This window comes from Alkalimonas mucilaginosa, from assembly GCF_036327005.1.
Taxonomy (GTDB): Bacteria; Pseudomonadota; Gammaproteobacteria; order Enterobacterales; family Alteromonadaceae; genus Alkalimonas; species Alkalimonas mucilaginosa.
Genome location: NZ_JAUGZK010000009.1, coordinates 1 through 55,522, shown reverse-complemented (window position 1 = coordinate 55,522; position 55,522 = coordinate 1). Strand labels below are relative to the sequence as shown.

The window sequence follows — 55,522 nt, the reverse complement described above, 5'->3', positions numbered from 1 at the left end:
CTACCAGGGCAGCAACAACATTCGCAACAGCGTCGACAATATGTACCGCCTGGCAAAGGTAGACGCCGAAGAAGGCGAAATTGCCTTTGTGCTCACCCCCACCAAAGAGCGGGCCAATATTATGGAATGCGCCTTTAGCGTGCGGGTAGATGATTTTGGCCTGCAAGGCATCGACGTAGAAGCCGCCCGCATGAGCGCCGACGAACTGGACTTTGTAGCCCGCGCCAAAGCCATCATTGCAGAGCAGCCAGGCATCAACAAAAAGGCCCTGCTGCAGCAACTGGGCTTTGAGCAAGACGACAAAACCGCCCGCAATAAGCTGGACCAGGGCGAAGGAAAACACTGGCAAAGCAGCAAAGTCAAAGGCGTCTATACCTACCAGCTGCAGCCAGATCCAATAACTACCAGCGCTACAAGTGCAGCGCATTAAGCGGTTGTAGCGCTTGTAATGGTTGTACCCGGCCCCGTTTAACGGGGCTTTTTATATTGCACTCATTTTAATTTTTGACTAATGTCTACCTGAATTTAACAGGAGGTTGATATGAGCTTTGGAACTATGGTTGTGCTCTTCTTGATTGCGGCAGTTGTAATAGCAATCTTCCAGCTACAGATGACTGCTAAACGCAAAGAAAAAATGGAAAAGCGGTTAAAGATTCAACCGAACTTCAAACCTACCCAGAAAATCATGGCTGAGAATGGCCTGGCAGGCATAGCGATTGATGAAAACAGCAAAAAAATCTGCTTAATCGACAACTCAGGACCGCATGTAACCACCAGAACGTTCTCCTACAAGGATGTATTATCTTGTGAGATTTTCAGTGACGGCGATTCCATTACCAAAACATACCGAACCAGCCAGGCTGGAGGTGCTTTAGTTGGTGGCCTGTTGCTTGGGGGCGTAGGCGCAATCATAGGCGGTCTATCTGGCAGTAAGAAAAACATCGAGAAAGTTAAAACCATTGATTTGAGAATCGTGGTAAACGATACGAACAAGCCAACTCATGATGTCAATCTTATGGATATTGAGACAAAAAAGAACAGCTTCATTCACAAAGCAGCGATGGAAAAAGCCCGGCACTGGCATAGCCTGGTGGCAGTCTTGATCAAGCGAGCGGATGAAGAAGATAAAGTAGCAGAGAACAGCTTAGCCCCCCAGTCAGAGAAGCAAGGTTCTGTGGCAGATGAATTATCAAAACTGCTGGAACTGAAAGAAAAAGGCATTCTGACCGAAGAAGAATTTGCCGCCCAGAAAGTTAAAATACTTTCATAATTAGCAAAACCCTTTAATCCAGCTTCCTTCCGGCCTCACGCGATACTGACAGTACACCCTTACTGTCCGTATCGCAGCCATGCCACATCCAACCACCTTAAACCCATACAGCCATGATTTTCAGCACGCCGTTGCCTTCGTCCTCGCTAAGGAAGGTGGCTATGTTAATCACCCAAAGGATCCGGGCGGGGAAACCAACTTTGGCATTTCCAAGCGGGCCTACCCCCGCGAAGACATTGCCAACCTAACCAAAGAGCGGGCAGCCTTCCTGTACCACCGGGACTACTGGCGGCCTGTCCGTTGCCATGAATTGCCAGGTGGCGTTGCCTTGGCTGTCTTTGATGGTGCCGTGCAGCATGGCACCGGAACGGCCGCCCGGCTGCTGCAAGAAATCCTTGGAGTAAACACCGATGGCATCATAGGCCCTATCAGCCTGCGTGCTGCCAGGCAAGCCGATGCCGAATGGCTCACCGCCCGTTATGTCTTACGCCGTGCCAGGCTCTATGCCCGCATCCAGGCGAAGGATCCAGCACAAAGCGCCTTTATTGAAGGCTGGTTCAACCGGCTGCGCGATCTTACCGATGCCAGCTGGCAATTGGGCTACAGCACTACGAGGGCCGCCTGATGGGCCGCAATTGGGATTGGAGCTTTGCCAAAGGCAAAGAGCGCCGATTGCAAGCAGAGCAGGCTTGCCATACCTCAGGGCAACCTGTTCCGCCCCCGCCATTACACAGCCATGACGGCACCATGCAAAGCATGTTTGAAAACGGCTGGCACAGCGTTACCCCGGTTGAAATTCAGCGGGCTATCAGCCCACCACCCCGCATAGGTGAAGCCCTACGTAACAACCAGCGCCTACGCGACTTACTAAGGATTGCCCCATGAAGTTACTAAGCATCGCCGGTAAAACCGCCAAGGCCATCTTGCTGCACCTGGCCATCAAGTATGCCGCAGAACTGCTGGTTAAAAACGTGATAGCGGCTGCCGAACGGGCAGCTGCTCGTACTGAAACAGATATTGATGATCAGGTAGTCGCCGCGCTCAAGGCCGAGCAGCACGTGATCATCCGGTTAATCAACCAAACCATCAAGGAATAGCCGTGCCGGATATATTCGACCGAGCTGCCGAGTTAGAGCAGCGCCAACGCGATCAGGCGCTTACCGCCGCATTGAATCGCCCTAAAGAACCCCCGCGCCAGGATGAGAATGGCCGCTACTGCATCAGTTGCGGCATTCAGATCCCCGCAGCCAGGCTGGCTATCGTACCCAGTGCTGTTCGTTGTGTCAGTTGCCAGCAGGAGCACGAGTAATGGACTTTATCCGCGAATGGGGTGCTGTGATTTGGGCATTAATCCTCACCGCCTTTAACGTGATCCAGTTGCTGTTGGCCAAAACCTATGCCCGGCGCGAAGCACTGGAGTCCATCACCATGGCCGTGGAAATTTTAGAAAACAAAGTTAACAGCCTGCCCAGCCAGGCAGAGCAACACCGGCTGCAACTGGAAATGTCTGATTTGCGCGGCGAACTGCATGCCCTGCGTGAACAGCTCAAGCCAGTGCACAACCTGGCCAATCTGTTATTAGAAGAACGTTTAAAGAGGTAAGCCAGCATGGCAATGAGCAAAATACTGCAGGAAGACCGGCGACTTGTCATTCTGCGATCCCTGAATGAAATGGGCGGCTATGAAGCCAACGAATCCATTATTAACCAATGCCTGGAAGCCTATGGCCACAGTGTCAGTCGTGACACAGTGCGTGCCGAAATAGCTTGGTTGGACGAACAACAACTGGTCAACCTGCGCGATGTTGCCGGTTATATGGTGGCTAAATTAACGGCACGAGGATCCGACGTAGCCACCGGCAAAGCTAGCGTACCAGGTGTTAAAAAGCCAAGGCCTACGCTATGAGCCTGCACCAAGCCAAAGCAAAAAACCGACGTAGCAAAGTCGAGCTACTGCCTGCCGACATCAAAGCACAGCTAAACGAGATGTTACGCGATGGCCGTATGCAGCAGATTGAAATCGTCGAGGCCATCAACCAGTTGATTGAATCCAAAGGACTGCCTGAAGACCAGCAACTTAGTAAGTCAGGTTTAAATCGCTATGCCAAACGTATGGAAGATATTGGCCAGCGCATACGCCAGGCGCGGGAAGTGGCCGAAGTGTGGACTGCCAAACTGGGCAACGCTCCGGTATCAGACCTTGGCAAGATTCTGCAAGAAGGGATCCGAGCACTGGCCTTTGAAACTCAGATGGACATGGCCGAAGGCAAAATATCTGCCGATCCAAAGTCACTCAACCAAATGGCTTTGCTTTGCCAGCGCATCGAAGCCGCTGCCATGAGTTCGCACAAGCGCGAAAAAGAAATGCGTCAGCTATTTGCCAGTGAAGCTGCAGAAGTGGCAGAGAAAGTTGCAAGTCAACAGGGCCTGACTGCCGAAGGTGTGGCCGCGCTCAAACGGGAAATTCTGGGGATAGCCTGATGAAGCTAAAGCAAACAGTTGCCGCAGCAGTGACTGCTGCCGCACTTGCACTTACCCCCGTCGCTCAGGCTGTGGCCGAGAGTGTGGATCATCATGTTAGCCAGCTAAGCCGTTTCGACCCCAAAGAAGTGCTACTAGGCTACCAAAAAAGCTGGATAGCCGATGAAAGCCCGTTAAAAATTGCCGAGAAAAGCCGTCGTACCGGCCTTACCTGGGCAGAGGCAGCCGATGCCGTACTATGCGCCAGTACCCGTCGCGATAACGGCGGCTGCAACCACTTTTATGTGGGCAGTAACAAGGAAATGGCTCGCGAATTTATCGAAGCCGCCGCTATGTGGGCACGGGTTTTTAATAAAGCTGGCTCAGAAATCCAGGAGGAAATTTTTAACGATGGCGGCAAGGAAGGCAAAGAGATCCTAACCTTTGTCATTCACTTTTCCAGCGGATTCAAAATACAGGCACTCAGCTCTAATCCCAGCAACCTAAGGGGTATGCAAGGGAACGTCACCATAGATGAAGCCGCTTTCCATGAGCGCTTGGCCGAGGTGCTTAAAGCTGCATTGGCACTCACCATGTGGGGCAGTCGGGTTCGTTTAATCAGCACTCATAACGGCATCGACAACCTGTTCAACCAATTGATCCAAGACAGCCGGGCCGGGAAAAAGCGTTATAGCATCCATACCATTACCCTGGATGATGCGTGTCGGGATGGCCTCTATCAGCGCATCTGCCAAATCCGCAAGCTGGAATGGAGCCAGGCCAAAGAAGACGAATGGAAAGCTGGACTACTGAAAGACACTGCCACGGAAGAAGATGCGCTGGAAGAATACTTTTGCGTGCCCAAAGCTGGTAGTGGCTTATACCTCAAACGCACCCTGATTGAACGGGCGATGGTGAAAGACCATTCCATCCCCATTGTACGTTTTACCGCCCCTAAAGATTTTGAGCTGCAAACAGAGCACGAACGCCAACGCATCGTTGACGAGTGGCTAGCGAACAACGTCGCATTTTTAATTGAACAGCTCCCTATCGACTGCCGCCATGTCTTTGGTGAAGACTTCGCGCGCAAGGGCGATTTGTCCGTGTTCGTTCCGCTTACTATTCGCAAAGACCTGACCAAGCGGGTGCCTTTTGTCGTAGAGCTGGCGAATACAACCTATGAGGCCCAACGGCAAATTCTGATGTTTATCCTGGAGCGTTTGCCACGATTCACCGCTGCAGCGTTTGATAGCACAGGTAACGGGGGCTACCTGGCGGAAGCTGCCAGGCTGAAATATGGCAGCGATATGATTGATTGCGTCATGCTCAATCAGCCCTGGTACCGCGAGTGGATGCCCAAACTTAAAGCAGAGTTTGATGATGGCAATCTGGAAATACCTCGCCATCAAGACATTCTGGACGATCTTTGCAAAATCCAACTGAAAAATGGCATACCGCAGATTGAGAAAGGATCTGGGAAAGGTACCGATGGCCAACAGCGACACGGTGACTTTGCAGTTGCCCTGGCAATGGCTATCCGGGCCAGCTGGATGGAAGGCGGTGCAACCGAATTCACTGCCTTGCCTGGCAAAGCAGGCCTGTTTGGCCATGTAGACGAAGACGACGACATCACCCAGTCAGCATCAGGCTGCTGGTAACAGGAACCCACCATGAAAAGCACCATAGTAGACCGTTGGGGCCGCCCCTTTGAAGGCGACCTGGAAACCCCGCAAACCGAAGCCGAAGCACGCCTGGCACAACTGCACCGCCATTTTGGCGGTCATCCAAGTAGCGGTTTAACACCAGCCAAGGCCGCCAACATCTTAAAAGAAGCCGAACAAGGCAATCTGATTGCGCAGTGCGAGCTGGCCGAAGACATGGAAGAGAAAAGCGCCCATATCCAGAGCGAGCTGGGCAAGCGCCGTCTGTCACTGTTGTCCGTGCCCTGGAATATCCTGCCGCCACCCAATGCCAGCGCTGCCGAGAAACGCGACACCGAAATGCTGGAAGAGCTGCTACGCACAGCAGTCTGGCTGCGTGATGCCATCTTTGATGCATCCGACGCCATTCTAAAGGGCTACAGCAATCAGGAACTCACCTGGGAATACATCGAAAAGCAGCATGTCATCACCAGCTGCGAATTTCGGGATCCATCCTGGTTCCAGATTAACCCGGATAAGCGTAATCAGCTGATGCTACGTGATGGCAGCCACAACGGCATGGAACTGCGGCCCTTCGGTTGGCTTAGCCATACCGCCAAAGCCAAAAGTGGTTACCTGGAGCGCCGGGGGCTGGTGCGGGTATTGGTGTGGCCCTTCCTGTTCGCCAACTACTCTGTACGGGATCTGGCCGAGTTCTTAGAAATTTACGGCCTACCAATCCGCCTGGGAAAATACCCGGCTGGGGCCAGCGAACGCGAAAAGCTCACCCTGCTGCGGGCCGTGATGAGCATTGGCCATAACGCCGGAGGCATCATCCCCAAGGGCATGGAAATCGACTTTCAAAATGCGGCAGACGGGCAAAGCGATCCCTTTATGGCCATGATTGCCTGGTGTGAAAAGTCAGTTTCAAAAGCCGTGCTGGGCGGTACCCTGACCACTCAGGCCGACGGTGCCAGCAGCACCAATGCCCTGGGCAACATTCATAACGAAGTGCGCTATGAAATTCGTGATGCAGATTTAGCAGCCCTGGAGCAAACCCTAACCCGCGATATTATCTACCCGCTGTATGCACTGAACGGCAAATCCTTTCGTGATTACCGCCGCCATCCGCGCTTTCAGTTCGACACCAGCGAGGGCGAGGACTACACAAAAATTGCCGATCCGTTGAAAACCCTGGTTAGTGTCGGTGCTCAAATCCCGGTGGCCTGGCTGCACGAAAAAACCAAAATCCCCATGGCCGATGGCAAAGAGCCTGTGCTGCAAATTGCCGAGCGCCTGCCAGGCTTCACCGGCTTAACTGGCATCGCTGCCCTGCGCGGCAATGCCACCGCCGCCTTTGCCGACCAGATGGCGCTGGAGCAAGCCCTGGACAAGCTCAGTACTGGCCAGTTTGATGAGCAAATGCTGGGCTTGCTCAAGCCGGTATTCGATGCGGCTGAACAAGGCCCAGAGGCTATGGCGCAGCAGCTGGAACAACTCTGGCCAGGCATGGACGACAGCCTGCTAACCCAGCGCCTGGCGCAAGTGCTGTTTGTCGGCGAACTCTGGGGCCAGCTCAATGCCAACACCTGATCTGCGCCTGGCCTTCGACATGCCACCGGCTGATGCTGTGGCCTACTTCCGCGCCAAGGGGTACGCCGTATCGGATAACTGGTGGGAGATTTGGCAGCGCGCCCATGCCAGGGCGTTTACCGTAGCCAAAGCCATGCGCATGGATGTGCTGGAGGCGATACGCACCGAAGTGGATAGCGCCCTGGCAAACGGCACCACGGCAAAACAGTTCGTAGATAGCCTGGCACCGAAGCTGCAAAAGCTGGGCTGGTGGGGCAAGCAAACCTGGGTAGACAGCGCCGGTGGCGCTCAGCAAGTGCAACTCGGCAGTGTGTACCGGCTTCGCAACATCTACCGCAACAACCTGCAAACCGCCTACATGGCCGGCCGCTATCGCCGCCAGCTGGCCAATGCAGAAGACCGCCCCTACTGGATGTACGTCGCGGTCATGGATGGCCAAACCCGCCCGGCCCACGCCAATTTAAACGGCAAAGTATTCCGCTATGACGATCCAATCTGGCAACACATCTACCCGCCCAATGGGTGGGGCTGCCGCTGCCGTATCCGGGCTTTGACAGCAGCACAGGTGGAACGCCTGGGGCTGCAGGTAGAGAACGGCGGGCGCTATGTGGAAGACATCACCGCCGAGGCAGGCATCGACCAGCGAACCGGCGAAGTGATCCAGGTAGACCATGTACGGATCCGCCTGCCGGATGGCAGCGTGATGCAGCCCGATGTTGGCTGGGCCTACAACCCTGGTGAAGCCGCTTTTGGCACCGACATGGCCATCGCCAAAAAGCTGGGCTCAGCCCGCAGCATTGAGCTGCGTAGCCAGCTGATCCAGTCCATCAACAACAGCGAATTGCGCCACGCCCAGTTTGCCAGCTGGGCCAGCCAGGCGCTGAGTAAACGCCGGGCAGGCAACACGGTGCAGGCGCTGGGCTTTATGACACCGGCGATAGAGGCCGCTGTTACCGCCCGCCTGGGCAAGGCCCCTACTGCCCTGCTGGCCATCGGCGAAAAGCAACTGTTGCATGCTGACAGCCCAAAGCATCAACGCCGAGAGGTTACACTCAGCCGCCAGGAATACCTGCAGCTGCCAGCCATGCTGGCACAGCCAGAGGCCGTTTTGTGGGATAAATCGCATCAGAACTTGCTGTATGTGTACCCGGCCAGCGGCAACAACAAAGTCAAAGTGGTCATCAACACGGGGTGGAAGCACAAGCGCCAGCAGCCGCTTGATACGGTCATCAACGTCTACAAGGTAGAGGCCTATCACCTGCTGGAAAGTAACTATGAATTACTGGAGGGGAAAGTGGGCAGCTGATGGAGGGAGTCGAACCCACATAAACGATGCAAGCACCGCCGCTTTACCATTAAGAGTACATCAGCTGCAGTACTGAGTATAAAACATGACCAACAAAATTACCATCGAGCACAACAGCACCGCCGTTATCGATGTCCTGCAAGGGCTGATGGATCGGCTGGGCGATTTAACAGAGCCCATGCAACGCATTGCAGGCGTGATGGAAGATGCCACAGAGCGGGCCTTTGCCACCGAGGCCAGCCCGGTAACCGGCACCCCCTGGCAGGCGCTGTCCGACAACTACCTTAAAGCCAACCCTAGCCGCCGGGGCGGGCAAATCCTGCAAGCCAGTTCCGGTGGCCTGGCTGCCAGCTATACCAGCGACTATGGCAGCGACTGGGCGGAGATTGGCAGCAACAAAATCTATGCTGCTATCCACCACTTCGGCGGCACCCCGGAAATGGCCCCAGGGCCAGCCGCTATCCCTGCACGGGAACAGATCGGTTTATCCAGGGAAGACGAAACCGATATCCTGGACATAGTGGCCGATTACCTGATTTAGCCCAAACGCGCTCAAATCGCTTGTAAGGCGTCCAGCAGGGTTTTAAGCTACCAGCATTCATAGGGAAACCCTTTAAACGATTCTGACGCGATTTAAAGGGCGTTTATTAAGGAGTGTGAGCCTAATGGAACGTAAAAAAACGAACAGGAACTATGTAACATTATTTTTCGGGCCTTACACATTACTGGTATGGCTGGCTGCATTGTCACTGATAGTTCATCTAGTGCCTAAAATATTCCCGAGTATTCCTGCCGAAAATTTGCTCATGGCCTTTCTTCAGGCGATTACGACCTTAGCAGGCGTTTTCTTAGGCTGGAAGCTCGCCATCCATAGTGAGCAAAACAAACGAAAAGAAGATACAGAAATACGCATCAATGCCATCATGGAAGAAATTCATGATCTAGTAGGACCAATGAAGGAGGCGAGAGATTTATACGCTAAAAGCGCGCGAAAGGTAAAAAATAACAAAAACTCCAACCACCCCATTTCAATGACCCATTCATACCCCGCCTATCTAGAGTACTTTAAGTACATAATCCCCTGCATTTCCTCCGAAAAAAGGAAAAACATAAGAAACATATATAACATGCTAGAAAGCTATAACGGGCTAACAGAAAAAATACGGTTAGATGCTAAAAGGTATTTCGAGTATCACGACGAAACCGATACAGGGACTAACGAAAAGAGCGACCGAATGTTAGAACATTATTTATGCTCAGTAATGGCATATGATATTCATTTAAGCTGTCGATGGATGATAGAGAAAGACCCTAATACCTTAATAAATAGAAAATCAGATTTTTTCTCCAATGCTAAATCCGAAAATGAAAAGCTCAGAAAAGACCTATTTGGATTGTCTTAGATTAGCAAAACCCTTTAATCTACAACCGCTGCCCACCTAGCCCACAATCAGCCCAGGATAACCAACCACCTGGGCTGTTATGTTTCAACCATCACTGACTTCACTGGCCATTCTATCTGCTACCGTCGCAACCAGCTGCGGCATTGCCGCCCTGTCTGGCGAACTGGCCAGCGAGGATGGCTGGTACCAGTTGCTGCCAGATGGTGAATTCAGCTCCATAGATGGCCGCCCGCATGATGTGCCTGGCGGCAAGTGGAAGATGAATGCCGATATCGCGGCAAGGCTAATTCAGCGCGCCCAACTGCGCGCTAACGATCTGGTCATCGACTACGAACACCAAACCCTGAAAACCGAAGAAAACGGCAAACCTGCCCCGGCTGCGGGCTGGTTTAAAGACATGCAATACCGCCCTGGTAAAGGCCTGTTTATTAAACCTGCCTGGCTCAGTGCTGCCAAATCACACATTGACGCCAGCGAATACCGCTATCTGTCTGCCGTCTTCCCTTACGACAAAGCTACCGGTGAGCCATTAGAAATCCAAATGGCTGCGCTTACCAACTACCCAGGGGTAGATGGCATGGACGCCATAGCCGCCCTGGCTGCGAAAAAGTTTACCACTACCACCAACCCCCAACAGGGAGAACCACCCATGAACCCACTGCTACAGCAGCTGCTTGCGGCTATCGGTATTACCGTTGCAGACGGTACCGAGCCCACAGCAGAACAAGGCCAGGCTGCGCTTGCCGCGCTGACTGCCCTTCAAACCCAGGCAGCCAATGCCGAGGATCTGACCACTCAGGTGGCCGCACTGAAAGCCAGTCCTGGCAATATCGACTTGTCGCAATACGTGCCCATTGCCGCCTACAACGGTGTGGTTAGTGAGCTGGCAGTACTGCGCCAGCAGAGCACCACCGACACCGTGGACAGCTTGATTGAGCAAGCCCACAAGGACGGCAAGATTGTGGCCGCAGAACGCGACTACTTAACCCAGCTGGGCAACCAGAACGGCATTGCTGTACTGAAAGGCGTACTGGATAACCGCCCTGCCATTGCCGCGCTCAGCGCTGCACAAACCACCACCACGAAAGTGCCGGAAAAAACCGGTGACGATGAACTTACCCAGGAAGAATTAGCGGTCCTTAAGGCCACCGGCCTGGACAAAGCGGCTTTTCTGGCAGCTAAGAAGGCGAAATCAGCATGAGCATCGCAAAACGCATTGGCGTAAAACGCGCCTATCCCGTGGCAGCAGCAACCTCGCTGCATGTAAATACCATCGCCGTGCTGGCAGCGGGCCTGGCCATCCCATTGGCTCAAGCCGCTGGTACAGAGCTGTCGGCTGGTGTGGTGACCTTTGCAGTGAACAACCCAGGCGCAGCCGGTGCTGTGCGGGTGGAAGTGGAAGCCGGTGAACACAAGTTTACCACCACCGACATCGTGGCTGCCGATGTAGGCGCAACCGCCTACTTTGTCGATGACCGCACTGTTTCCAAAAGTCACGACACCAACAGCCGCCCCATCGCCGGAAAAATCATCCAGGTCGATGACGATGGTGTCTGGGTAGAACTGGGCGTTTAACGCCCGGTTGTACTGAATTTAAACCTGCTTTAAGGAGCAAGAAATGGATATTACACCACAGACGCTGCAAGCGCTGTTTACTGCAGTTAGCACTGCCTTTAACCAGGGCCGTAACACCTACACTGCCACTGGTGATCGCATCGCCACAGAAATACCTTCCACGTCATCGCAAAATGACTACAGCTGGCTAGGTGAGTTCAAGCGGCTGCGTGAATGGATTGGTGAGCGGCAAATCGAAAAAGCCAAAGTGTACAGCTATGCCATCAAAAACAAGAAGTTTGAAGCAACTGAAGGCATCCCAGCTGAGTACATTGAAGACGATCAGTACGGCATCTTAATGCCCAAGTTCCAGGATATGGGCTATGCAGCTGCCACCCACCCGGATGAACTGATTTATGCCCTGCTGGCCGCTGGTTTTACTACCCCTTGCTACGATGGCCAGAACTTCTTTGACACCGACCACCCAGTAGGTGAAGAAGGCCAGGAAGTGTCCGTCAGTAACATGCAAGCGGGCTCTGGCAACCCTTGGTTCGTGCTCGACACCCGTCGCCCCATCAAGCCCTTGATTAAGCAAAAGCGCCGAGACTACCGGCTGCAGGCCAAAACTGATGCAGGCAACTCGGATCATGTCTTTATGCATGACGAATACCTGTATGGCGTTGATGCCCGCCTGAATGTCGGCTTTGGCTTCTGGCAGATGGCGTTTGCCAGCATGGCCGAACTGAACGACGACAACCTGGACGCTGGCATTTCTTCCATGATGTCGGTGAAGTCCGACAAAGGTCGCCCGCTTGGCGTGATGCCTGATTTGCTGGTAGTAGGCCCATCCAACCGAGCTAAAGCCCGCAAGATTATTGAAGCGGCGCAAAAAGTCGGCGGTGAAAGCAACACCAACTACAAGGCGCTCGACTTGTTAGTCGTTCCCTGGCTGGCATAACCCGCGACGCAGCCGGGGTCGCGCCCGGCACCCTTACAACCCATACAACCGCTACAAGCGGCTAATTGGAGAAACCATGAAATGGCAAAACTATTATTCATTGTTTGCGCGGCTCATACGGGCTATCGCCGGGGCGGTATCCGCTTTGTTCAAGGTGAAAACACCGTGGAAACAGAAAACCTTACTGCCGAACAGCTACAGCAAATTCACCAGGATCCGTTACTGGTTGTGGGCGAATACGCAGACAGCATTAGCTTGCAGGATGAAGCAAATAAAGGTAGCGGCACGCAAGGGCCAGTGGGCGACGGAACATTATCAGCCGCTGTAACCGGGCTGACGCTGGAACAGGCGTTTGCCCAGCTGCAGCCGGACAACCCCGATCACTTTACTCAAAGCAATCAGCCACAGCTGAGCGCCCTGGAGCAATTGACGGGCCGCCGGGTAACCGCAGCAGAGCGCAATGAAGCCTGGGCAGCCTATCAGGCCGCATTGGCAATCAAAAGCGAAGCTGGAGACGCTGAGTAATGTACGCCACGGTTGCTGACATGATAAGCCGGTTTGGCGAGACCGACTTAGCCTTGCTCAGCTGGCGTGAAGGTGCCGCCGATGGCGACATCAACACGCCGGTAGTCGAGCAAGCACTGGCCGATGCTACTGCCGAAATCAATGGCTATATCGGTGGCCGCTACAAACTGCCACTGTCAGCGGTACCGGCAGTACTAACCAGCCACTGCTGCAGCATCGCCCGCTACCTGTTAAATGGTGACCGGGCACCGGAGCAAGTCACAGACCGTTACAAAGCTGTAATCCGGTTCCTGGAAGCCGTTGGTAAAGGCGATTTGCAGCTGGGCCTGGCCGATGACCAACCGGCCCAGCCCAGCGGCACCATTGCAGTGATGCAATCGGATGGCCTGGTATTTAGCCGCCGCAACAGCAAGGGATTTATCTGATGCACGATATCGGAGACAACTACCTGGCTGCTGAGCCGCACCTGCTTGATGTAGCGAAGTCTGTAGCAGGTTTTCGCCAGGTGTGCAGCACCAACGACCTGGCCGAAGTGGAAGAACGCAGCCAGGTAACCCCGGCCTGCCATGTCATCTACTTTGGCGATTCGGTGCCTGACATTGTGCAAGGCGGTACCTACAGCCATGTAACCCAAACCTGGTTGCTGATTATTGTTGTCCGCCAGGGCCGTGGCCAGAACCCGAACCGTGAAGCTGGCGAACTGATCAAGCAGCTGCTGTTAGCACTGCATGGCAACAACCTGGTCGACGGCAAGCACGTGTTAACCCGCATTAATTCACCGGCAAAGCCCCGCTACACCAAGGGCCACGCTTATTACCCCCTGGCGTTTAACGTCAAATTCAGACTGAAAGGAGATCGCACATGAGCGGTTTATTGTTAGCAGGCGATATTTTTATTGATCGCCTAACCGATACCGGAGCCAGCACGGGTTTAATTGGCCCTGTCAACGTCTCTCAACTGGCTATCAACACCCCCAGCAATGAAGTGGTGCGCACCTCTAAGCGTAAGGCCAGTCATGGCCAGGCGCTGGATGTAGTGAAAATAGCCCAGCCAAGCGAAATCACCATTGCATTTGATGACCAACCTGCCGAGCTGCTGGCGATGGCATTGCTGGGTGATACCTCTGTCATCAATCAGGGCAGCGGTACGGCCACAGATGAAGCAATTACGCTTCCTGCCAACCAGCGCTGGGCGAAGTTGGCCCACAGCAACCTGGCTGGGGCAGGTATCACTGGAGCCATTGTTACACCAGCCGGGCCACTGGATATTGCTGCAGACGTAGAAATCAACTATGCAGCTGGATTAATACGCGCCAAAAAAGGCGGTGCTATGGAGGCAGGCGGAGCCATCACCCTGACCTATCAGTACAACGCCATCAGCGGCATGGCCGTAAAAGGTGGTCTACGTCCGCAGATCCGTGCTCGCATCGTTGGCGACTTGAAAAACCTGGCAACAGGAAAAAACTGCAAACTGGAAATCCCGGAATCCGCCCTGGCACCAACCAACCCGGTAGATTTCATGGCTTCCGAGTTTGTAAGCACCACCTTAAGCGGAAAAATCAAGTTAGTGGATGGCAAAGACGCCCCCTTTGAATACCACGAACTGTAAGCCGTAACACAACCCAGTGAGGCCGCCAGGCCTCACTTTTTCCAAGCCCGGAGCCAGCACCCCATGAGCAAGAACCTTGAACTAGCCCTACGCATAGCCGCCAACGTCACCGGTGATAAAGACCTGGTGAAAATGGCTTCTGCTGTGCGCGATGTGGGCAAAGGTGCTGCCGAGGCCGACCCTAAAACCGATGCGCTGGCCCAGAAAATGGATCGGCTGTCGAACCAACAGCGGCTGATTAGCGAGTTTGAGCGCTCAAAGCGGGCACTGGATGCCAATGAGATTGCAGTAACCGCTGTCGCCATGCGGCTGCAGAAACTGCAAAAAGATGCCCAGGATACCAGCCAACCCTTCACGGTACTGGCCAAGAATATTGATGCGGCGGAAAAAGAGCTAACCCAGATGCGCAGCGAACTGGCACAAAACGCCAGCCGCCACACCACGTTGCAAGCTGCCCTAAAAAAATCCGGTGTCGATACGCGCGTCCTGAGTACCGAAAAGCGCCGGGTTCAAAATGAGCTGAAGAAAACCGCCGCCGACACCCGTGCACTCGGTAACGATTACCTGCGGGCCAACGGCCAGCAAAATCAATTTTCAGCGGGAACAAGTAATCTGGTTGGCCGGTTAACAGCTCTTGCCGGTACTTACTTTGGGGTTACCCGCCTTACCCGCGCCATCCGTGAAATGTTCTCAACCGGCAGCCAGTTTGAAAAGCTGGGCGTGCAATTCACGGCCTTGATGGGCAGCCTGGAAGGTGGTGAAAAAGCAACTGAATGGGTTAAAGACTTTGCCAAGACAACCCCCCTTCAATTAGAAGAGGTTTCTCGCGCCTTTGTTCGGCTAAAAGCCTATGGTTTGGATCCGATGGATGGAAGTTTGCAAGCCGTAGTCGACCAAACCTTTAAACTGGGCGGCAGCTTTGAAAAACTGGATTCCATCGCGCTAGGCTTAGGCCAGGCCTGGGCCAAGCAAAAGTTGCAGGGCCAGGAAATCATGCAGCTACTCAATCAGGGTGTCCCTATCTGGGATCTGCTGGCGAAAGTCACCGGCAAAAACACCGCTGAGCTGCAAAAACTATCCGAGCAAGGCAAGATTGGCCGCGATGTGATCAAAGCCCTGATGGAGGAGATGGGCCGCCAGTCCGAAGGTGCTGCCGTTGCCAACATGTCTTTGCTTTCTGGTCTTATTTCTAACGCCCAGGACAACCTGTCTCAGTTCTACAACCTGATTGCCACTTCCGGCTCTATGGACTGGCTAAAAGGTCAAATCGCGTCCCTGAACAGCGAGTTCGAACGCATGGCAGCGGATGGTTCTCTGCAGGAATGGGCGAAAAGTATCAGCGATACCTTGGTAAGTATTGGCGAAGGCGTTAAAACAACAGTCAGTACCCTTTACGAGTTTAAGGGGGTCATTGGTACCGTTGTCGCGGTATGGGCAACATTAAAAGTTGGCCGCTTTTTTATCGATCTGGTGGCTGGCACCAGAAATTCTATCGCCGCCCTGCTAAGCCTTATCGGCACAAAAAAAGCCGCTGCCCTAGCCAACAAGATGTATGGCCTGACACTCGCTGGCGTAACAGCGGCTTTAGGCAAAGCCCGCGCTGCCACACTCGCCTGGATGGCCAGCTTAACTGGCTTGGCGGCTACACTGGCAAAAACAGGGATCTGGGCGGGTATTGCATACGGCGTCGTGCAGATTGGCACTCTGGTCAAAGCTTTATGGGACTACAAAGGATCCGTCGATAACCTGAAGGAAAGCCAGCAGGATTTAGCCGAGCAGGAGGCTCTTTGGGCCAATGAGCTTGAACAGATCAATCTAAGGCTATCCACCAACTTCCAAACACGTCAACAGCTGAACAAGGCGATTGATGACGGTCTCCTGGTGATGAATAAGGAAACCGGGTTTTGGGAGCATGCCACTAAGGTTTTGCAAAACCAAACCATGACACTGCAGGATTACCGCGCTGTCTGGAATAGCACTGCAGAGGACATTGAAGAAGCCTATAAGCAGCTCGGCATTGCTTCCACGGCCAGCTTGCAGGAAACCGCCGAAAACTTCCGCCAGGCTTATGAAGCCATTCGTACTGGCAATGAACCCATAGAGCAGCAACGAGCCGCCTTCCTGAAATATGCCGAAGCTGCCTTAATCGCCGCCAAAGCAACGGGTACCGCTATCCCTGAAAGCTTGCGTTTAACTGCTGCCAACCAGGGCCTGGCACTGCAATTCGATGAGCTGCTGAAAAAGCAGGGCTTAGCCGTTGAAAGCTCTAAAAGCTATGCACAAAGCGTGGGCATATTGCGCCAGGAAGTGGACAAGACCAGAGCCACCATCGCCCTGTACCAAAGCGTGATTGAAAGCGAAACCGCCAGCATTGAAGAAAAGCGCCAGGCAACCCTGCGCCTGGTGCAAGCTCAGAACCTGCTTAAAGAGCAGCTGCAAACGCTGACAGAAATCGAATCCTTACGCACTGCCAATTACTTTGAAGTGAAAATGGCCCTGGAGGAAGCGCAGCGCGAGCTGGAGCGGCTTAACGAATCCTACCGGGCCGGGACAATCAACACCGAGCAATACAACGAGCAGCTGCAACGCCAATTGATGCTGGTGCAGGCACTGCAGCAACTGATGGGGCAAGCGGGCGGCAGTACTGCCGAGATGGCCGGAAGCCAGAAAGATGCAAAGCAAAGCACCGACAGCACCAATGCATCCATCGCCCAGCAATCAGAAAGCCTGGACGACTTAACCAATCAAACCGCTGCCGCAACAACAGCAACCAGCTTGTATGCATCCGCTCAGGCCTACCTGACCGAGCAGTTCAACTTTGCTAACACCTCATCAGAGGATCTGGCAAAGCGCTACAGTGAATTGACCTGGATGATAGACCAGAACCGGCGTGTGCATAACGTCTGGTGGCGCGAGTTGGCTGCGACTAGCAACGCGGGCTTTACCCGCGAACAGCAAATCATCAGCGAAACCCTGCAAGTACGGCGGTTCACCGAGCAACTGCAAAACAGCGCGATCACCTTAGAGCAGATCCGCCGCATTGCCCATGTAACGGATACCACCTTTTCACAGCTTGGCGCTAACGAACTGGCTCCGCTACGTAACGCAATTGCCCAGGCAGAGCAACGCATTCTGAGCTTGCGAGATGGGATCCAGGGCACTGTAGCAAGCCTGCAAGACGAACTGGATCGTCTGAACGACAACCAGAATGCCATCGAGGAGCGACGGTACAAACAGCAACAGGCAGAGCTGCAGGCAAAGCTCAAAGTGGCGCAAGAAGCAGGCGATGAAGAGGCCATCCGGGCAGCACAGCACGCGCTAAAACTTGCCAGGGAAATTTACCAGGTGAAAAAGCAGCAACGCGAAGAAGAAGCCGCCGAAAAGCTGCAGCGCGAACAGGAGCGAGCAGAAGCAGCCCCGCGCCCTACTCAACCTCAAAGCCAGGTTACCAGCACTGCCCCGGTACAGCCTCAGGCCACCCAGCAAAGGGCCAGCAACAACACTATTACCTTAATCCTTAACCTGGAGGGCCGTCGCTATCAGGCCAGCATGGCCAATAACGATGCCAATAGCTTTTTAGCACACGTCGAACGTGCCCGGAGTACATCGCTATGATCATCGACACCATCACCATGCCCGATATGCCATGGGTGAATGAATACAGCTGGTCTAGCCGGGTGGCAAATACCCAATATGCCAGCAGCGGTGCCTTGATGGTTGAGGTAGCCCAGCGCCAGGCAGGCCGCTCTATTGTGCTGCAAGAGGACTTGATTACCCGCGAACTGGTCAATGCACTGGTAACCCATGCAGAAGAAACACCAGGCGAATTTCAGATCACCCTGGGCGATGGCCGCACCTTTACCGTGATGTGGGATTACAGCAACCAGCCAGTCGCTGCCACACCACTGCAAGACGAGGTAGACCCAGACAACGACAGTTACCTGATGGCTGTCACCCTACGATTTATCACTGTTTAAAAGGCAATTAAATGCTACGCACAGACTTAAAAATCTTCAAATCCGAGCGCATGACGCAGAACGAGAATGGTGGCGGCCAGCGCACCGGCAACGAGGTTGAAAACGGCAAGCTAAACGATGTGTTTCGCAATATCAGTGACATTGCACACGCCCAGTCTGCCATCGACATTTCAAAAGTTTATCCATCAGTCCATACCAACGACCGCAAGCTGCTGCAAGATGCGCATGTGCTCATCAACGAGCCACCAATAGATCCACTGGTGGATGTAATGCTCATTGAGGCCCCTAACATCAATGAAGCCAGCGAACGCAGCGATATTATTGCCGCCATTGAGTCGGGGATTGTGCCTGGCTTTGCACTACGAACCGGCCTGTCAGCAATGGTTGCTGGCCAAACATCCATTAATATGTTGGATTTGCTTCCATCGGCAGCGCCAGATGGCGAGCAACCCCAAGTTTGGCTAGAGCCTGGGCAAGTAGTCGCTATTTCAGTCGAGTATACCGGTGCGGAAAGCGCCACTTGGCCACGCTTTACCCACTTTTGCAAAATCACCGGCTTCGAGCGTAATGGCAATGTCACTACCCAAGCTAATTTTGAACCCCCTTTACCTAAATCGGCCCCTGGTAGGAACACCAGCATCAACAGCCAAACCCGCTGCACCGTGCTTAGGGCCGTGACATCATCGGATCAGGTCATTTATCACGGCACTACAGTCCTGACAGACACATTAGCTGGCACTACGCTGAAAGTTGAGAAAACATCGGGCCTTGTATTGCCGCGCATAACTCAAACAGAATCCCGGCCATTTAACCAGGTTTTCATCGGTGATGAAGGCATGATCCGGAGCGTGATTAGCCTGCCTGCTGCTGGGCTTAGCTACACTATCGAGATAACCGATTTTGCCAACACGCCCTTTAACCAGTTTATTATTGAGTACACATCAGGCGGTAAACCTCGTACCAGGACACTGAGTGATGCATCACTTAGCGGCAATGAGCTAAGTTTTGTGCTGGATTTCAACGCCGACAACGGCACAAACCTGACCATCCAGTATTACAGCTCCACCCGCTATGCCAGTTACAGCAATGCCAACGCAGTACCAAGTAACTGGATCATCCTGCCCGCTACTGTGCGTAGCGGCAGCGTTTTGCGCACTACGAATTCTCAGCGCTACAGCGTTAGCCCGGATCCAACAGATGCAACCCGGATGATGGTCTTCAACAGCGCAACCTACAACTATACACTTGCAGCGATAATCGACCCGGAAGATGGTAGCGCCACCTATTTTAATAACTACGAAGATCTGCAATTTGAATCTGTCATTGAGAACATGGCCGCCAGCGGTGAATCATCAACCACCACGACATTCAGCATCCCCTTTGCAGAGTTCGTAACCAGCAGCCTGTACATTAGCGTCACTACTACCGGGGGCACATTACTAACAGCCAGCGCCGACAGCAACGGCACTATCACTGGTACCGATATCAGTGGCACAGTGACAGGTAGTTCCGTACAGCTGTCATTCAATACCCCTGTGCGCCTAAGCACGCTGTTTTACAACGTGGATGAAATCGTAGTACTCACACCACCCGTTGACCTGTATGGGGTTAACCCTCTGCGCCTCGTTGCTGGCGGTCGCGTGCCTTTGTTCCGGCCTTTTGGGGTAATAAATTTAAGTCATAACGAGTATCAAAGCGTGACAGAGCTGACACCGGCCCAAACCTTTAGTTTGCGCCCGCAAAGCTTTATCGACATTGTGGATAGTGAAGGCCAAAGCCTCTGGCACCCGCTCGATCAACACTTTGAGTACAACAAAGACACCGGTGTGCTCACTATTGTTGATGTGGATGGCTTTACCGGCCCCTTTGAAATCATCGATGCACTGAGCGAGCTGGCACTGGTCACTGAGGTCGGCGAAAACACCCTACGGGTTGCATCAACAATCGGCACATTCCCGCCTGGAACAGTTGTCAGCAGTGTGAAAATCCTGAAAGACCTGCAGGCCAGTGTCAGTAACCTGTTTGATATGACAACCTGGCAAAACGTCTGGAGCGACACCATCACCGGCGACCCGGCCACAGCCAGCTTTAACCAGCTCAACTACCCGATTGAGGTAGTCAACCAGTCTGCCATCAACGAACGCTGGGTAATTATTTTTATTGGCAGTTCAACATCATACCGCTGCGTGGGCGAGCAGCTGGGGCAAATCGCCACCGGCGACACCCTCAACGACTTCGCACCAATCAACCCCAACACCGGTGAGCCTTATTTTGTGATCCGGGCCAGCGGCTGGGGCGGCGGATGGAACCCTGGCGAGTGCCTGCGCTTTAACACCATCGCAGCAAGCCGCCCGCTGGTGCTGCTGCGCTCAGTCAGCGCTGGCCATAGCCAAATCGAGCAGGATTCAATCAGATTGCATTTCCGTGGTAATGCAGAGTAAGGAGTAAACATGGGACAGCCAGTAACAGTTTATCGGTGGGACGATCCGGGTGCGCCGCAGCTCAGCAGCCGCACTCCCAGTGAGATTATCGATATTCTTACAAAGTGCCTGGTCGATGGCTATGGGACTAAAGCACCGCTCGGTTGGACGCGCCCGTTTTACAATGCCAGCACCCAAGCCGTGGCATTTCGCAATAACGTGTCCGATGGCGGTAGTGGCGGCTATGTGAAGTTTTTTAGCGATAATGGCTCAAATAGTGCTGGTGCACTGATGCGCATTACGCATGCGGTCAGCATGACGGCCATAAATGAATTGTTTCATCAGGGATATACACAGGCTTTTGAGTTGCGCGCCGGCATCGACAGATGGGCATTAATCGGCACATCAACATCTGTATACTTTTTTGTATCGAGAGATGTGCCGATGTCCACACCAACAAGTGGCATAAACCAAACAATGTTTTTCGGTGATTATTATCCAGCGATATCATCAGATGTATCTCGCTGCATATCTATTGTTTCACCCTCGCTGAATAACGACACTGGATATGGATGGTCACGTACCCTGGATTGGTTATCATCAAACGGTAATTTCAATGGTATTAACTGCCTGTTGATATTTGATGCGGACGGCTATGCGCAAAATAGATCATATGGACTCAGCGTAATTTACCCGACAGATAGCACATCATCCGCAATTTTTAACGATGTACCAGCTCAATCCCAGATCACATATCCAGTTTTTATTAAAATGATAGGTGAGTCTGGTGTGACAACAGGCACTGATCGCATGGGTACCGCATTATTCAATAGCAGCTTATCCCCTACATATCGTGGTGTGCTGCCAGGCCTCGTCCAGATGATTTATGCAGGATGGCGAAGTTACAGTTGGCCGACATTAATTGACGTGCATGGATGTCAGCATTGGCTCCTACGAAATCCATCCAATGGCCCATGTATGTTTGCAATCAAACTGGACGAATGGATAAACCCATATGTACCAGTTTGAGCCTCAAAAAGACGTGCCGGTTCACCGGGGGCTGGTAGAGATTGACATCGATATCGATGCCGAGCGTTATCTGATCATGCACCGGCGTACATTGATGGTGCTGATGCATGCACCCGTGCCAGCCAGCAATATTGCTCGCGTATTAGTGCCGTTTGAACACACCAACCAGCATGATCTGATGGTGATGATCTTGGACGATGACAACGAGTACAACATGGCCGGCAATGACAAAGTGCAAGCCCAGTTGGTTGATGCGCGAACGGTTAACTTTAACCCATGATAGAGCTACGCTTTACCAGCATCAACCAAGGGGTTGTCAGCCCGCTTACACTTCGATTTGGTGATGATGGTTCGGTGATACCACCGGTACCAATCCAAAACCCAACGATTGGTATGATGCTAACAACCAGCTGGCGGCCAGAACGGCCTATGGCAGCTTTTATCAAAACCGCCTGGCTGGCCAACAACGATATCACGCAACCGGTAAAGCTGGCATGGACCGCAGAACGCGCCACGACCAAAGCACTGCAACTGCCCTGGCAATCGCCGGATATCACCATGCAGCATGTGACGCTTGCATGGCGCTATATTAGCCTAAAGCAGCAACAAATCTCATCGGCCTGGGGCGACCAGCCGCTGCGCACTCAGAGCACAGCAACAAGTTGGGCAATATCGCCCTACCAGCAGCAGGCCTGGCTAGTTCTCTGGCAGCATCTGCCGATAACAGCATCAACCAAAGCTCCGGCATGGCACTACCCGGCACTAAGCCAGCAGCAGCTGGCCGCCATCTGGCGCTACGATTGCGAAATAGCCCTGCCCAAGCAAACACCTTGGGGGCCACGGCCACCAAGTTACTTGTGCAGCAACCGGTACCGGCTGCAGAAAAGCCCAATTGCTCTGCGGTTTGTCGACCCGACAGAGCCTGCCAGCGGGGCGGTAACCCTGCGCTTTAACAACGACAACAACCCGATAATTTGTGAGTTAGATTCTGGCGGCGGGTTAATCCGGCCACTGCCGGATCAACCAACCATCGACACCACCAAACCCATAACGCCCCCACGGCGCAGGAGCTACATCATGCAGCCAGAACTACGCTGCTATCGAGTCAGCGACAACCAAGAGGTGAATATCATCAGCGCCTCATTCAGCATCAACCGCAGCAGCTGGGCAGCAACAATCAACCTGGCATGTGGTAGCAGAGGCGATAAAGACCTGCTGTTTGCTGGTGGCCCCCAACTGTTTAAGCTGGTGATCAACGGCTTTGAGTTTTATGGCCTGGCTGAGCAGCCATCACTCGATCACCAGTTTGGTCAGACGGCCTGGACAGTAGAAGCCCGGAGCAGCATCGCAGCTCTTGCAAGCCCGCATGTTGCCCCCCGCTCTTACACAAACGCAACAGCCAAAGGCGTAGCGGCGCTAATCACGGACGAACTAGCCGGTACCAGCTGGACACTGGACTATCAGATGACAGCATTTAATGTGCCTGCCGGTGCATTTAGTTATCAGAACAAAACCAAGATGGAAGCCATTGCCAAGGTAGTGGCGGCTATTGGAGGCATGCTGTACCCCGATGGTGAAACAAATACTCTGATAGTTCGCCCACGCTGGCCAGTCGTGCCATGGGCAATGGCCAGTGCTACCCCAGATATTGCCGTGCATGATGATGTGATCCTGTCCTACAGCACGCGCCCCCAGGTAAACCCGCTATTTAATAAAATCTTTGTTCGCGGCGAGCAACAAGGTGTGAGCTGTGGCATTCGCCGCTCTGGTACAGCAGGCGATGTCATTGCCCCGGATGTAGTCGACGCACTTATCACAGACAACCAGGCAGCCCGCATGCGCGGTACGGCAGAGCTGGCTGACAGTGGCTACAAAGATGCCATTACTATCACATTACCGGTGATGGCAACCCTGCCCCCGTGCCTGCCAGGCACCTTGCTTGGCGTTACCTGGCAAACCGACATTTATAAAGCAACGGTCGATAGCCTGTCTTTATCAGCAGTACGTAACAGCAACGGTGCTATTACGGTTCGCCAAAATGTGGGAGCGCTACGCAGCTATGAGTAACAGCTACCAACGCCTGCGGGTGCTCACTTCCAAAGCAACCCGAACTGTGGCCACAGTCACAAATCACAACGCCGACGGTACAAGCACCGTCGAGCTAATGGCCGGTACAAGCATCACAGTACTGGGACAAGAGGTAGATATTGGCAACAAAGCGTACATTGAGGATGGCCGCGTAATAGGTGTAGCCGCAGACCTGCCGCATGCAGATATTGACGTTTAACGTTCAAAAAACAGCCATATCAGCAAAATATCATTTTTTAATAAAACTACTGATGAGATATTTTTTGCAATTTCAGGTAATTTTCCAACAACAAAAAGGAGATGTAATGATGAAAGTAGCATTGCTTGTAGTTTTCACCTGTTTCATGGGCACAGCCATGGCATCGGATGACCCTTGTGACTCAATCCTCGACATTGATGATTGGTTACAGTGTATAAGTGTCGATGATCAACCACCAATGCAACCGCAAGGCCCTGGCTCAGGTGGTACCGGTGGTAAAGATAAGCAGACAGAGAGCTAAGCATTGGACAACCTGACTGCATTCATCCTGAATAGTCTTTGGATCATCGCGTTCATTCTGGCCATGTTTTACAACATGGCCAGGCGGCCAGATCTAAAGGCAGTGACCATATTGGCTGGCTTACTCGCAGCCGGCTATGCAATTACTCATTGGGTAACAGCTGAGCTGTTTGATGGCCGTTCCTACCATGAGCACATCACATTCCAGTACATCTTATGGGGCGGTGCCTGCCTGGCGATTATCGCGCTGATCCTTTCCATCAGACCCGTGCAGCAGCTCCGGCTGTACTGGGTGCATTGGACAGTTATTCTACTGCTGGCTATTGATGTGCTCGGCAACATCCTGATGCACCTGGATCAAAACATTGTCGGGCTCAATACACTGGCTGAGCCCAATCTTAACTGGAGTACTGATAGCTGGTGGCTGTGGTATTGGTATTCCGCCCAGAGCAACATCAACAACGCATTAATTCTGGCACTGCTGTTTGTGCCTGTCGGCATGGAAAGTAAATTAATGAGCCAACCAAAGAATATAAAAAAGCTATTTAAGAGCCTGATCCAGGGGTTTAATATTCTGACATTTTTAAACAGTCAGCAGTCGGTTATGAACCGCATGGATGTGATTCAGGACATGATCGATGCCCTGCCACACGCTGAGCGAAGTGAAGCCCAGTCACTGCTATTCAGTGCTAAAGAGCTGACATACAGGATGGATGAAACAGGTCAGGAACATTACGAAGCAATCACCCTGCTACTCGATGCAGCTGCACACTGCGCATCCCACATCAGCGCCCACGATGCAAACACAGCCCTACTAATCACTAAAGCAAAGAGCAGGTAACCCCTGCTCTTTTTCTCAAACTACCCTGCGATCTGGATGCCTGGCATTTCTCAAACTACCCTGCGCAATTTCTCAAACTAATCGCGCGGCTACAGTTCCAATTCGTTCCTGACGAATTGGTCGAACCGGAGGGTTCGTACCAAGACCGCCCTGCTCCGCAGTCAAACAAAAAGCCCCCAGCTTTCGCTAGGGGCTTTTTGTTTGAATATGGCGGAGAGGGAGGGATTCGAACCCTCGTTAGGGGTTAACCTAAACACACTTTCCAGGCGTGCGCCTTCAGCCACTCAGCCACCTCTCCGATACTCGCCGTAGCGAGCGCCGCTATACTAGGTAAAAAGCGGACTTGTTGCAACAGTTATCTGTTGCATTGCAACCTTCTGCTGGCAAATTAACCAGTTCAGGCATTCCCCTTTACTGCAACCTGCTGCTCTTTGGCAAAGTTCAGCATCCGATCCAACGGCAACAGGGCTTTATGCCGCAATGCTTCATCCACAAAAATCTCGTGCCCTTCTTTTTCCAGTAATGCTGCCTCAATGGCTTGTAAGCCATTCATTGCCATCCAGGGACAGTGAGCGCAGCTACGGCAGGTTGCGCCATTGCCACCGGTTGGAGCTTCGATAAAGGTCTTACCGGGCGCCTGCTGTTGCATTTTGTAGAAAATGCCTTTGTCGGTCGCTACGATAAAGGTATCGTTAGGCAGCGTTTGGCTGGCTTTGATCAACTGGCTGGTAGAACCGACTGCATCAGCCAGTTGTACCACCGAGTCCGGCGACTCCGGGTGCACCAGCACAGCAGCATTGGGGTACTGCTGCTTAAGCTCAACCAGGGCCTTGGCTTTGAACTCGTCGTGCACAATGCAGGCCCCGTTCCACAGCAGCATGTCGGCACCGGTTTGCTTTTGCACGTAGGCACCCAGGTGCTTGTCCGGGCCCCAGAGGATTTTCTTGCCCTGACTGTCCAGGTAATCCACTACATCCAGGGCAATGGATGAGGTCACTACCCAGTCGGCTCTGGCTTTAACCGCGGCGGAGGTATTGGCATAGACTACCACCACCCGATCCGGGTGGGCATCGCAAAAATCGGAGAACTCTTTGGCCGGGCAACCTAAATCCAGTGAGCAGGTCGCCTCCAGCGTTGGCATCAGCACGGTTTTTTCCGGGCTTAAGATTTTGGCCGTTTCGCCCATAAAGCGAACCCCTGCCACGATTAGCGTATCAGCAGGATGCTCTTTGCCAAAGCGGGCCATCTCCAGCGAGTCGGACACACAGCCACCGGTTGCTTCTGCCAGTGCCTGAATTTCAGGCGAGGTGTAATAGTGTGCCACCAGCACCGCATTGTGCTGTTGTAATAAGGCTTTAATACGCGCCTTGTACTCTGCCGCTTGATCTTGTTGCAGTGGCATAGGCTTGCGCGGAAAAACAAACTGCTGTTCGTCGAAATACAAACTTTGTTCCATCGTGCCAGTCTTCGTTACCGATAAAGGGCAGCATTATACCTTGATAGCAGGGGAAATGACAAAACTTGCGGTGTGCTTTACTGCGATGAAAAAAGTGGTGGGTCATGATGGATTCGAACCATCGACCAATGGATTAAAAGTCCACTGCTCTACCAGCTGAGCTAATGACCCCCAAAGGGATGTGTGAACGAACTGAATTTGGTGGGTCATGATGGATTCGAACCATCGACCAATGGATTAAAAGTCCACTGCTCTACCAGCTGAGCTAATGACCCAATTCAGAACTGTCACAAAGAGGCGGTGGTGGGTCATGATGGATTCGAACCATCGACCAATGGATTAAAAGTCCACTGCTCTACCAGCTGAGCTAATGACCCTCGCCGCGGACGCATATCTTACTGATTTCAGCCGTCAGTGCAACCGAAAATTCTAAAAAAGTGTGCTCCCAATGGTTAAACGCTTAAATAGAAAGCAACTTGCTGAAAATGACAACAGCCTTGCAACCTTTTTCTTAATTTAAGCTGTCCAGTCTGCCTTGCGCCAGACGCACTGCCGGAGCGTTTGCATGTTGTTGTACAACCTGCCGATAGAAGCCTTTTGCAGCATCCAGGTTATTCTCCCGCTCCGCAATTTGCCCCAGTTTAAACAATGCATCCGGTACTTTGCTGGAATCAGAAAAATTTTGCACCACGCGCTGGAAGTAGGTTTTCGCCTTGGATAGCTCATTGTCACGAAGTACCAGCTCGCCCAACCAATAGTTGGCATTGGCTGCATAGACTGAGTTAGGATAACTTTGCAAAAAGCCTTCGAACGCTGTGATGGCAGCATCGTAACGTCGATCGCGCAATACCAATTGTACTGCGCGATCGTAGGCGTCATTTTCTGATACATCGGTAGAGTATTGCGTAGTGACTGGGTCAATACTGGTTTCTATCTGCTGAGGAGCCGTCGCTGAGCCCGAAGCCATACGGCGCTCAATTTCCTGATAGATATCACGTTGACGTTGTACAATTTCTTCCAATTGATAGCTGTGCAGCTCGGTTTGACCCCGTAGCTCTGATACTTCATCCAGTAATTGCTCCAGTTGCTGTTGCATCCGAAGCTGAGCATTGGCGCGCGCCTCAACTATCCGCTCCAAAGCGTCCAGTCGCTGCTCCATACTGCCAGCCGGAGCTTGTGATTGCCCGCCCCGACTGCGACTAATATCAGAAACCGGAGCAGGATTTGCCCACACGGTGGCTGACATCATAGCTGCCAGTACTATCAATGGTTTTTTCATCTCACAACGCTTCTCTTAACAGGAATTAATACGCCAGTACGGCACGACGGTTTTTGGCAAAACCAGCTTCAGTACGTGACATATCCACCGGGCGCTCTTCGCCATAACTTACGTTACGCATTTGGTTCGCTGGTACTCCCAGGTTCTGCAGATACTGCACCACAGCCTGAGCACGACGCTCACCCAAGGCAATGTTGTACTCTGGCGTACCACGCTCATCGGTATGACCTTCGATGGTAACGCGTACAGATGGGTTATTACGCAAGAACTCGGCATGAGCACGCAGGCTTTCTACAAACTCCTGGCGGATGGTTGAACGGTCAAAGTCAAAGTAAATCACATTTTCCTGACGCAAGGTTTCCATCTGCTGACGCACACGCTCAGCTGGTGTTAAGGCCTGCTCTGCCCGCTCTACTTGCACTGCAGCATCACGCGCCATTTGCGCCTGACGCGCTGCTTCAGCTTCGGCATCCGAAACACTGGTTTGCGACGTAGAACTACAAGCGGCCAATGTTAAAATTGGCAACGCGATCAAAATGCCTTTCAAAGCGTGTTGTACCTTCATAGCAACATATCCTTAATAGATTGAATGATTGAATTTCATTGTTATAAAAATGGCGACCAGGCTGGTGATTTTACCTCACCTTCAGCGGCTGGTAACCGGGCTTTAAAACGACCATCCATAGATACCAAAGCCAGCACCTGTCTGGACCCATGCGTGGTGCTGTAAATCACCATAGACCCATTCGGGGCTATGCTGGGTGACTCATCCAGGCTGGTGGTAGTCAGAACCTGCATATAGCGGGTCTGTCGGTCCATCCGGGCAAGCTGGTAACGTCCTTGGCTACGATTCACCATCACAATGGACTGGCCATCCGGAGTAAAGGTTCCGGCTAGATTCATCTCACCTTCGAAAGTCAATCGCCTTGTAGTTCCAGTTTGTAAATTTACGCTATAAAGTTGCGGATTACCACCTCGCTCCGAACTGAAAATAATTTCTTTACCATCCGGTGACCAGGCAGGTTCAGTATCAATTGCACGGTGGTTGGTGATACGCGTTAATTCTTTGCTGGCAATATCCATCACATAGATTTCCGGGTTGCCATCTTTTGACAGCACCATTGCCATTTTCCGGCCATCAGGGCTCCAGGTAGGAGCACCGTTGATACCAGGGAAGCTGCTTAATACACTGCGACGCCCGGTATAAATATCTTGAATAATAATTTGTGCCTGACGTTGCTCAAAGGTGACATAGGCCAACTTAGTACCGTCAGGTGACCAGCTGGGCGACATTAAAGGTTCAACTGAGCGCAACAGGATTTGCTGATTGGCACCATCGTAATCGGCAACCGCCAATTGGAATGGGAACTCAGCACCATGCTGTACCAGTACATAGGCTATCTTGGTTAAAAATGCACCACGGGTACCGGTTAATCGCTCATAGACAATATCGCTGATGCGGTGGCCAAACTGACGCACCTGGCTGCCTGAAATGGTGGTTTCACGCGCTTCCAGTATATGCTCCTGGCCTTGCACCAGTTGCCCTTGATTCAACCTCTGACGGCTTAAACCAGCGTTGCCCCGCACCACATCAATCAACTCAAAGGATACGGTGTAGCGATCCGGACCAACTTCACGGATGGTGCCTATCACCAGATGCTCCACCCCTTCTTTGCTCCAGGCGGCATAGTCCACATCACTGGCACGGTGAGGCTGCTGAGGCATCCGAACAACTGGCGTAGGGTTAAACTGGCCACTACGCATTAAGTCGGCAGCAATAACATCGCTGATGGTTTCTGTAGGCCGATTCACCCCTTCAAACCGAAAAGGAACCACAGCGATAGGCCGGGCCGAATCAATGCCTTCCGTTATTACAATCTCCAGCGCACTTCGTGCTTGTACGCCCAAACTAAGAAGTAAAGTAAGGATTAAACTAAATTGAATAATTCTCATAATTAAAGTTCTGGGGCCATCGTTAAGTTAATATTACGCAGTTGCTCAAACACTGCCGGATCCTGCGATACAGGCAAATTTCCAGCGCGCTCTACTGCCCGTAATGCTGCGTCGCACACCAACTGGTCTCCGTCGAGTACACTGACATTGGTCACAAAGCCGTTGCTGGCCAGGCGAATATTAATCCGACACTGCCGGCCTCGCATCCGCTCATCCTGACGGAAGTTTTGCTGAATACGGTCACGGATCATAGCCGTAAAGCGCTCCACCTCACTAACGGTTTGACGCTGACGTGCCGCTTGCCGTGCCTGGGCTTCGCGCTCTAACCGCTCTTGCAACTCACGCTCCTGCTGGGCGCGTAATTGCGCATCGCGTTCGCGTTGAACCCGTTCAGCCTCTGCACGCTCAGCCGCCTCCTGCTCTTGCCTGCGCCGCTCAGCAGCAGCTCTGGCTTCAGCTTCAGCTTGCTGACGTTGCTGTTCAGCTTGCCGAGCCCGCTCGGCTTCCTGTTGCTGCTGCCTGCGCGCTTCTGCAGCGGCAGCAGCGGCTTGTCGTGCAGCTTCGTCTTGCTGACGGCGTTGCTGTTCTAAACGACGGATACGCTGCTCTTCCTCGGCTCTGGCTTGTTCCGCCGCCCGGGCCCGGCGCTCTAAATCCGCGATGCGTTGCTGTTCAGCGCGTTGAGCTTGCTCCCGCTGATCCCGTAACTGTTGCACCCTTTGTTCGTATTGTTGCTGATCAATAGCCACAGCTTCTATCGGGGCTGCTGGTTCAGAGGATGCAGATACCGTGACTGGCGTTGGCTTCAGGCTGGGACTTGGTGCAAAATTACTGATCACCAAAATGACCACAAAGCCAAGATGGAGCAACAGCGACATCATTAAAGCTGTTTTGAACTCCCGCTGCATCATCTAACTGCCCTCCCCCGGGTCAGTCATCAGCCCCACCGATGGCGCACCTGCGTTTTTCAATAAATTAATCAAGCGAATCACTGCATCGTAACTCACGGTATGGTCACCTTTAACGATTACTTGAGTGCCTGGCTCAATAGTCAACCAACTGGCGACTTCATTCACCAGCTCGGCCGAAGTATAGGGCCCGTGAGTCTCAGCATCTTTCTCAAAGTAATACAAACCTGCGGCATCGACGGTTGCAACCAAAGGCATCTTACCATCGGCCATTTGCTCCAGTGGCTCCGCTGAAGATTTTGGTAACTCGACCTTGACTCCTTGCGTTAGCATCGGAGTCGTCACCATAAAGATAATCAGCAGCACCAACATTACATCAATGTATGGCACTACATTGATTTCTGCCATCATACGGCGCTTTTTACGTATGTACATCAAGCGGCCTCGACTGCATTGGTCGTCGCCTGACGATGGAGAATATTGGCAAACTCCTCCACAAAATTGACATAGCTGCTTTCCAGCAACTCTACCTGATGCGAGAATTTGTTATAGGCAACCACCGCAGGAATGGCTGCGAACAAGCCCATGGCCGTTGCAATCAAAGCTTCGGCGATCCCAGGAGCCACCATATTCAGCGTAGCCTGTTGCACTGAGCCAAGAGCAATAAAGGAGTTCATGATGCCCCAAACGGTTCCAAACAGCCCGATGTAAGGGCTGATAGAGCCTACAGTCGCCAGAAAAGGTAAATGCGTTTCCAGGCGCTCAACTTCTCGCGATAAGCCAACCCGCATTGCGCGCTGAGTGCCTTCCATCACAGCGCCGGACTGCCGGGTACTTTTGTGCAGGCGAACAAACTCTTTGAAACCAGATTTAAACAAGGCTTCTAAACCCGTCACCTGGCCGCGGGCGCTGACTTCGGTATAGAGTTTTGACAAATCGATGCCAGACCAGAACTTATCTTCAAAACGTTTTGCTTCGGCACTGGCTTGCTTTAAAACTTTTCTGCGCTGAAAGATCATCGCCCAGGATAAGATAGACATGCCAACCAAAGTTAGCATAACGGCCTGCACAATAATTCCTGCTTCAAACAGCAAGCCTATAACTGAAATTTCACCGGACACTGGACACTACCTCTGAGAGTTTGATATTTGATTCATTCATCAATTGGCTGAATTCGCGCAGTGCTTATCATAGGGCAGCCATTTTGCGAACTCAACCGGTGTATGACAATTGCCATAAAATACTTTTAAGCCAACAGAACAAAGACTTTCCGCCAGGCAGCAAGTTCCGGCACTGCGCTCAAAAAGCCAGAAAGTACGACCAATCACCATTGACTTAAGCGAAAGGCTTTTTAGTATTAAGCATGAATTATATTTCCCACCAGGCAAGTATCAATTCAGAAACAAATTGCATGCGTGCGGCCATAGCATTGGCATTATGAAAGTGTTTTTACAGTATCCGCATGAACAACAGATGAATGATGCATTACAAAATCTAATGGCTGGATGATAATTTTTCTCGTTTGAAGTCTTTGCTCTAACTCCCTAGAATACGCCCTGTGTTCTGAGCTAGCGCAAACTCAGTGAGATAGCTTACTGTTTTAGAACAGATCACATGGCAGTAGAGTTGAGTTCTCCCAATTCACTTTATTGCTTTAGATGTTCCCTGGATTTATTGAAGCACTTCCTTCAACTTGTTGCATTTGCCCGCTCAATGAGCGGGCTTTTTTTTTCCCTGCTTTCTAAGCCGTACCGCAGTGCAACATCTGGCGAAATTACAAACTGCTAGTTTTCAGGCAGATCAAAGCCAAAATGCTGATAGGCTCTTGGTGCAGCAATACGACCTCGTGGGGTGCGCTGAATAAAACCCTGCTGAATTAAAAACGGCTCGATCACATCTTCAATGGTGTCTTTCTCTTCACCAATGGCCGCTGCCAGGTTATCCAGCCCGACCGGTCCGCCCATAAACTTTTCGATAATGGCCAATAGCAGTTTACGGTCCATGTAATCAAAGCCTTCGGCATCGACATCCACCATCTTTAACGCATCAGCGGCGACTTGCTGCGTCACCTGACCATTGGATTTGACCTGAGCATAATCACGTACCCGCCGTAGCAAACGGTTGGCAATACGAGGCGTACCGCGTGAGCGCCGGGCAATCTCAGTCGCACCGGCTTCATCCAGCACCAGATTCAAAAAACTGGCCGAGCGCAGAATGATTTGCGTCAGCTCCGAGACCTTGTAAAACTCCAGCCGCTGCACAATACCAAAACGATCGCGCAGGGGGGATGTCAGGGCGCCAGCGCGCGTGGTCGCGCCAATCAGAGTAAAGGGCGGTAAATCCAATTTAATGGAACGGGCCGCCGGCCCTTCACCAATCATAATATCGAGCTGGTAATCTTCCATCGCCGGGTAGAGAATTTCTTCCACCACCGGGCTTAACCGGTGGATCTCGTCGATAAAAAGTACATCGTTTTCGTCCAGGTTGGTCAACAGTGCGGCCAAATCACCGGCTTTTTCCAGCACCGGGCCCGAGGTGGTTTTGATGTTCACCTTCATTTCATTGGCCACGATCATCGCCAGCGTGGTTTTACCCAAACCAGGCGGACCAAAAATCAGCAAATGATCCAAGGGTTCACCGCGCCCCCGCGCCGCTTCGATAAAAATCGCCATCTGCTCGCACACATGCTGCTGACCGGTGTAATCCGCCAGCAATTTAGGGCGAATAGCGCGGTCAATGGCTTCATCTTCCCGGCTGGCAGTGGGCTGAATAAAACGGTCGGCTTCAATCATGGTTTACATCATGCTCCTGAGGGCGGCTTTGATCAGCATCTCACTGCTCATGTCGTCGGTTTTTACCTGTTGCACCGCTTTACTGGCTTGTTGCTGAGTATACCCAAGGCTCACCAGAGCACCAAGCGCATCCTGCTCGGCTTGCTCAGAGGCGGTCAGGCTGACTGCGACCGGTTTAAGCTGCAAACTACTGAAAGCACTGTCGGCAGGCGCCATACCCCAGTCTTTTAACCGATCGCGCATTTCCACCAGCAAACGTTCGGCGGTTTTTTTACCAATGCCCGGCAGTTTGACCAGGGTGGATAAATCGTCCAGTTGCACACAACGGACAAAATCATCGGCGGTTAAACCGGATAAAATGGTCAGCGCCAGTTTAGGCCCGACGCCATTGGCTTTGATCAGTTGACGAAACAAAGCGCGCTCGGTCGCGCTGTGAAAACCATACAGCAGCTGTGCATCTTCACGCACCACAAAATGGGTGTAAAGCACTACCTCCTGGCCCGTCTCCGGCAGCTGGTAAAAACTGGTCAGCGGCAATTGCACCTCGTAGCCCACACCGCCGACTTCCAGCAGCACATCGGGGGCTTGCTTCTCCAGCACAATACCACGCAATCGTCCTATCATCAGGGTTCCTTATCGTAAACGGCCGCGCACGGTTTTGCGGGCCTGGCCGGCCAGACTGATTAAGCTTTGCTGGGTATGGCCATGACAAAGCGCCACCGCCAACGCATCGGCCGCATCGGCTTGCGGCGTGCCAGGTAATTTGAGCATGGCTTTGACCATATGCTGTACCTGAACTTTATCGGCCGCGCCAGTGCCGACCACCGCTTGCTTTACCTGGCGAGCCGAGTATTCAAACACGGCCAGGCCGGCATTGGTGGCTGCAACTATGGCTGCACCACGGGCCTGGCCCAGCTTTAGCGCAGAGTCTGCATTACGCGCCATAAACACCTGCTCAATCGCAAACACCGTGGGTTGATGCTGGCTGATAAGCTCGGTCACCGCCTGGAAAATCACTTGCAAGCGTCCGGCCAAATCCGCGTCAGGTAAACGAATGCAGCCGCTTGAGCGGTACTCAAAGCGGCTGCCTTGCTGCTGCACCACCCCATAGCCGGTGACACGGCTGCCAGGGTCAATGCCAAGAATAATGGCCACCCTTACTCCAGGCTCGCCAGTACGTCGTCGCTGATTTCGGCATTGTGAAAGACGTTTTGCACGTCGTCCAAGTCCTCCAGCGTATCCAGCATTTTGAGGAATTTTTTCGCTTGCTCCAGATCCAGACTCACCTTGGTACTGGGCACCTGGGTGATTTCAGCATTGGCCGGAGCAAAGCCTGCCGCAATCAGCGTATCTTTGACATCCGAAAAGGTATCCGGCGTGGTCAGTACATCGAAGGAGTCATCCTCGTTGCGTTGCACGTCTTCGGCACCGGCTTCAAGCGCCGCTTCCATCAGCGCATCTTCGTCGGTGTCGCTGCCATACGACAGCACCCCCTGCTTGCTGAACAGATAGGCTACCGAGCCGTCCGTGCCCAGGTTGCCACCATTTTTACTAAAGGCATTGCGCACATCACTGACGGTGCGGTTGCGGTTGTCGGTCATGGTCTCCACCAAGACCGCGACCCCATTGATACCATAGCCCTCGTACAGTAGCTCGTCGTAATTCTCGCCTTCACTGGCACCGGCTCCGCGCTTAATCGCCCGATCGATGGTATCGCGCGTCATATTCTCAGCCAGCGCTTTATCAACCGCCACCCGCAACCTGGGATTGGAGCTCACTTCAGGGCTAATGCGTGCTGCCACCGTCAACTCACGGATAATTTTGGTAAAGATTTTGCCTTTTTTGGCATCTTGTCTGGCTTTGCGGTGCTTAATATTCGCCCACTTGCTATGACCTGCCATGCTTACTCCTTGGTTAGCTCTATCATCAACTCCGCCAGCTGAGCCGGATTGGCCAGGCCAGGTGCATCGGTCAGAGGGCAAGCCGCAGTGGTGGTTTTTGGAAAGGCCATCACATCACGGATAGAGGTTGCACCGGTCATCAGCATCACCAGGCGATCCAGGCCAAAGGCCAGACCAGCATGCGGCGGCGTACCATATTTTAAGGCTTCTAACAGGAAGCCGAATTTCTCAGCGGCTTCGTCGTCGCTGATGCCAAGCAAACGGAATACCGTGGCCTGCATCACCGGATCGTGAATACGAACCGAACCGCCACCGAGCTCAGTGCCATTCAAGACCATATCGTAGGCATTGGAAAGCGCTTCAGCCGGTGCTTGCTCCAGCGCCGCCGGATCCGGGTTGACTGGTGAGGTAAAGGGGTGATGTATCGCCATCAACTGGCCATCGTCGCCCTGCTCAAACATCGGGAAGTCGACCACCCACAGCGGCTTCCAGCCCTGCTCGGTCAGGCCATGCTGTTCACCCAGCTTCAGCCGCAGCGCGCCCATGGCTTCACACACCACCGAATAGCGATCGGCACCAAAGAACAGGATATCACCGGCAGCAGCTTGGGTGCGGCTTAGGATCTCATTGACAATGTCATCGCTTAAAAACTTAGCTACCGGCGACTGCACGCCTTCGATGCCCTGCCCCACGGCTTTGACTTTCATCCAGGCCAGGCCTTTGGCACCGTAAATGCCAACAAAGTCGGTGTAACCGTCAATGTCTTTGCGTGAAATGGCTTCTGCTTTGCCCGGTACTTTCAGCGCGACCACGCGGCCTTTGGCATCGTTGGCAGGGCCAGAGAACACCTTAAATTCAACCTCTTTTAGCAGATCGGCGACATCAACAAACTGCATCGGATTGCGCAGATCCGGCTTGTCCGAACCATACAGGCGCATGGCTTCGGCGTAGGTCATACGGGGGAAATCGCCGAGGTCGACCTGCAATTGCTGCTGAAACAGCTCACGGATCATTTGCTCAGTCACCGCCATCACCTGATCGGCGGTCATAAAGGAGGTTTCGATATCGATCTGGGTAAACTCCGGCTGGCGGTCGGCACGCAGGTCTTCGTCGCGGAAGCATTTGACGATTTGGTAATAGCGATCCAGGCCCGACATCATCAGCAACTGCTTAAACAGCTGCGGTGATTGCGGCAGCGCAAAAAATTTGCCTTTGTGGGTGCGGCTGGGTACCAGATAATCGCGTGCACCTTCCGGGGTCGCCCGGGTCAGCATCGGAGTTTCCACATCCAAAAAGCCGTGGCTGTCCATAAAATTGCGGACAAAGCTGGTTACTTTGGCACGAAACTTCAACCGCTCCGTCATCTCCGGACGCCGCAAGTCCAGGTAACGGTATTTCAGCCGCTGCTCTTCGCTGTTGTTTTGGTTAGAGTCCAATGGCAGTGGCGCAGCCTTGCTGAGAATTTGCAGGGATTTGGCATAGACTTCAACTTCGCCGGTTGCCATGTCGGCATTGACCTGAGACGCCGGGCGAGCACGGACTTTGCCACTGACCTGAATACAGAACTCATTACGCAGGGTGTAAGCCAGCTCAAACAGGGCTTTTTCATCCGGATCAATCACCACCTGCACCAGGCCTTCACGATCACGCAGGTCCAGGAAAATCAAACCACCCAAATCACGGCGACGATTGACCCAGCCACACAATGTAACCTCTGTATCTACCTGCAAAGCGGTTAACGAACCACAATAATGACTGCGCATGCATTCAATCCTTACAAAACTGTCGTGAAAGCCTGCAACCAAGGGAAAACCGGCAGGCATAGTTGGGGGGACATTATAAAGAAAACAACAGCAATGTCACTGCCCGCACCCTCTGCTATGATGGCATTTTTTTTCAAAAGGTCGCTGCTATGCTCTACCTTGGCTGCCCGATGTGGGCCAATGCCAGCTGGAAACACAGCCTGTTTCGTGCAGACTGCAAAACCGCCGATTTTTTGCAGCAATACAGCCAGGTGTTTAACTCTGTGGAAGGCAATACCACCTTTTATGCCGATCCAAAACCTGAAGCCTTGCAGCGCTGGGCCGCACAGACTCCGGCTGATTTTCGTTTTGTGCTCAAAGTGCCTTCGCGTATCAGCCATCAGGCCAATGCCGATGCCCAGGCAGAGCTAAAAAACTGGTGGCAGTCGCTGCAGCCGCTGCACAGCCGCATCGGTCAGGTACACCTGCAACTACCAGCCACTGCTGGCCCTGAGCAACTGGCATGGATTGCCGCAATGCTGGATGCACTGGTCGCTGATGTCCGCTGCTGTGTAGAAGTCCGGCATCTGGCCTTTTTTGACAAAGCCGAGTACGAAGTGGGCTTAAACCGGCTGCTGCGTGATTACGGCGCTGAGCGGGTGGTCTTTGACAGCCGGGCTCTGTTTGCGGTGCCGGCCAGCAATCCGGCACTGATTGATGCCCAGCGCAAAAAGCCTCGTTTACCGGTGCATGCCATTTGCCTGACCGATGCGCCTGTGATGCGCTTTATCGGCTGTGATGATGCCGCCATCAACCGTCAGCATTACCAGCCCTGGCTGGCTAAAATCCGTCAATGGCTGGATGAAGGCAAAACGCCCTACTGCTACTTCCATACCCCGGACAATGCCTCCGCGCCTGAGTTGTGCCGTGCTTTTGTGCAGGATCTGGGCCTGGATCACCCAGTGCTCAGTCCCTGGCCTGGTGAGCAACACCAAACAACCAGCAGCATACAGCCGGAGCTGTGGTAAAGCTTAATAAGCGTTATGCCGTTGGCTTTTGCAGCAACACCACATCAGGGCCGCAGAACTCAAGGTCCAGTTGGTAACGTGCAGCCAGCCAGCGGAAACTGTCATCGGCAAAAAAACTGATATGGGTGGGGTCCAGTGTATAGTGCCAGTTGGCAAAAGCCGCATCCGTCGTCAGCCGCTTGGTCATCAGCCCCAGCCAGCCACCGGGTTTGAGCAGGCCAATCAACTGGCAGAGCACCTGGCCAGGCGCGCTTAAGTGCTCCACCACCTCAGTGCTGACAATATAGTCGTACTGCCGGCTTAAATGCTCAGGCTGATGGCAGTAATACAGATCGTAATTGGCACAATGAAAGCCGGCTTCTGCAAACATCAGCGCCAGCGTCGGCCCAGGGCCACAACCAAAGTCCAACCCGGCAGCGCCAGGCTGAAGTCGCTGCTGCAATGGTTCAAATACACGGCCTAAAAATTTACGGTAACCCGCATCATCTGGCAGGTTTTGGTGTTGATCGTACACGGCTTTTTCTGCCGCAGCATCCAAATGAAAAACAGCCGGCACAAACACCAGTGCACAGTTACCACAGCGCAAGTAATCACGGGGCAACACCTTCGCTCGCTGCTCCGTATGGTACCGATGGGTTTGGTTGGATTGGCACAGCGGGCAAAGCGGTGGTACGGTATTCATTGAGAGGTGCACTCATTACATGCTGGCATGAGCCTTTGATTTGACATCGAAAACTGCTCGCTCTAGGCTGGTAAGAACCAATAGGCGCTAAGCCTAACCGAACCAGCCTTGTCTGACAACTCGGCACACATCTGTGGGAGCCACCATGACTGAACAAGTTCGCTTGTTACCACTGCCATTTAGCAATAATCACCAGGGGAAACCCAGACGCATTGGCGTAGAAATTGAACTCAGTGGCCTTGAACTGAACGAACTCGCTGAGTTGGTCGCGAAAGAGCTTGGGCTGAACACTGAGCAAAAAGGCCGGTACGATTTGCGTTTAACCGGCGATCAGGCCGGTGACTGGGTGGTGGAGCTGGATTTTCATTTACTGAAAGAGCTGGGTAAAACTGAGCAAGACCCCGGCAGTCTGTCACAAAGTGCTGAGCAGCTATTGGCCTCATTAGCCAGTCAGTTGGTGCCACTGGAGCTGGTAAGCCCACCGCTGCCGTTTGAGCGCTTAAAGGATATCGAACACATTATTGACCAACTGCAGCAGCAAGGCGCGAAAGGCTCTTCCGATGAATTTCAAAATGCCTTTGGTTTGCAACTGAACCCGGAGATCCCATCCAAGGATCCGGCAATGTTGCTGCGCTTTTTGCAAGCCTTTGTCTGCCTGCACGACTGGCTGTTGCAACAAGAGCAAATCGACGTCACCCGGCGTTTAACCAGTTACATCAATCCATACCCCAAAGCCTACCAAAAGCTGATTTTGGCGGCCGATTACCAGCCAGATTTGCCGCAGCTTATCGATGATTACCTGACGCATAATCCCACCCGTAACCGGGCGCTGGATTGTTTGCCGCTGTTCATGGAGTTGGATGAAAGCAGAGTTAAAGCCGCCGTCAAAGACGAGCTGGTTAAAGCCCGGCCGACGTTTCATTACCGCCTGCCCAGCTCGGAAATCCAGCTGGCCGGCTGGGGCCTGCACCGGGCCTGGAATGGCTGGATAAAAGTAGAACAACTGGTAGCAGCCCCTGATCAACTAAGCTCCTGCGCAGCCGCCTACCTGGAGCTGTTAAACAAGCCACTGGGTAAATTGCTGCAAGACTGGCCCAACCAACTGGAGCAACAATGGCTAAACCGGTAATTGCCATTACAGGGCCCGAGCGTGGTGCCTTTGGCCCCCGCTTTTTAGTGGCGCTGGCCGTGCGCTTTTATGGTGGAGTGCCCCTGCAGTTGCGGCCTTCCCAACACGAACAATCCGTCAGCTTCGATGGCGTAGTAGTAACCGGTGGCCATGATGTCGATCCGGTGCTTTACGCTGCTGAGCCTGAGGTTCACCCGAAGTATGATCCGGAGCGGGATAAACTGGAAATGGCGGTGATCAAGCAAGCCTTGCAGCAGCGTAAACCCTTGCTCGGGATCTGTCGTGGTGCCCAGCTTTTAAATGTCAGCCGGGGTGGAAACTTGCATCAGCAGCTAAAAGAACATCGCTACAAAACCTCGCATCGCTGGACAGTTCTGCCCCTGAAAACCTTGTGTTTAGAAGCAGGCAACTCGCTGCTGGCGAAGCTGCTGCAATGCCCTAAATGCAAAATCAACAGCCTGCACAACCAGGCCATCAATCAAGTCGGTGATGGTTTGAAGGTGGTGGCGCGGGATCTGGATCAACTGGTGCAAGCCATCGAAGATCCCAGCTACCCTTACCTGCTGGGGGTGCAGTGGCACCCGGAGTTTTTGCTGTTTTTAGGTCGCCAACGCCGTTTATTTAAGGCCTTAGTAACCGCAGCACATAAACAGCAAACAAGCTAAGCCCACATCACACACACAGCCGCCAACACGATCAGGCCAAGCCCCAGATGATCGTTACGCACCAGCTTTTCTTTGAAGAAAAATGCCGAAATCAGCAGCATAAAGAGTACTTCCACCTGCCCCAGTGTTTTTACCAGAGCTACCGACTCCAGACTCATGGCAGTAAACCAGCCAATGGAGCCCACGCAACTACAGACACTGATCAGCAGTGTTAAGCGTGGCCGTTGCCACAAAGCCAGTAGCACAGCCGGATCACGCAGCAGCATCCAGACAACCAGGTTGCAGCATGTGCAAAGATACAGCAGCTAAGTCGGCTGCTGCGATACAATCAAAAAATCGAACACTCAACTGAATTTTATGCAATTTAATCGTAAGGATCCCGCCCCCACAGTGTTCAAAAGTAATCAACTAAGGATCTTCTTATGGCTGACTTATTCACCCCACTTGAACTTGGAAAACTCCGCCTGCCAAACCGTATATTGATGGCCCCTTTGACCCGCTGCCGGGCCGATGCCGACCATGTACCTACCGACATCATGGCCGATTACTACGCGCAGCGTGCCAGTGCAGGCTTGCTGATTGCAGAGGCGACCATGATCACCGAAGGCAACTCGGCGTTTTGGCGCGAACCAGGAATATACTCAGAGGCTCAAATCAGCGCCTGGCGTAAAGTCACCGATGCAGTGCATGCCAAAGGCGGTCGGATTTTCCTGCAAATTTGGCACGGTGGCCGGGCTTGTCATCCGGCCCTGAATAACGGAGCCACTCCGGTCGCTCCATCCGCTATCGCCATTGATGATACGGTGCATACCCCGGAAGGAAAGCTACCTTACGTGGTACCGCGTGCACTTGAGCTCAGCGAGATCCCAGCCATTGTCGCTGCCTTTCGTCAGGCGGCACTCAATGCCATGGAGGCAGGCTTTGATGGCGTTGAAATCCACGGTGCCAACGGTTACCTGCTGGATCAGTTTTTACGCAGCAGCTCCAATCAGCGCAGCGATGCCTACGGCGGTTCCCGGGAGAATCGTGCCCGTTTATTGTTTGAGGTGATTGCTGCGGTGACCGATGCCATTGGCCCTGATCGCACCGGCCTGCGTTTATCACCGCTCAATAGCTTTAATAGCATGCTGGACGATAACCCAATTGAGCTGATGCAGTATCTGGCCAGTGAGCTGAACCGCTTTAAGCTGGCCTATTTGCACCTGATGCGAGCCGACTTTGCCGGCATTCAACAGGCGGATGTAGTCTCCGTCACCCGTGAGCACTACCAAGGCACCCTGATTGGCAATATGGGCTACAGCTTCGATGAGGGCAGCTCTGCGGTGGCTAGCGGCCAGTTGGATGCAGTTGCCTTTGGCAGTGCTTATATTGCCAACCCGGATCTGGTGGAGCGCTTTGTAAAGCAACTGCCTCTGGCCGAGCCGGACCCGGCCACCTTCTATACCCAGGATGCTAAGGGGTACAGTGATTACCCGTCACATGCTTAACTGGTAAAGTTTCTGGCAAGATGGCTTCGCACAAACGAGGCCATTTTTTGCCAGTACCATACAAATCTCCCCCAAGCTAACGTCGACGAAGCCAGTGTTCGAAGTCAGCAACGGCTAGCGGCCTGGCAAACAAATAACCCTGAAAATAATGACAGCCACTGGCAAGTAATAACTGGTGCTGAGCTTCGGTCTCTACCCCTTCGGCCACCAGAGCCATGCCAAAGGTATTGGCAATACCAATAATGGCTTCCACAATGGCCCAATCTCTGGTTTTTTCGCCGTGCTCACTCTGCCGCACAAAGTACTGATCTATTTTCACCTCATCAAAAGGTAAACGGGATAAATAAGACAGCGAGGAATAACCAGTACCAAAATCATCCATCGCAAAGCGCACGCCCAATGCCTTTAACTGTTGCATCCGATGCACTGCATCATCCAAATCTCTCAATACCAGGCTTTCTGTCAGCTCCAGAGTCATTTGCGCCGGATTGACCTGATAATAGCGCAGTAACCCGGTCAGCAAATCGACAAAGTCTGGCTGATAAAACTGCCGTACACTGATATTGATGGATACCGAAAGACCTGCAAGCAGCGGATCCCGCTGCCACCCCTGCAATTGCTGACAGCCTTGTTGCAAAACCCAGCGACCTATAGCTTCAATCTGCTCAGACTCTTCAGCCAGTGGGATAAAGTAAGCAGGGGCAATCATCCCTCGTTCCGGGTGCTGCCAGCGGATCAGGGCCTCAACCCCCACCACTTGCCCGGCATGGTTCAGTTGCGGTTGATAAAACAAACAAAACTGCTGTTGCGCCAATGCCTGGCTAATAGCCTGCTGCAACACAAAACGTTGCTCCACTTCGGTCAACATGCCTGGCAGAAAAAAACGTACCTCGTTGCCACCTGCCTGCTTGGCATAACTCATTGCCAGATCGGCCCGCTTTAAACACTCGTCGGCTTGCTCAGGCGCACTGAAAGTGTAAACCCCGATACTGACCGAGCCGCTGTACTGATGGCCACTGATGCTAAAAGGTCGCTGCAGCAGTTGCAGCAACTGGGCAGCCTGTTGCCCGGCGATATCCCGAGCTAAGGCCGGGACCGCAGGCAGTCGTCCTAAAACCACGGCAAACTCATCGCTGCTTAACCGGGCACAGAAGGTGGTAGCTGGCATTTCAAGCGCAATCCGGTTGGCAACCTGCAGTAACAGCTGATCTCCAGCCTGATGGCCAAGGGTGTCGTTTAGCCGTTTAAAATCATCCAGATCAAGGTAAATCACCGCTGCAAAATGCTGGCTCTGCTTCATGTCCTGTATTAACTCCTGCAAACAAAGCAGAATTTTTTTGCGATTAAAAAGCCCGGTCAACTCATCGTAATAAGCCAGGCGGTGAATGGTCTCATCCGCCGCTTTACGCTCGGTAATATCAGTGATAAAGCCATACCAACTAATGCCATCCGCCTCTTGCTCGGGTACCGAGTTACCAAACACCCAGCGACTGTTCCCCTGCTGATCCAGTACTCTGTACTCATAATGCCATGGCGATAAAGTGGCGGCTGAACGTTCAATTGATAGCAGCATGCCTTCCCGATCATCCGGATGAATCACATCCATCACTCCGGATGCATCCAGTGCTGCCTGTTGCGGAGAAATCTGATAAAAATCACGAATCGATTCACTGGCATAAGGAAAGGTAAAATGACCATCGCTGCTGCGTTTAAACTGATACACCAACCCTGGAACCCGCTCTGAAATACGCTGCATCCGCTGCGACCAAAGCAAGGCAAGACGCTCAGATTGATCACTCACCCTCTCAACCCGATGCAAACGCTGACGCATCCAAACCGCCACCGATGCAATCAACAACAGAGCAACGGCCACCATCACGGCCAGCGCCCCTAAGGTTGATTTGCTAATAGAAGTGCCACTTAACCCCTGTATGGTTTCCGTTGGTAAATACAAGGTGGCATGCATCGCCAGGTAATGCATACTGGCAATGGCCAACCCCATCACCACGGCACTGAGCAATTTGAGGATCTCATCTTGAGCAACAAAAGGACGCAGCAGTGGCCGCACCGCCAAAGCCAGCGTAGCCAACACCACAGCCACCAGTACAGAGGCTATAAAGAGATCCAGCCGGTATAAGCGTTCGGCCTGAAGCACCATAGCGGCCATACCGGTGTAATGCATCATGCCAATCCCTGCGCCCATAAAAATCCCACCAAGCCCGATGCTACGCCAATGCAGCTGCGGCAGCGCAACCACATGCAATATGACGGCTGCAGCCAGAATGGCTGGGACAATAGACACCAGAGTGATACCAAGCTGGTAATTCACTTCGACAGGCAACTCATAGGCCATCATACCGCTAAAATGCATGGCCCAGACGCCCCCGCCCAAGGCTATGGCACCAAGCCCGTGCCAAAGGCGACGTATATTGTGTGATTGGGTGGAGCGCATTAACTGGCCAAAGTTAAAACCGGTATGGGCGGCCAGAATAGCAATCAGCAAGGACAGCAGCACCAGTAAATGCTGGTGGCTACCGCTAAGAGCTTGGCTAAGATCCGTTGTTTGGTCGGCAAATGCCAGCAGTGACATAAAGGTTCCTGCAAAAAGCGACGTTGCGTCACTGTGATGCTTATCCTTGCTCTATCTAAGCACAGAGCAAGCCGTTCGTCGAGCCGGATAAGACAAACCCAGCCGAAGCCGGGTTTGCTGGTTGGATAACAACTTAACGTTGCTGTTGGTCTTGTTCTTTTAAGTAATCATCGTAACTGCCGGCAAAATTCCGGATGCCATCGGCAGTGATTTCAATAATACGGGTGGCCAGTGAGGACACAAACTCCCGATCGTGACTGACAAAAATCAGCGTGCCCGGGTACTCCAACAGCGCCTGGTTCAGCGATTCAATGGATTCCATATCCAGGTGGTTGGTCGGCTCGTCCATCAACAGAATATTGGGCCGCTGCAGCATCAGCTTGCCAAAAATCATCCGGCCCTTTTCACCACCCGACAAAGCCGTTACAGGTTTTAAAATATCGTCTTTGGAAAACAGCATCCGGCCAAGCACGGCGCGCACCGCTTGCTCGTCTTGCTGTGGTTGCTTCCACTGCAACATCCAGTCGAATACCGACATTTTTTGCTGAAACAAATAGGCATGATCCTGGGCATAATAACCAATCTCGGCATTTTCCGACCATTTTACCAGGCCAGAGTCGACTGGGTATTCGCTCATCAGGCACTTTAACAAGGTGGTTTTGCCGATGCCATTGGCACCAATCACCGCTACCTTTTCGCCCACTTCAATCAGGGCTGAGACGCCTTTTAATACCGGCAGCTCATCGAAGCTTTTCTTCACATCCTGCAGCTCCAGCGCCAGTCGGTACAGCTGCTTATGCTGCTCGAAGCGGATAAAAGGATTGACCCGGCTGGAGGCTTTCACTTCCGCCAACTGAATTTTTTCAATCTGCTTGGCGCGCGAGGTGGCTTGCTTGGCTTTGGAAGCATTGGCCGAGAAACGACTGACAAAGCTTTGCAGCTCGGCAATTTGCTCTTTTTTCTTGGCATTTTCGTTCAGCAGTTGCTCACGAGCCTGGGTAGCCGCAAACATGTACTGATCGTAATTGCCAGGATACAACCTGAGCTCACCGTAATCGATATCGGCCATATGGGTACAGACCCGGTTTAAGAAGTGCCGGTCGTGCGAAATAATCACCATAGTGCTGTTGCGCTCGGCCAGCACGTTTTCCAGCCAGCGGATGGTGTGAATATCCAGGTTGTTGGTCGGCTCATCCAGCAGCATGATATCCGGATTGGAAAACAATACCTGCGCCAGCAAAACCCGCAGCTTTAAACCCGGTGCCAGCGTCGACATCAAATCAAAATGTTGCTCGACCGGAATACCAACGCCAATCAGCAACTCACCGGCGCGGGCTTCGGCAGTGTACCCATCCATTTCACCAAACTGCACTTCCAGGTCGGCCACCCGCATGCCGTCTTCTTCGCTCATCTCGGCACTGCCATAGATGCGATCGCGTTCGGCTTTCACCTGCCACAACTCTTCATGGCCCATAATCACCGTATCAACGATGCTGTTCTGCTCGTAGGCAAACTGATCCTGGCGTAATTTACCAACCCGCATATTCGGCTCGACCGAGACATTGCCGCTAGAGGGCTCCAGCTCACCGCTCAAAATCTTCATAAAGGTCGACTTACCACAGCCATTGGCGCCGATCAGGCCGTAACGGTTGCCCTGCCCGAACTTAACAGAAATGTTTTCAAACAGTGGTTTGGAGCCAAACTGCATGGTGATATTGGCGGCAGAAATCATGCTTTTCAGGGTCTCGGATGGTTGCAGCAAAAGGGGCGCTAATCTACGCGAAATGGGGAATTTATTCAATCAAAGTTGCACTTTTTCGAACTGGCCCTGCATTTCATATACGAACCAAAACAGTGAAAAGCATCCAAATGACCTTGCTCTGCAGCCCCAGGCAGCTTAGCGTCGTTTAGCGCTTAACCACAACGGTTTATCGCAGCCAGACCAACTAAGAGGTGATTCATGCGTTACTACTGCTGTTGTCTGCTCCTATTGCTGGCTTCATCGCTCTGTGCCAGTGACTGGCAGGCCTATTATCAACGCTCAGCTGAATTGATGGCGAACGATCAGGATTTTATCCAGGCGGAGCTGAAGTTATTAGGGCAAGCACAACCAGAACTGCCTGCTGCGACGCGCCGTTTTGGCTTTGATACCAATCAGCCGGTCGACTGGTACCTGACGGAGGAAGGCCAGCAGGTGGTTGCAGCGATATTGTCTCTGCAAACCCCGTCCGGTGGCTGGTCCAAACGCACCGACATGAGCAAACCTCGCCAAGCGGGCCAGGCATTTGGCGTTGAGGCGAACTACATCCCCACCTTTGACAACAGTGCTACCACCACCCAGTTGCGAATACTTGCCAACGCTTATAGCGCCAGTGGCAAGCCGGCCTACCGACAAGCCTTTGAGCGGGGAGTCCGCTTGATTCTGAGCGCCCAATACCCGAATGGTGGCTGGCCACAAAGCTTTCCTCTGCGTGGTGGCTACCACGACCATATTACCCTGAACGATGAAGTGACAGAGGATATACTAAAGCTGCTTTGGCACAGCCTGCAGGCAGAACATCCCTTTAATTTTGTGTCTGAGGAACTGCGCGAGGCCATAGCCCCTCAGTTTGAAAAAGGGTTAGCCATGGTGCTGCGCCTGCAACAACAAGACGACAATGGCTTAAGTTTATGGGCCGCCCAGTACCACAAACACAGCCTTGAGCCAGCCTGGGCCAGAGCCTATGAAATGCCGGCGCTGGCAACGGCTGAAAGTGCCACCTTGCTGGATTTTCTGATGCAGTTACCTGAGCCTTCCGCCGAGCTGCAGGCCAGCATCCACAGCGCTATGCGGTGGTACCAGCGCCATCAGATCCTGAATCATCATTGGCACCCAACCAAGCGGGTATTACTGCAGCAACCGGGAGCTGAGCCTATCTGGCCACGCTTTGCTGAGCTGGGTAGCAACCGCCCCATTTTTGGCGATCGGGACGGCTCCCTCTATTACGACGTGCATCAGGTCTCGCTGGAGCGGCGTCAGGGCTATGGCTGGTACACGGATAAGCCTGCTGCCACGCTGGCTCGCTATCAAAACTGGCGGCAGCAGTTCCCTGAGTAGCAGTTCTTCGATTAATCATGGCCCCAGGGTGGCGGCGGCAATTCAGCAAGCGGCTTGCTTAAATCAAAATCGATGCGCCAACTCCAGTTGTCACCACGCACGGTGCCGTAGGTGTAACGCACCCCAGGTTCAATTTCGATGCGCCAGCCACGAAAATAGCCCGATTCTTCAGTGCGCGGCACCGATTGAAACTGCTGCGTGATGACCGAGCCTTCGCCAACCGTGAAACCGCCATACATCGTAGTGTTGTCGTCACTGCCATCAGCTTTGCGGTGATCGTGACGCAGCTCGAGGCCATCGGCATGACGGCTGATGATCCAGGTGCGGGAGCGATCCCAGCTTTGGCTGGCTTCCAGTTCAATATGAAACGGCAATTTTAGCTGATCGTCGCTACACTCCCGAAAGTGCACGATCAACAGCTCGGTGCCAGTCAGCATCTCATCCCCTTCCGGCTCCAGCGTCAGGCCTCCCGGATAAGCCTGGCCACAGTGCTGAGCAAGCGCCTGAAAGAATTGGTTAAAGGCCGGTGTTTGGTTAACAGGATGCGGTGCCGTCAGCTCAGCAGGCTGGCAGCCAACCAAAACAGCGGCTCCCAACATCAGTAATAGTGTTTTCATAAGATCTCCTTTTTCATCCAGCCTACGGCATGCGTTTGCTTGATGCAATTGGCTTTGCAAGGCAACAACGCTTGGTGTACAAAAGAGTCTGTGAGGAAAAAAGGATCACAGCATGCTGTTTGCACTGGAAAAAATGGCCTTACGGCTCTATATGGCGGGTTTCAAACTGGCTACCGCCTTGCTGCCTTTTCGCTGGCCGCAGGTATTTCACGGCCACAACAGCAGCCATGCCTTGCTGGCAGAGCTGGCAAATCAACACCACAGCGGTATTTTGCTGGTCAGCGACTCGGCGTTAAGTCAGCTCGGTGTGTTGGCTCCCATACAAGCAGAGCTTGAACGGCTAAAGATCCCTTTCCAGCTGTTTGATCACATCACGCCAGACCCTACCAATGCGCAAATAGAAGCCGGTTATCAAGCGCTGCTTGCCGCCAATGCCAGTGTCTTACTAGCGGTGGGTGGCGGTTCGGTGATTGATGCCGCCAAACTGATTGGTGCCCGGGCCAGGAATAACAAGCCGGTGCTTAAAATGAGCGGCCTGCTGCGGGTTTGGCGCGGCATGCTGCCGGTCTATGCCATCCCCACCACCGCAGGGACCGGCTCGGAAGCCACCATCGCCGCGGTGGTGTCCGACCCGGCCAACAAGCGCAAACTGCCGTTGATTGATGTGCGCTTACTACCAAAAGCGGCGGCGCTCGATGCCAGTCTGATGACCGGCCTTCCGCCAGCCATTACCGCCAGTACCGGCATGGATGCGCTAACCCATGCCATTGAAGCCTTCTTATCGAATAACGCCACCCGAGCAACCGACCAGCAGGCACTGGCCGCTGCAAAGGCGATTTTTCAGTATTTGCCGCGCGCTTATAAGAGCGGAGCCGATCTTGAAGCCCGGCAGCAAATGGCCGAAGCAGCGCATTTAGCGGGCAAAGCCTTTACCGTGGCAGGTGTCGGTTACATTCACGCCATCGCCCATCAGTTGGGAGCTTATTACCACCTGCCCCATGGCCTGGCCAATGCCATCGTCATGCCTGTGGTGCTGCAGTACTCCGAGCCCAAAGCCCGGCGCAAAATGGCGCTACTGGCCAAACACTGCCAGCTGGCGGCTGCTGAAGCGACTGAGCAAGAAGCGGCTCAGGCCCTGATCACAGCCATTCGCCAGCTCAACCAGGATTTTGGTATCGCCAGTACAGTCGCAGAATTAAAGCCTGGCGATATCCCGGCTATTGCCAAAGCAGCGCTCAAAGAAGCCCGTTTTACTTACGCCGTTCCACGCTATTTGAATCAACAAGGTGCCGAGCAGCTGATCAGGCAGCTAGTGCCGGATGTTACGGCTGCCTGAGCAGAAAATCCAGCGCACCAGCAATAGCCGCTTGCTGCGCCTGAATGCAATTTTCCGGCGTACTGCGCGGGCTGTCCGGGTAGACTTCGGTGGTGGTGACAAAAACGGCATCCGTCATGCCGGCGCAAAGGCCAGCTGCTTTGGTGTCGTACACAATAACGCCAGGCTGCACCACTGGCTCCCCAATCAAACAACCTTGCTCATCCGGCTCGGCAATATGGGTTACTTTGGCCACCGCCTCGATAACGGCTTGCTGAAAGTCAGGTGCTGGCTGCTGAGTATCGCCCACCAGATAAAAACCATCCGGGATATTCCAGTTGGTATTCACGGTACCGTCACGGGCCGCCTTGGCCGGGCGAAACTCGCTGTTGTCGCTGTCGGTGGTCTCGTGCAAGTCAATGTGCGCCAGCCAGTGGTTGCTTACCGAGTACACATAGGCCATCGCCAGCGCCGATTCAGCCACCGGGCTATTGCTGATAAAAGAACGGTTTGGATCCAGTGCTTTGGGGTTCCAGCGGTTGATGGTTTCATAGCCCCAGGGGCTAAGGCACGGCAGGATCAGCAGATTGAAATGTTCGCTGTAGCCTACCGCCTGCTGCTGTAAAAATGCCAAAGCCCCCTGCACACCGCTGGTTTCATAACCATGCACCCCACCAGTCACCAGCACTGAGGGTTTGGCCGGGTCCCACACCTTGCTTTTCACCGCATACAACGGGTATTCACTGGCACCCAAGGAGCGGTAATCGAGCTGGCCGTAACAAACCAACTGAAAGCCGGCGGGAATGGCATCCAACTGGCTGGCAACCTGCTGCAGATAGCTGCGCTTGATGCTTTGCTGGCTTAACCACAGCGCTTTTTCCGCTTCACCCCAGGGGGTACCCACCGTGCCAATGGCATAAATCGATTCTGTCATCACGACTCACATCTGCAAAAAAAAGCCTATGCTACACCATGATGGATGCCAGAAACAGCGTGCATCGACAGGCAGGCGGGCTTATTCGCTGGGTTTCAACTGATAGCTATGATAAAATGCCACCCAGTGAATCGTATTCCCTTCTTAACCTACAGAGTCCTTTATGCGTGCTGTTATTCGCTTATTTTTTCGTGGTATCCGCCTGATTTTAACGCCCTTTATGCTGCTCGCTGAAAAGCTGAGTACCCCCGCAGCGATAAAGCGCGAGCCAGCTGCGCAAGCCAAGGTCGATACCGCCTGCCAACAACTGGTGATGTATCAGTTTTTGGCTTGCCCTTTTTGTATCAAGGTTCGCAAAGAAATGGCACGGCTTGGCCTTACCATCGAAAAGCGCGACGCTCAGCACAATGCCAGCCACAGGGCAGAGCTTGAACGTGGTGGTGGCCGGGTAAAAGTGCCTTGTCTGCGTATTGAAAACGAACAGGAAGAAGTGCGCTGGTTGTATGAGTCCAATGCGATTATTGCGTACTTGCAACAACAATTTGGCCAACAGTAAACCAGCGACCTTAGCGGAGATATTCTCCTGACGGAGCTTAGTTTGCCAACCGGTAAATCACATTTACCGATTGCTGAATGCGAATATGTTTTGGCAGCACCAGGCTGCTCTCTGCCATATCAGCACTGGCCCGCATCTGCACGCCATAGACACCGCTACCAGCACCAAAGCCAAAATCAGAGCTCAAATTACCCCAACTGCGGCTGCCTTCACTAATAGCAAAAACCGAGTGAATGCCAGCCCCTTGAGCATTCGCCAGTCGCTCGGCACGCTGGCGGGCATCAGCGCCGGCTTTGGCCATCAGCTCCTGTTCCAGTTGCTCTTTCTGACTGGTTTCAAACTGGCCCTGAATGGAGAAAATATTCGGTTGTTTGAACAGGTGATCCATAATATCAATGTAATGCTCGATACTGCGAAGCTGGATGAATACCGGCTGAGTTGCTGCGTAGCCGGTAATCACACGGCTGCTGTAATCCTGATAAGTCGCTTCTTTGTTGATTTGCGCTGCTTCAATGTCGGCCAGATCCACACCTTTGCTTTGCAAGTAACTTAGCAGGCTGCGGCCTTGCTGGTACACCGCACTGGTGGCTGCATCCGCCGTTTCGGCATTGGACCGGATCACCAGAGTAATACGGGCGGAGTCTGGCGCCACTTCCATCTGCGCAGTACCAGTCACCGTCACAAAAGGAAAGTCTGGCACTGGGCTGGCATGAGTTGCCGTGGCCATCAGACTGGCAAACAGTAAGCTTGAAAGCATTAATTTCATATTTTTATCCCAATAGTAAGGTTAACTTGCTATCCTAAAGGCTGACCGTGAATACCACCTTAACGCTAGATCATAGCAGCAGCACCTGATTGAAATTGTTACCATTGGTTAAAACAAAGCGCATGAGCCCCTATGCTAAAAGCCATTCACCATGTTGCCATTATTTGCTCAGACTACCAGCGTTCGAAAGCTTTTTACCATCAGTTGCTTAAGCTGCCCATTCTGGCAGAACATTACCGGGCCGAGCGCCACTCCTGGAAACTGGATTTGCAACTGCCCGACGGCGGCCAACTGGAGCTGTTTTCTTTTCCATCGCCACCGCCAAGACCAAACCAACCAGAAGCACAAGGGCTGCGTCACCTGGCTTTCACGGTTGAAGATGTTGCCAAAGTCAAAGCCTACCTGGAACAACATGGCGTTCTGGTCGAACCCATTCGGATAGATCCCTACACCCATAAAGCCTTTACATTTTTTCAGGATCCGGATGGGTTGCCGCTGGAGCTTTATCAGGCCTAACGAAGTTGTTCGCACCTCAGCCGGCCAGAACGCCGGCTTTTTTTTGTGCAAAAAAACCACAAATCACCTTGACACCGTTACTGTGTGTCACCTAGTATACGATTACTGTGCTACATACAGTATGTGGCACACAGTAATCAGGAATCAACAATGACCTCAGCGCAACTGGACAAAATGCGGCTGGAACTGCGGCGCGGTGTACTGGTACTGGCGGTACTCAGCTCACTGAAAGCCCCGCACTACGGCTACTCACTGCGCAAGCAACTGCAGGACGCTGGCATTGATATCGACGAAGGCACCCTCTACCCGCTGGTGCGCCGACTGGCCGATCAGGGCCTGCTGGACAGCGAATGGCGTCAGGGTGAAGGCCGGGAGCGGCGCTACTACCAACTGTCTGACGTAGGTGCTGACTTGCTGGTGCAGTTAACGCAGGAATGGCAACAACTGAACACCGCCTTAGGGCCACTATTGGAGCACTAATCATGGACTTACTGGAACGTTATCTGGCCGCCGTGCAGCAAGAGCTGCCAAAAGAGAAACAGCAGGATGTCACTCGCGAATTGAAAGCCAATATTCTCGATCAGCTGGATGCGATGCAAGAGCAAGCGCCCAGCCTGACGGATGAAGAAAGGATACACAGCGTACTGAAACAGCTTGGCCCGCCGAAACAAATGGCGCATCAGTTTGCTCCGCCAACCCCCTTAATCCCAATCGGGCTGATGCCGTTATTTAGCTACACCCTGGCCATGGTGTTTGGCATTCTTTTTCTGATCCAGGTCATTCAATCCAGCCTGCTTTGGCTTGGCAACGAAAACCTTGGGCTGCTGCTGATGTTAAAGCATATGGCAGGCGGGTTTATTCGCGATGCAACCTTTGCTTTTAGTGTGATCACCTTCGGCTTTTGGGTGATAGGGAAAGAGCAAGGCAGTGCTTGTAAGTCTGCAGCCAGTTGGGATCCTGCCAAGCTGCCTCAATTAGCGAAACCTTGGCAACAAATTGAACTAAGTGATATTTTCATCGATCTGGCGACGTATTTGTTCCTGCTGCTGATTTGGTACCCGGTTTTTGGGCAGAGCCTTGCATCGGCAGAACTTAGCATCCACAGTCGTTTCTTGCTGCAGGCCTTTAGCCCTCTGCTGTTGCTGGGTATTGCACTGTGCGCATGGCAACTGAAACAGCGTTACTGGACAACAGCCCTGCTGAAATGCAACCTGGCACTCAATGCTCTGCTGGTAACAGCCATTGTTATTCTGGCATGGGCCAGCCCGTTTTACAGCAGTGTACCTGCGCAACTACCCTGGCTGACAACGGAACAGTTGGAGCGCAGTATCACCATCACGTTACTGATTATCGCCCTCATTCCTGGCTGGGAAGTCATTCGTGACTGGCGGCGCTTGCAACAATTTGACAACTAACCAATGCGGTACAAATGGCTCAGATCACAGTACAATGCTCTGAGCCAGTTTTGACATCATTGCAGAGGCAAAACACAGGGTGATCGAATACAAATCAGCCACATTTTATCGCAGTGCCTTCGCGTTGTGTCTGGCTGCCGTTGCCGTCTTTGCCAATTTGCATCTGTTGCAACCGCTGTTGCCCGAACTAAGCCGTCACTATAGCTTATCCCCACTGCAGGTAAGCTGGAGCTACACCATAGGCACTTTATGCCTTGGACTCTCCCTGCTGGTGTATGCCTCTTTATCCGATGCCTGGGGCCGTAAAAACTTGCTGCTGCTTACCTTAGCCGGCATGACATTGAGCACTTTTATGCTAACCCAGGTTGAAAGCTTTGCCAGTTTGCTGTTCTGGCGTGCCATACAGGGGTGTTTTCTCGGTGGTTTACCGGCCATGGCCATTGCCTGGATGGGCGAAGAGTACAGCAAACCAGCCTTAGTCACAGCAGTTGGCTATTACATCAGTGCCAACTCACTGGGAGGGATTTCGGGCCGTCTGCTGGCCGGCAGCCTGGCAGACGTGGGACACTGGCAATGGGTATTTTGGCCAATGACCTTGCTTGGCGTGCTTAGTTGCTATTGCATCTGGCGCTTTCTTCCCCAGGCAACACAGTTCCAACCCAAACCTTTTCGCTGGCGGCAAGCTTTGCAGGATCAGCTGTTTCACCTGCGTCAACCATTGTTATTCCTGACTTACCTGATTGGTGGCCTGAATTTTCTGGTGTTTCTCAACCAGTACACCTACATCAGTTTTGTCTTGGCAATGGAGCCTTTTCATTTAAGCAGCAGCTTCATCGGCTTACTCTTTATCACCTATCTAACCGGTACCCTGGGATCCGCCCTGTCAGCCAGGATAGCCGCCAGGCTGTCTGCACCAGGGGGAATGGCTCTGGGCATTGGAGTTATGGTATCAGGCTCTTTGCTAACACTATGGCCACAATTATCGGCCATTGTAGCTGGATTCTTTATCAGCGCTTTTGGCTTTTTCCTCTGCCATGCGCTTGCCAGCAGTTGGGTGAACCAACATGCCAGCAGAGCCAAAGCCAGTGCCAGTGCGCTTTACCTGGTATTTTACTATCTCGGCGCCAGTGTTGGCGGCTTGTATCTGCAACCATTCTGGCAGTGGGGCAACTGGCCAGGTGTGGTCGCCGGCTCTGTGCTGATGTACGCAGCTACCTTAGCGCTGTGCTTCAGTCTTTGGCGGATTAAACGGCAGCAATGCTAGCGGGTTACCACAGGCAAATAAGCAGAATCGCCCTGTCCAAAGCAGATAGTAATGACAGCTGCGCCTGATGCTACTTTTGCGCAAAACATAAACATCTCCTGGAAGGTTAAGCTGGTTCGCCAAAAAGGTTTTGGCTAACCCTAAGATAAACCACAACCACTTTGCTGGTTTTTTCAGCAAAATGGCGATTATTTATGACAGGCTCACTTACTTGGACGGGACACCTACTTTGACACTCTGCTGCCGACGTCCAGTTAATG

Annotated in this window: 59 protein-coding genes, 5 tRNA genes and 1 pseudogene (1 of these 65 cut by a window edge); 41 read left to right on the top strand and 24 right to left on the bottom strand. The window is 52.9% G+C overall.

Going from position 1 to position 55,522, the window contains the following annotated elements; translation table 11 throughout:
• The 12 genes from QWF21_RS12420 to QWF21_RS12365 all read left to right on the top strand — a co-directional run.
• Positions 1–430, top strand: partial view of an AAA family ATPase gene (locus tag QWF21_RS12420; protein ID WP_330088371.1) — the final stretch only. 494 nt of this gene lie to the left of the window's left edge; only the last 430 of its 924 coding nucleotides appear in the window; its start codon lies beyond the left edge, outside the window; its stop codon occupies positions 428–430.
• A gap of 111 nt (positions 431–541) precedes the next feature.
• Entirely contained in the window at positions 542–1,270 is a 729-nt protein-coding gene (locus tag QWF21_RS12415; protein ID WP_330088370.1) for an SHOCT domain-containing protein, read from the top strand.
• Positions 1,271–1,349: 79 nt separating this feature from the next.
• Positions 1,350–1,895, top strand: a complete 546-nt coding sequence (locus tag QWF21_RS12410; RefSeq protein WP_330088369.1) for a glycoside hydrolase family 108 protein — start codon at positions 1,350–1,352, stop codon at positions 1,893–1,895.
• Complete coding sequence (locus QWF21_RS12405) at positions 1,895–2,155, top strand: hypothetical protein (RefSeq protein ID WP_330088368.1); 261 nt, start codon at positions 1,895–1,897, stop codon at positions 2,153–2,155. Before QWF21_RS12410 ends, QWF21_RS12405 begins: the two co-directional genes overlap by 1 nt.
• Positions 2,152–2,367, top strand: coding sequence for a hypothetical protein (locus QWF21_RS12400; protein WP_330088367.1), 216 nt, complete (start codon positions 2,152–2,154; stop codon positions 2,365–2,367). The genes QWF21_RS12405 and QWF21_RS12400 overlap by 4 nt, the downstream gene beginning before the upstream one ends.
• Positions 2,368–2,369: 2 nt before the next feature.
• Positions 2,370–2,579, top strand: coding sequence for a TraR/DksA family transcriptional regulator (locus tag QWF21_RS12395; protein WP_330088366.1), 210 nt, complete (start codon positions 2,370–2,372; stop codon positions 2,577–2,579).
• Positions 2,579–2,872, top strand: a complete 294-nt coding sequence (locus QWF21_RS12390; RefSeq protein WP_330088365.1) for a DUF2730 family protein — start codon at positions 2,579–2,581, stop codon at positions 2,870–2,872. Before QWF21_RS12395 ends, QWF21_RS12390 begins: the two co-directional genes overlap by 1 nt.
• 6 nt (positions 2,873–2,878) lie before the next feature.
• Complete coding sequence (locus QWF21_RS12385; protein WP_330088364.1) at positions 2,879–3,175, top strand: VpaChn25_0724 family phage protein; 297 nt, start codon at positions 2,879–2,881, stop codon at positions 3,173–3,175.
• Complete coding sequence (locus QWF21_RS12380; RefSeq protein WP_330088363.1) at positions 3,172–3,750, top strand: DUF3486 family protein; 579 nt, start codon at positions 3,172–3,174, stop codon at positions 3,748–3,750. The genes QWF21_RS12385 and QWF21_RS12380 overlap by 4 nt, the downstream gene beginning before the upstream one ends.
• Complete coding sequence (locus QWF21_RS12375) at positions 3,750–5,387, top strand: hypothetical protein (RefSeq protein WP_330088362.1); 1,638 nt, start codon at positions 3,750–3,752, stop codon at positions 5,385–5,387. Before QWF21_RS12380 ends, QWF21_RS12375 begins: the two co-directional genes overlap by 1 nt.
• Positions 5,388–5,399: 12 nt before the next feature.
• Positions 5,400–6,962 carry a DUF935 domain-containing protein gene (locus QWF21_RS12370; RefSeq protein ID WP_330088361.1) on the top strand — a complete coding sequence of 521 codons (1,563 nt, stop codon included), beginning with the start codon at positions 5,400–5,402 and terminating at the stop codon, positions 6,960–6,962.
• The gene (locus QWF21_RS12365) at positions 6,949–8,268 is read left to right on the top strand and encodes a phage head morphogenesis protein (protein ID WP_330088360.1); all 1,320 of its coding nucleotides are present in this window, start codon (positions 6,949–6,951) and stop codon (positions 8,266–8,268) included. The genes QWF21_RS12370 and QWF21_RS12365 overlap by 14 nt, the downstream gene beginning before the upstream one ends.
• On the opposite strand, the gene QWF21_RS12360 is transcribed toward QWF21_RS12365, so the two are convergent.
• A tRNA-OTHER gene (locus QWF21_RS12360) sits at positions 8,263–8,333 on the bottom strand. The two genes, QWF21_RS12365 and QWF21_RS12360, sit on opposite strands and share 6 nt — an antisense overlap.
• Before the next feature lie 20 nt (positions 8,334–8,353).
• Between QWF21_RS12360 and QWF21_RS12355 the strand changes: the two genes are divergently transcribed.
• The 18 genes from QWF21_RS12355 to QWF21_RS12270 all read left to right on the top strand — a co-directional run bounded on the left by QWF21_RS12355 (position 8,354) and on the right by QWF21_RS12270 (position 25,170).
• The gene (locus tag QWF21_RS12355; RefSeq protein ID WP_330088359.1) at positions 8,354–8,809 is read left to right on the top strand and encodes a phage virion morphogenesis protein; all 456 of its coding nucleotides are present in this window, start codon (positions 8,354–8,356) and stop codon (positions 8,807–8,809) included.
• 124 nt (positions 8,810–8,933) lie between these two features.
• The gene (locus QWF21_RS12350; RefSeq protein ID WP_330088358.1) at positions 8,934–9,671 is read left to right on the top strand and encodes a hypothetical protein; all 738 of its coding nucleotides are present in this window, start codon (positions 8,934–8,936) and stop codon (positions 9,669–9,671) included.
• Positions 9,672–9,750: 79 nt separating this feature from the next.
• On the top strand, positions 9,751–10,872 hold the full coding sequence (locus tag QWF21_RS12345) for a phage protease (RefSeq protein WP_330088357.1): 1,122 nt from the start codon (positions 9,751–9,753) through the stop codon (positions 10,870–10,872).
• Positions 10,869–11,246, top strand: a complete 378-nt coding sequence (locus tag QWF21_RS12340) for a hypothetical protein (RefSeq protein ID WP_330088356.1) — start codon at positions 10,869–10,871, stop codon at positions 11,244–11,246. Before QWF21_RS12345 ends, QWF21_RS12340 begins: the two co-directional genes overlap by 4 nt.
• 43 nt (positions 11,247–11,289) lie before the next feature.
• The gene (locus QWF21_RS12335; protein WP_330088355.1) at positions 11,290–12,183 is read left to right on the top strand and encodes a Mu-like prophage major head subunit gpT family protein; all 894 of its coding nucleotides are present in this window, start codon (positions 11,290–11,292) and stop codon (positions 12,181–12,183) included.
• Between the two features lie 81 nt (positions 12,184–12,264).
• Positions 12,265–12,708 carry an HI1506-related protein gene (locus tag QWF21_RS12330; RefSeq protein WP_330088354.1) on the top strand — a complete coding sequence of 148 codons (444 nt, stop codon included), beginning with the start codon at positions 12,265–12,267 and terminating at the stop codon, positions 12,706–12,708.
• On the top strand, positions 12,708–13,133 hold the full coding sequence (locus QWF21_RS12325; RefSeq protein ID WP_330088353.1) for a gp436 family protein: 426 nt from the start codon (positions 12,708–12,710) through the stop codon (positions 13,131–13,133). Before QWF21_RS12330 ends, QWF21_RS12325 begins: the two co-directional genes overlap by 1 nt.
• The gene (locus QWF21_RS12320; protein WP_330088352.1) at positions 13,133–13,573 is read left to right on the top strand and encodes a phage tail terminator protein; all 441 of its coding nucleotides are present in this window, start codon (positions 13,133–13,135) and stop codon (positions 13,571–13,573) included. Before QWF21_RS12325 ends, QWF21_RS12320 begins: the two co-directional genes overlap by 1 nt.
• Positions 13,570–14,316 carry a phage tail tube protein gene (locus QWF21_RS12315; RefSeq protein WP_330088351.1) on the top strand — a complete coding sequence of 249 codons (747 nt, stop codon included), beginning with the start codon at positions 13,570–13,572 and terminating at the stop codon, positions 14,314–14,316. The genes QWF21_RS12320 and QWF21_RS12315 overlap by 4 nt, the downstream gene beginning before the upstream one ends.
• Positions 14,317–14,379: 63 nt before the next feature.
• Positions 14,380–17,931 (top strand): tape measure protein, encoded by a 3,552-nt coding sequence (locus QWF21_RS12310; protein WP_330088350.1) that lies wholly within the window; start codon positions 14,380–14,382, stop codon positions 17,929–17,931.
• Entirely contained in the window at positions 17,928–18,293 is a 366-nt protein-coding gene (locus tag QWF21_RS12305) for a hypothetical protein (protein ID WP_330088349.1), read from the top strand. Before QWF21_RS12310 ends, QWF21_RS12305 begins: the two co-directional genes overlap by 4 nt.
• Positions 18,294–18,304: 11 nt before the next feature.
• The gene (locus QWF21_RS12300) at positions 18,305–20,734 is read left to right on the top strand and encodes a hypothetical protein (protein ID WP_330088348.1); all 2,430 of its coding nucleotides are present in this window, start codon (positions 18,305–18,307) and stop codon (positions 20,732–20,734) included.
• Between the two features lie 9 nt (positions 20,735–20,743).
• A complete protein-coding gene (locus tag QWF21_RS12295; RefSeq protein ID WP_330088347.1) occupies positions 20,744–21,742 on the top strand; it encodes a hypothetical protein in 999 nt (332 codons plus the stop codon).
• Entirely contained in the window at positions 21,729–22,022 is a 294-nt protein-coding gene (locus tag QWF21_RS12290) for a hypothetical protein (protein WP_330088346.1), read from the top strand. The genes QWF21_RS12295 and QWF21_RS12290 overlap by 14 nt, the downstream gene beginning before the upstream one ends.
• Complete coding sequence (locus QWF21_RS12285) at positions 22,019–23,809, top strand: hypothetical protein (protein WP_330088345.1); 1,791 nt, start codon at positions 22,019–22,021, stop codon at positions 23,807–23,809. The genes QWF21_RS12290 and QWF21_RS12285 overlap by 4 nt, the downstream gene beginning before the upstream one ends.
• The gene (locus QWF21_RS12280; protein WP_330088344.1) at positions 23,802–24,029 is read left to right on the top strand and encodes a hypothetical protein; all 228 of its coding nucleotides are present in this window, start codon (positions 23,802–23,804) and stop codon (positions 24,027–24,029) included. Before QWF21_RS12285 ends, QWF21_RS12280 begins: the two co-directional genes overlap by 8 nt.
• Positions 24,010–24,330 carry a hypothetical protein gene (locus QWF21_RS12275; protein WP_330088343.1) on the top strand — a complete coding sequence of 107 codons (321 nt, stop codon included), beginning with the start codon at positions 24,010–24,012 and terminating at the stop codon, positions 24,328–24,330. Before QWF21_RS12280 ends, QWF21_RS12275 begins: the two co-directional genes overlap by 20 nt.
• Before the next feature lie 3 nt (positions 24,331–24,333).
• Positions 24,334–25,170: a hypothetical protein gene (locus QWF21_RS12270; RefSeq protein WP_330088342.1), complete on the top strand. Its 837-nt coding sequence runs from the start codon at positions 24,334–24,336 to the stop codon at positions 25,168–25,170.
• A gap of 208 nt (positions 25,171–25,378) precedes the next feature.
• Here the strand turns inward: QWF21_RS12270 and QWF21_RS12265 are convergent.
• From QWF21_RS12265 to aspS, 16 genes are all read right to left on the bottom strand, one after another.
• A tRNA-Ser gene (locus QWF21_RS12265) sits at positions 25,379–25,468 on the bottom strand.
• 99 nt (positions 25,469–25,567) lie between these two features.
• Entirely contained in the window at positions 25,568–26,626 is a 1,059-nt protein-coding gene (gene nadA / locus QWF21_RS12260) for a quinolinate synthase NadA (protein WP_330088341.1), read from the bottom strand.
• A 95-nt stretch (positions 26,627–26,721) separates the two neighbouring features.
• Positions 26,722–26,797 (bottom strand) — tRNA-Lys (locus QWF21_RS12255).
• A gap of 28 nt (positions 26,798–26,825) precedes the next feature.
• Positions 26,826–26,901 (bottom strand) — tRNA-Lys (locus QWF21_RS12250).
• A gap of 26 nt (positions 26,902–26,927) precedes the next feature.
• A tRNA-Lys gene (locus QWF21_RS12245) sits at positions 26,928–27,003 on the bottom strand.
• A 134-nt stretch (positions 27,004–27,137) separates the two neighbouring features.
• Positions 27,138–27,905 (bottom strand): tol-pal system protein YbgF, encoded by a 768-nt coding sequence (ybgF, locus tag QWF21_RS12240; protein ID WP_330088340.1) that lies wholly within the window; start codon positions 27,903–27,905, stop codon positions 27,138–27,140.
• A gap of 25 nt (positions 27,906–27,930) precedes the next feature.
• On the bottom strand, positions 27,931–28,470 hold the full coding sequence (pal, locus tag QWF21_RS12235) for a peptidoglycan-associated lipoprotein Pal (protein ID WP_330088339.1): 540 nt from the start codon (positions 28,468–28,470) through the stop codon (positions 27,931–27,933).
• A gap of 41 nt (positions 28,471–28,511) precedes the next feature.
• Positions 28,512–29,861, bottom strand: a complete 1,350-nt coding sequence (tolB, locus tag QWF21_RS12230) for a Tol-Pal system beta propeller repeat protein TolB (protein ID WP_407935292.1) — start codon at positions 29,859–29,861, stop codon at positions 28,512–28,514.
• The gene (gene tolA / locus QWF21_RS12225) at positions 29,861–30,769 is read right to left on the bottom strand and encodes a cell envelope integrity protein TolA (RefSeq protein ID WP_330088337.1); all 909 of its coding nucleotides are present in this window, start codon (positions 30,767–30,769) and stop codon (positions 29,861–29,863) included. The genes tolB and tolA overlap by 1 nt, the downstream gene beginning before the upstream one ends.
• A complete protein-coding gene (gene tolR, locus QWF21_RS12220) occupies positions 30,770–31,201 on the bottom strand; it encodes a protein TolR (RefSeq protein ID WP_330088336.1) in 432 nt (143 codons plus the stop codon).
• Positions 31,201–31,887, bottom strand: coding sequence for a protein TolQ (gene tolQ, locus QWF21_RS12215; protein ID WP_330088335.1), 687 nt, complete (start codon positions 31,885–31,887; stop codon positions 31,201–31,203). Before tolQ ends, tolR begins: the two co-directional genes overlap by 1 nt.
• A gap of 663 nt (positions 31,888–32,550) precedes the next feature.
• Positions 32,551–33,558 carry a Holliday junction branch migration DNA helicase RuvB gene (gene ruvB, locus QWF21_RS12210; protein WP_330088334.1) on the bottom strand — a complete coding sequence of 336 codons (1,008 nt, stop codon included), beginning with the start codon at positions 33,556–33,558 and terminating at the stop codon, positions 32,551–32,553.
• Positions 33,559–33,561: 3 nt separating this feature from the next.
• Positions 33,562–34,182, bottom strand: coding sequence for a Holliday junction branch migration protein RuvA (gene ruvA / locus QWF21_RS12205; protein WP_330088333.1), 621 nt, complete (start codon positions 34,180–34,182; stop codon positions 33,562–33,564).
• A 9-nt stretch (positions 34,183–34,191) separates the two neighbouring features.
• Positions 34,192–34,713, bottom strand: coding sequence for a crossover junction endodeoxyribonuclease RuvC (gene ruvC, locus QWF21_RS12200; protein ID WP_330088332.1), 522 nt, complete (start codon positions 34,711–34,713; stop codon positions 34,192–34,194).
• A 2-nt stretch (positions 34,714–34,715) separates the two neighbouring features.
• The gene (locus QWF21_RS12195; RefSeq protein WP_330088331.1) at positions 34,716–35,459 is read right to left on the bottom strand and encodes a YebC/PmpR family DNA-binding transcriptional regulator; all 744 of its coding nucleotides are present in this window, start codon (positions 35,457–35,459) and stop codon (positions 34,716–34,718) included.
• Between the two features lie 2 nt (positions 35,460–35,461).
• Complete coding sequence (gene aspS / locus QWF21_RS12190; protein ID WP_330088330.1) at positions 35,462–37,222, bottom strand: aspartate--tRNA ligase; 1,761 nt, start codon at positions 37,220–37,222, stop codon at positions 35,462–35,464.
• 149 nt (positions 37,223–37,371) lie between these two features.
• Between aspS and QWF21_RS12185 the strand changes: the two genes are divergently transcribed.
• Complete coding sequence (locus QWF21_RS12185) at positions 37,372–38,229, top strand: DUF72 domain-containing protein (protein ID WP_330088447.1); 858 nt, start codon at positions 37,372–37,374, stop codon at positions 38,227–38,229.
• A 13-nt stretch (positions 38,230–38,242) separates the two neighbouring features.
• Here the strand turns inward: QWF21_RS12185 and QWF21_RS12180 are convergent, their stop codons facing one another.
• On the bottom strand, positions 38,243–38,911 hold the full coding sequence (locus tag QWF21_RS12180; RefSeq protein ID WP_330088329.1) for a class I SAM-dependent methyltransferase: 669 nt from the start codon (positions 38,909–38,911) through the stop codon (positions 38,243–38,245).
• Positions 38,912–39,056: 145 nt separating this feature from the next.
• Here QWF21_RS12180 and QWF21_RS12175 point away from each other — a divergent pair, with 145 nt between their 5' ends.
• Positions 39,057–40,040 carry an amidoligase family protein gene (locus QWF21_RS12175; protein ID WP_330088328.1) on the top strand — a complete coding sequence of 328 codons (984 nt, stop codon included), beginning with the start codon at positions 39,057–39,059 and terminating at the stop codon, positions 40,038–40,040.
• Positions 40,025–40,705 (top strand): gamma-glutamyl-gamma-aminobutyrate hydrolase family protein, encoded by a 681-nt coding sequence (locus QWF21_RS12170; protein ID WP_330088327.1) that lies wholly within the window; start codon positions 40,025–40,027, stop codon positions 40,703–40,705. The genes QWF21_RS12175 and QWF21_RS12170 overlap by 16 nt, the downstream gene beginning before the upstream one ends.
• On the opposite strand, the pseudogene QWF21_RS12165 reads toward QWF21_RS12170, so the two are convergent.
• Positions 40,702–40,953 (bottom strand): annotated as a pseudogene (locus tag QWF21_RS12165) (EamA family transporter); the annotation flags it as partial. The gene QWF21_RS12170 and the pseudogene QWF21_RS12165 overlap by 4 nt on opposite strands.
• Before the next feature lie 174 nt (positions 40,954–41,127).
• Here QWF21_RS12165 and QWF21_RS12160 point away from each other — a divergent pair.
• Entirely contained in the window at positions 41,128–42,192 is a 1,065-nt protein-coding gene (locus QWF21_RS12160; RefSeq protein WP_330088326.1) for an alkene reductase, read from the top strand.
• A 76-nt stretch (positions 42,193–42,268) separates the two neighbouring features.
• On the opposite strand, the gene QWF21_RS12155 is transcribed toward QWF21_RS12160, so the two are convergent.
• Both QWF21_RS12155 and QWF21_RS12150 read right to left on the bottom strand, forming a co-directional pair.
• Complete coding sequence (locus tag QWF21_RS12155; RefSeq protein WP_330088325.1) at positions 42,269–44,782, bottom strand: EAL domain-containing protein; 2,514 nt, start codon at positions 44,780–44,782, stop codon at positions 42,269–42,271.
• A 133-nt stretch (positions 44,783–44,915) separates the two neighbouring features.
• On the bottom strand, positions 44,916–46,514 hold the full coding sequence (locus tag QWF21_RS12150) for an ABC-F family ATPase (RefSeq protein WP_330088446.1): 1,599 nt from the start codon (positions 46,512–46,514) through the stop codon (positions 44,916–44,918).
• Positions 46,515–46,742: 228 nt separating this feature from the next.
• Here QWF21_RS12150 and pelA point away from each other — a divergent pair, with 228 nt between their 5' ends.
• On the top strand, positions 46,743–47,879 hold the full coding sequence (gene pelA / locus QWF21_RS12145; protein WP_330088324.1) for a pectate lyase: 1,137 nt from the start codon (positions 46,743–46,745) through the stop codon (positions 47,877–47,879).
• 11 nt (positions 47,880–47,890) lie between these two features.
• Here the strand turns inward: pelA and QWF21_RS12140 are convergent, their stop codons facing one another.
• Positions 47,891–48,496, bottom strand: coding sequence for a hypothetical protein (locus QWF21_RS12140; protein WP_330088323.1), 606 nt, complete (start codon positions 48,494–48,496; stop codon positions 47,891–47,893).
• A 112-nt stretch (positions 48,497–48,608) separates the two neighbouring features.
• Here QWF21_RS12140 and QWF21_RS12135 point away from each other — a divergent pair, with 112 nt between their 5' ends.
• Positions 48,609–49,832 (top strand): iron-containing alcohol dehydrogenase, encoded by a 1,224-nt coding sequence (locus tag QWF21_RS12135; RefSeq protein WP_330088322.1) that lies wholly within the window; start codon positions 48,609–48,611, stop codon positions 49,830–49,832.
• Here the strand turns inward: QWF21_RS12135 and QWF21_RS12130 are convergent.
• The gene (locus tag QWF21_RS12130; protein WP_330088321.1) at positions 49,819–50,745 is read right to left on the bottom strand and encodes a M14 family metallopeptidase; all 927 of its coding nucleotides are present in this window, start codon (positions 50,743–50,745) and stop codon (positions 49,819–49,821) included. The genes QWF21_RS12135 and QWF21_RS12130 overlap by 14 nt on opposite strands.
• A 163-nt stretch (positions 50,746–50,908) precedes the next feature.
• Here QWF21_RS12130 and QWF21_RS12125 point away from each other — a divergent pair, with 163 nt between their 5' ends.
• The gene (locus QWF21_RS12125; RefSeq protein ID WP_330088320.1) at positions 50,909–51,301 is read left to right on the top strand and encodes a glutaredoxin family protein; all 393 of its coding nucleotides are present in this window, start codon (positions 50,909–50,911) and stop codon (positions 51,299–51,301) included.
• A gap of 37 nt (positions 51,302–51,338) precedes the next feature.
• On the opposite strand, the gene QWF21_RS12120 is transcribed toward QWF21_RS12125, so the two are convergent.
• A complete protein-coding gene (locus tag QWF21_RS12120) occupies positions 51,339–52,067 on the bottom strand; it encodes an SIMPL domain-containing protein (protein WP_330088319.1) in 729 nt (242 codons plus the stop codon).
• Between the two features lie 132 nt (positions 52,068–52,199).
• Here QWF21_RS12120 and gloA2 point away from each other — a divergent pair, with 132 nt between their 5' ends.
• From gloA2 to QWF21_RS12100, 4 genes are all read left to right on the top strand, one after another.
• The gene (gene gloA2, locus QWF21_RS12115) at positions 52,200–52,583 is read left to right on the top strand and encodes an SMU1112c/YaeR family gloxylase I-like metalloprotein (protein WP_330088318.1); all 384 of its coding nucleotides are present in this window, start codon (positions 52,200–52,202) and stop codon (positions 52,581–52,583) included.
• 150 nt (positions 52,584–52,733) lie between these two features.
• The gene (locus QWF21_RS12110) at positions 52,734–53,063 is read left to right on the top strand and encodes a PadR family transcriptional regulator (RefSeq protein ID WP_330088317.1); all 330 of its coding nucleotides are present in this window, start codon (positions 52,734–52,736) and stop codon (positions 53,061–53,063) included.
• A 2-nt stretch (positions 53,064–53,065) separates the two neighbouring features.
• Positions 53,066–53,998, top strand: coding sequence for a hypothetical protein (locus tag QWF21_RS12105; protein WP_330088316.1), 933 nt, complete (start codon positions 53,066–53,068; stop codon positions 53,996–53,998).
• 79 nt (positions 53,999–54,077) lie between these two features.
• A complete protein-coding gene (locus tag QWF21_RS12100; protein WP_330088315.1) occupies positions 54,078–55,262 on the top strand; it encodes an MFS transporter in 1,185 nt (394 codons plus the stop codon).
• Positions 55,263–55,522 lie beyond the last annotated feature (260 nt).

What these genes read in the sequence shown, in the direction of transcription:
- QWF21_RS12415 (WP_330088370.1), top strand. Translation starts at nt 542, where the DNA reads ATGAGCTTTGGAACTATGGTTGTGCTCTTCTTGATTGCGGCAGTTGTA.
- QWF21_RS12410 (WP_330088369.1), top strand. Translation starts at nt 1,350, where the DNA reads ATGCCACATCCAACCACCTTAAACCCATACAGCCATGATTTTCAGCAC.
- QWF21_RS12405 (WP_330088368.1), top strand. Translation starts at nt 1,895, where the DNA reads ATGGGCCGCAATTGGGATTGGAGCTTTGCCAAAGGCAAAGAGCGCCGA.
- QWF21_RS12400 (WP_330088367.1), top strand. Translation starts at nt 2,152, where the DNA reads ATGAAGTTACTAAGCATCGCCGGTAAAACCGCCAAGGCCATCTTGCTG.
- QWF21_RS12390 (WP_330088365.1), top strand. Translation starts at nt 2,579, where the DNA reads ATGGACTTTATCCGCGAATGGGGTGCTGTGATTTGGGCATTAATCCTC.
- QWF21_RS12385 (WP_330088364.1), top strand. Translation starts at nt 2,879, where the DNA reads ATGGCAATGAGCAAAATACTGCAGGAAGACCGGCGACTTGTCATTCTG.
- QWF21_RS12380 (WP_330088363.1), top strand. Translation starts at nt 3,172, where the DNA reads ATGAGCCTGCACCAAGCCAAAGCAAAAAACCGACGTAGCAAAGTCGAG.
- QWF21_RS12375 (WP_330088362.1), top strand. Translation starts at nt 3,750, where the DNA reads ATGAAGCTAAAGCAAACAGTTGCCGCAGCAGTGACTGCTGCCGCACTT.
- QWF21_RS12370 (WP_330088361.1), top strand. Translation starts at nt 5,400, where the DNA reads ATGAAAAGCACCATAGTAGACCGTTGGGGCCGCCCCTTTGAAGGCGAC.
- QWF21_RS12365 (WP_330088360.1), top strand. Translation starts at nt 6,949, where the DNA reads ATGCCAACACCTGATCTGCGCCTGGCCTTCGACATGCCACCGGCTGAT.
- QWF21_RS12355 (WP_330088359.1), top strand. Translation starts at nt 8,354, where the DNA reads ATGACCAACAAAATTACCATCGAGCACAACAGCACCGCCGTTATCGAT.
- QWF21_RS12350 (WP_330088358.1), top strand. Translation starts at nt 8,934, where the DNA reads ATGGAACGTAAAAAAACGAACAGGAACTATGTAACATTATTTTTCGGG.
- QWF21_RS12345 (WP_330088357.1), top strand. Translation starts at nt 9,751, where the DNA reads ATGTTTCAACCATCACTGACTTCACTGGCCATTCTATCTGCTACCGTC.
- QWF21_RS12340 (WP_330088356.1), top strand. Translation starts at nt 10,869, where the DNA reads ATGAGCATCGCAAAACGCATTGGCGTAAAACGCGCCTATCCCGTGGCA.
- QWF21_RS12335 (WP_330088355.1), top strand. Translation starts at nt 11,290, where the DNA reads ATGGATATTACACCACAGACGCTGCAAGCGCTGTTTACTGCAGTTAGC.
- QWF21_RS12330 (WP_330088354.1), top strand. Translation starts at nt 12,265, where the DNA reads ATGGCAAAACTATTATTCATTGTTTGCGCGGCTCATACGGGCTATCGC.
- QWF21_RS12325 (WP_330088353.1), top strand. Translation starts at nt 12,708, where the DNA reads ATGTACGCCACGGTTGCTGACATGATAAGCCGGTTTGGCGAGACCGAC.
- QWF21_RS12320 (WP_330088352.1), top strand. Translation starts at nt 13,133, where the DNA reads ATGCACGATATCGGAGACAACTACCTGGCTGCTGAGCCGCACCTGCTT.
- QWF21_RS12315 (WP_330088351.1), top strand. Translation starts at nt 13,570, where the DNA reads ATGAGCGGTTTATTGTTAGCAGGCGATATTTTTATTGATCGCCTAACC.
- QWF21_RS12310 (WP_330088350.1), top strand. Translation starts at nt 14,380, where the DNA reads ATGAGCAAGAACCTTGAACTAGCCCTACGCATAGCCGCCAACGTCACC.
- QWF21_RS12305 (WP_330088349.1), top strand. Translation starts at nt 17,928, where the DNA reads ATGATCATCGACACCATCACCATGCCCGATATGCCATGGGTGAATGAA.
- QWF21_RS12300 (WP_330088348.1), top strand. Translation starts at nt 18,305, where the DNA reads ATGCTACGCACAGACTTAAAAATCTTCAAATCCGAGCGCATGACGCAG.
- QWF21_RS12295 (WP_330088347.1), top strand. Translation starts at nt 20,744, where the DNA reads ATGGGACAGCCAGTAACAGTTTATCGGTGGGACGATCCGGGTGCGCCG.
- QWF21_RS12290 (WP_330088346.1), top strand. Translation starts at nt 21,729, where the DNA reads ATGTACCAGTTTGAGCCTCAAAAAGACGTGCCGGTTCACCGGGGGCTG.
- QWF21_RS12285 (WP_330088345.1), top strand. Translation starts at nt 22,019, where the DNA reads ATGATAGAGCTACGCTTTACCAGCATCAACCAAGGGGTTGTCAGCCCG.
- QWF21_RS12280 (WP_330088344.1), top strand. Translation starts at nt 23,802, where the DNA reads ATGAGTAACAGCTACCAACGCCTGCGGGTGCTCACTTCCAAAGCAACC.
- QWF21_RS12275 (WP_330088343.1), top strand. Translation starts at nt 24,010, where the DNA reads ATGCAGATATTGACGTTTAACGTTCAAAAAACAGCCATATCAGCAAAA.
- nadA (WP_330088341.1), bottom strand. Translation starts at nt 26,626, where the DNA reads ATGGAACAAAGTTTGTATTTCGACGAACAGCAGTTTGTTTTTCCGCGC.
- ybgF (WP_330088340.1), bottom strand. Translation starts at nt 27,905, where the DNA reads ATGAAAAAACCATTGATAGTACTGGCAGCTATGATGTCAGCCACCGTG.
- pal (WP_330088339.1), bottom strand. Translation starts at nt 28,470, where the DNA reads ATGAAGGTACAACACGCTTTGAAAGGCATTTTGATCGCGTTGCCAATT.
- tolA (WP_330088337.1), bottom strand. Translation starts at nt 30,769, where the DNA reads ATGATGCAGCGGGAGTTCAAAACAGCTTTAATGATGTCGCTGTTGCTC.
- tolR (WP_330088336.1), bottom strand. Translation starts at nt 31,201, where the DNA reads ATGTACATACGTAAAAAGCGCCGTATGATGGCAGAAATCAATGTAGTG.
- ruvB (WP_330088334.1), bottom strand. Translation starts at nt 33,558, where the DNA reads ATGATTGAAGCCGACCGTTTTATTCAGCCCACTGCCAGCCGGGAAGAT.
- ruvA (WP_330088333.1), bottom strand. Translation starts at nt 34,182, where the DNA reads ATGATAGGACGATTGCGTGGTATTGTGCTGGAGAAGCAAGCCCCCGAT.
- QWF21_RS12195 (WP_330088331.1), bottom strand. Translation starts at nt 35,459, where the DNA reads ATGGCAGGTCATAGCAAGTGGGCGAATATTAAGCACCGCAAAGCCAGA.
- aspS (WP_330088330.1), bottom strand. Translation starts at nt 37,222, where the DNA reads ATGCGCAGTCATTATTGTGGTTCGTTAACCGCTTTGCAGGTAGATACA.
- QWF21_RS12185 (WP_330088447.1), top strand. Translation starts at nt 37,372, where the DNA reads ATGCTCTACCTTGGCTGCCCGATGTGGGCCAATGCCAGCTGGAAACAC.
- QWF21_RS12180 (WP_330088329.1), bottom strand. Translation starts at nt 38,911, where the DNA reads ATGAATACCGTACCACCGCTTTGCCCGCTGTGCCAATCCAACCAAACC.
- QWF21_RS12175 (WP_330088328.1), top strand. Translation starts at nt 39,057, where the DNA reads ATGACTGAACAAGTTCGCTTGTTACCACTGCCATTTAGCAATAATCAC.
- QWF21_RS12170 (WP_330088327.1), top strand. Translation starts at nt 40,025, where the DNA reads ATGGCTAAACCGGTAATTGCCATTACAGGGCCCGAGCGTGGTGCCTTT.
- QWF21_RS12160 (WP_330088326.1), top strand. Translation starts at nt 41,128, where the DNA reads ATGGCTGACTTATTCACCCCACTTGAACTTGGAAAACTCCGCCTGCCA.
- QWF21_RS12155 (WP_330088325.1), bottom strand. Translation starts at nt 44,782, where the DNA reads ATGTCACTGCTGGCATTTGCCGACCAAACAACGGATCTTAGCCAAGCT.
- QWF21_RS12150 (WP_330088446.1), bottom strand. Translation starts at nt 46,514, where the DNA reads ATGATTTCTGCCGCCAATATCACCATGCAGTTTGGCTCCAAACCACTG.
- pelA (WP_330088324.1), top strand. Translation starts at nt 46,743, where the DNA reads ATGCGTTACTACTGCTGTTGTCTGCTCCTATTGCTGGCTTCATCGCTC.
- QWF21_RS12140 (WP_330088323.1), bottom strand. Translation starts at nt 48,496, where the DNA reads ATGAAAACACTATTACTGATGTTGGGAGCCGCTGTTTTGGTTGGCTGC.
- QWF21_RS12135 (WP_330088322.1), top strand. Translation starts at nt 48,609, where the DNA reads ATGCTGTTTGCACTGGAAAAAATGGCCTTACGGCTCTATATGGCGGGT.
- QWF21_RS12130 (WP_330088321.1), bottom strand. Translation starts at nt 50,745, where the DNA reads ATGACAGAATCGATTTATGCCATTGGCACGGTGGGTACCCCCTGGGGT.
- QWF21_RS12125 (WP_330088320.1), top strand. Translation starts at nt 50,909, where the DNA reads ATGCGTGCTGTTATTCGCTTATTTTTTCGTGGTATCCGCCTGATTTTA.
- QWF21_RS12120 (WP_330088319.1), bottom strand. Translation starts at nt 52,067, where the DNA reads ATGAAATTAATGCTTTCAAGCTTACTGTTTGCCAGTCTGATGGCCACG.
- gloA2 (WP_330088318.1), top strand. Translation starts at nt 52,200, where the DNA reads ATGCTAAAAGCCATTCACCATGTTGCCATTATTTGCTCAGACTACCAG.
- QWF21_RS12110 (WP_330088317.1), top strand. Translation starts at nt 52,734, where the DNA reads ATGACCTCAGCGCAACTGGACAAAATGCGGCTGGAACTGCGGCGCGGT.
- QWF21_RS12105 (WP_330088316.1), top strand. Translation starts at nt 53,066, where the DNA reads ATGGACTTACTGGAACGTTATCTGGCCGCCGTGCAGCAAGAGCTGCCA.